Here is a 55,175-nt window from a genome sequence, read left to right as displayed (position 1 = left end):
AGCACCATCTCGGGCTTCACGCCGAAGAACGCGGGGCTCCACAGCACCAGATCGGCCCGCTTGCCCTCCTCGACCGAGCCGATCTGATGCGACAGGCCATGCGCCACCGCCGGGTTGATCGTGTATTTCGCGATGTAGCGGCGGACCCGCAGGTTGTCGTTGTCGCCGGTCTCGTCCGACAGGCGCCCGCGCTGCACCTTCATCTTGTGCGCGGTCTGCCAGGTGCGGATGATCACCTCGCCCACCCGGCCCATCGCCTGGCTGTCCGACGAGATGATGGAAAACGCCCCCATGTCGTGCAGGATATCCTCGGCCGCGATCGTCTCGCGCCGGATCCGGCTTTCGGCAAAGGCCACGTCCTCGGGGATCGCCTTGTCGAGGTGGTGGCAGACCATGAGCATATCCAGATGCTCTTCGATCGTGTTCACCGTGTAGGGCATCGTCGGGTTGGTGGATGACGGGATGACGTTCTGTTCCGCCACCACCTTGATGATGTCCGGCGCATGGCCGCCCCCCGCCCCCTCGGTATGGAAGGCGTGGATCGTCCGGCCCTTGAAGGCCGCCAGCGTATTCTCGACAAAACCGCTCTCGTTCAGCGTGTCGGTGTGGATCATCACCTGTACGTCCATCGCATCGGCTACGCTCAGGCAGCAGTCGATGGCGCCCGGGGTGGTGCCCCAGTCCTCGTGCAGCTTCAGGCAGGCGGCCCCTGCCTTCACCTGCTCCTCCAGCGCCGCAGGAAGCGAGGCATTGCCTTTGCCCGCGAAAGCAAGGTTCATCGGGAAGGCATCGGCCGCCTGCAGCATCCGCGCGATATGCCACGGCCCCGGCGTGCAGGTGGTCGCCAGCGTGCCATGGGCGGGCCCCGTGCCGCCCCCCAGCATGGTCGTCAGGCCGGAATGCAGCGCATCCTCGATCTGCTGCGGGCAGATGAAGTGGATATGCGCATCCATCCCGCCCGCGGTCAGGATGCGCCCCTCGCCCGCGATCGCCTCGGTGCCCGGGCCGATGATGATGTCGACGCCGGGCTGGGTGTCGGGGTTGCCGGCCTTGCCGATCTTGGAGATCCGCCCGTCGCGCAGGCCCACGTCGGCCTTGTAGATGCCGGTGTGGTCGACGATCAGCGCATTGGTGATCACCGTGTCCACCGCGCCCTCGGCACGGGAATATTGCGACTGGCCCATGCCGTCGCGGATCACCTTGCCACCGCCGAACTTCACCTCCTCGCCGTAGAGCTGGGCATTGCCGCCGCTGCCACCGAAGGCCGCCGCCCCCGCGAGGTCGGAGGTCAGGTCGCGCTCGACCTCGATGATCAGGTCCGTGTCGGCCAGCCGCAGCCGGTCGCCGGTGGTCGGGCCGAACATGTCGGCATAGGCGGCGCGGGAAATCCGTGCAGGCATCGTTTGCTCCTTCTCGACCGGCGCGCGGCCGGCATCAGCTTGGCGCCGGCCGCGCGGGACCGGCATGTCTCTTTCAGCCCAGTCGCGGGCCGCGTTTCGTCAGCCGCCTGGCGTTGGCACGGGTCCTCGTCCGGATCGGCTTCATCCCCGCCAGCGCCGCCGCCGCGGGCCCGGCCCCGCCGACCAGCGCGGCATGGGTGGCAAAGGCCGACGAGGTCAGCGCCGTCGTCTTCTCGGTCACCATGCGCCGGTTTTCCCCCGCGCTCACGTTCCACGCCCCCGCCATGCCCCAGAGGCGCAGGGTGATGACCCACTGCGCCTCGACCAGCATCATGCAGGTCTGAACCCCGAGCCGCATCATCTGCACCTGGACGTCATAACGCGCGCTCATGGCCGGCGGCGCCCCGCTGCCGCCCCACCGGGCGCCACGCGTGCTCCCACGGCGCGCATCTCAAGACACCCCGGGCCGGGCATCCCGCGCCCGCGCCCGTTCCCGTGCCTGGGCCGCGGGCGGTGACAGGGCCGCCTGCTTGCGGCGCGGAACGGAAACCGCCGCCGGCGTGAATTCAAGGATCCGGGCCCCGACCACGGTCGCGTCCCCGGTTGCGGCCTCGGGCTCCGGCACCGCCTCCGCCGGGGCGCCATCCCGGGCCGTTCCGTCGCATAGGTCCGCGCCCCACAACAGACACGACATCTGAAACCCGAAGGCCATCTGCGCCTGCGCCGTCCGCGCCCAGACCGCGACTCCCGCACGCATCATCTCGACCGGTGTGATCACCCTCGCCTCCTTCCCTGCCTCAGACGTCCCTGCATCGGGTGTCCCTGCATCGGGTATCGCTGACTAGGGACCGGCACCATCTCGGCGCCCGCCAGACGTCAGAGCCCGCCCATCACCGCCTTGTTGAACCCGTAGACCTTGCGCGCGCCGGAATAGGGCACAAGGCGCACCTCGCGCTCCTGCCCCGGCTCGAACCGCACCGCGGTGCCCGCGGCGATATCCAGCCGCCGTCCCCGCGCCGCCGCACGATCGAACGACAACCCCGAATTCGCCTCTGCGAAATGGTAGTGAGAGCCGACCTGGACCGGCCGGTCGCCGGTATTCGCGACCAGAAGCACGATCGCCTCGGCCCCGGGATTCAGCTCGATCTCGCCCGCCGCCGGAAACAGCTCCCCCGGGATCATTTTCGCCATCACCTCATCCCTTCTCGCAAAGGCCTTCTTTCTTGCCAAAATACTCCCGCCGGAGGCGTCCCGCCCCCGCCGCCCGACTACCGGATCGGATGATGCACCGTGACCAGCTTGGTCCCGTCGGGGAAGGTCGCCTCCACCTGCACCTCGTGGATCATCTCGGGCACGCCCTCCATGCACTGGCCGGCCGCCACAACGCCGGCCGCCGCCGACATCAGGTCGGCGACGGAACGCCCGTCGCGGGCGCCCTCGACCACGTAATCCGTGATCAGCGCGATCGCCTCGGGGTGGTTCAGCTTCACCCCCCGTTCCAGCCGGCCCCGGGCCACCATGGCAGCCACGCTCACCAGCAACTTGTCCTTCTCGCGCGGGCTGAGATTCATGCCCCCTCCATCTTCAATCAGATCCTAGATCTGCCAGACACGCGGCAGCGCCCTGCCCCGCATCACGTCCAAAACCGCGGCCAGCGCGCGCTTCAGCGGCAGCGCCGCCCCCGCCCGCATCCTGACCACGCACTTGCCGTCCCAGGCCGAGGCCGCCGCCTCGACCTCCTGCGGGCCGAGGGCCGCACGGACCGCAGCCAGCGCATCTTCGCCGCCCGGCGCGACCATGGCAACCGTCGCGAAGGCCCGCGCGCCGCCGATCAGCGCCGCGCCACCGGCAAGCGTCTCGGCGCTCAGCCGCAAGGGCTCCACCAGCACCGGGGCGCCCGCGCGCCGCACCTCGCGCCAATCCGACAGCGCGACCCTCTCCAGGACCTCGCCCATCGCGGCGCGGCCCAGCACGATCGTCTCGCACATCACCAGATGGGCATCCGTTGCCAGTTCGGCCTCGGTGCGCCGGGCAAGATCGGACCGGTCAAACAGGATCGTCTCCTGCGGCAACCAGTCAAGGCGCGCCCCCGCCCCGGCCCGCAGCCGCACGTCCAGCGCGGCCGTGCCCGTGGTCGAGGCATAGGCGCGCTCTGCCGTCTGGGTCGTGGCCACAAGACGCACGCCCGCCTCGGCCTCGGCGACGTACTCCAGCCGGTCGCCGCCGGTCAGTCCGCCCGAGGTGTTCAGGAACACCGCCTCGGGCCAGGGTCCGTGGCTGCGCGGCAGGAAGACCTTGGCCGAACCCTGCTGTTCCAGTCTGGAAATCCGTTCTCCCGCGGTCAGGCCGACATGGGCCCGACCGCGGGTGCGCTGCAGGGAGGAGAGAGAGTGCGGCGCATCGAACATGCCTCTTTCTACCGCAACGGCGCCCCCGCACGAGGCACCTCCTGCATCGCCGCCCCCCTCGGGCCCGAATTTGCCGCGCATTGCATCCCTTCCGAAGCCACCCGCCCGTTTTGCAGGCATCGCGCGAATTCGCACCCGATTCCAGCCCCTTCCGTTGGGCCGCCCCCGCCGTCCTTCCCGCCGTACTCCCCAGATCCTCCCCGGCCCGGATCCCCCGCGGATCCCTCGGCAAGGCGCAAAACCGCCGCCCCCCGCCCGAAAGACCCGGCAGAAAGCCCCACAATGGCGGCCTCGCGCCCACCACATCCCTTTCATTGTTCCGCAAATACGCAACCCCGCCGGCCACCCCGCGCCGACCTCACTCCTTCAGCGCAAAGACCACTGTCACGTTGGCGCTCAGCCCCACCTCGCCGCGCGCGATCGGAACCGACGCGGCCTTGGCCATCCGCATCTCCATCATCGGCCGCGGCGCCCCGGACCCGCCGCCGTCCGAGATCGACAGCACGCGGCCCAGCGTCACCCCCGCGGCCTTCGCCATGACCTCGGCCTTGCGCCGCGCATCCCTGACGGCCGCCGCGCGCGCCTTGTCCTGAAGCGCCTGCGGATCGGCGACCGAGAAGGACAGCGCGTCGATGGTGTTCGCCCCGGCCTGCACCAGCTTGTCCAGCACCCCGCCCAGCGACCCCAGGTCCCGCACCCGGACACTGAGCCGGTTCGAGGCGGTGAAGCCCACGATGCTGCGCGGCTGCGACTGTCCCTGGGGATCGTTCCAGCGCGGCCCCAGCGACAGGCCCGAAGTCTGCATGTCGCGGTCCGCAAGTCCCGCGGCCTTCAGCGCGTCGATCACCTTGGTGACCTCGGCGCTGTTGCGCGACATCGCATCGGCCGCTGTCTTGGCCTCGGTGGTGACGCCCAGCGACACCGTCGCCATGTCGGGTTCGGCCCGTTCCTCGCCCTCGCCGGTCACGGTGATCCGGGCCCGCGGCGCCCGCGCGGCGCCTGCACTGGTGTCGGCCCCGGTCATGGCGCGTCCGCCGTCCTTGGTCTCGGCCCGGAGCGGCGCTCCGCTGGCGGCCAGCGCCAGCATCAGGGCCCCGGCTGCCGTCCATGTCGTTGCGCTCTGCGCGGTCGAAAATCGCATCGCTTTCTCCCTTCGATCCTGGCCTGCCAGTGTCCCTGTCCCGGGCGGAGGCGGCAACCCCCTGCGACCCCGGCGACGGGGAGCGCCAGCTTCCCCTCGGCGATTTCCTGCTATAGCTAGAACAGCGTCCCCCGGCCGACTCCCGGGGTCCGACCGACCTGTGCTAGAGCCAGAGAATGAAACCCGCTTTTGCCCTGACCCTGTCTTCCGACGGCATCACGCTGCTGCACCGCGCAATCCGAGGCTGGCTGGTCGTGGGCGAGGTGTCGCTGGAGGATCCCCGGCTGGGCACCCAGCTGGCCTACCTGCGGCGCACCGCGCTCGGGCTCGACCCGCGCGGGCTGGCCACCAAGCTGGTGCTGCCCGAGGACCAGGTGCTCTACACCACCGTCACCGCTCCGGGCCGGTCCGAGGCGCAGCGCCGCGCGCAGGTGGCCGCCGCGCTCGACGGGCGGACGCCCTACCCGGTCGAACAGATCGTCTTCGACATCGCAGGCGACGGCCCCGCACTTCAGGTCGCCGCCGTCGCGCGCGAAACCCTGGCCGAGGCCGAGGCCTTCGCCGCCGAACATGGCTTCAACCCGGTGTCCTTCGTGGCCCAACCCATGGCGGAGACCTTTGCCGGGGAACCGTTCTTCGGCGAGACCCGTAACGCCCGGCGCACCCTGCCCCGGGGCGAAAGCGTGATCCGCGACGACGAGACGATGAAGATCGTCGGCAAGGCGGTTCTTCCCCCGTCCTGGAGCAGCGATCCCGTGGCGGGCGACGCCGCGGCGCCCGCGCCCGCCGCCCCTGCCGAAGCCACCGAAGCCGCGGCCGCATCCGCCGATCCCCAGTCACACCAGGCAGGAACGGAGCCCCCGGAAACCGCGCCCGCCCCGGGCCCCGCCGATCCGCAGCCACCCCAGGCGGGAACGGAAACCCCGGACGCCACGACCGCCACCGACGCATCGTCGCCCGCGCCTGGCCCAGACACGGCCCCGGAAACATCCAGCCGCGCGCCGGCAGCCGGCGCCGCACAGGGCATGGCACGCGCCGCGGGTCCACAGGCGCCTTCTCTTCCCACGGCCGTAACGGCTTCCGACGCAGTCACCGACCCTTCCCTCGACCCTTCCCCCGACCCTGGCGCCACGCCGGCGACCGACACGCCGACGGGCAAGGCCCCCGCCGGTGCGACACCAGCCAGCGCAGACGTCCCACCCGACAACGTAGCGGCCGCCGAACCCGAGACCGCCCCGCCGGCGGAGCAGGCACCGGGGCGGCCCGACGCCTCCGGTGAGGGTGGTCTGACCTTCTCCAGCCGGCGCCGCCCCGCCTCCGCCGCACCGCAGGACGAAACTGGCCCCGAGACCCCGCCCGAGGACGCAGCCGCCCCGGAGGATGGCCGCCCCGGGGCCGCGCGCGGGAAGCCCCCGACCCGCCGTCGCGCCGGCAAGCCGGAGGCGCCGCCCGCACGCCGGACCACGGGGCGCCTGACGCCGCTCCTTCCGGGCCGGGCCGCCGCGGCGAAGGTCGCCATGGGCGAGGCGGCCAAGGAGGCCGCGACGGACGGCGAGCCGATGGCGCTTGCACCGCTCGGGGAACCGCGCGCGACAGTGGCGGATGCCACTGCGCCCCTGACGCTGACACCCGCTCCCTCGCGCCCGGCGCCAATGCAGCCGGTCTCCGCCCCGGCCGCGAAGGCGGCCCCACCGGGCCAGACCAGACCGCCCGCCACGTCGCCGGCCACGCTGCGCCCCTCGCCCTCGGCGCGGCGCGGCGGCAAGCAGGCGTCGCCACAGGGTGGCACCGGCCCGGCATCCCCCCCTCCCTCTTCAGCGGCGGAGCAGGCCCAGGCGCAGGCCGAAGCCTTCGCCGCCTTCGCAGCCCGCCGGGCGCCGGTCCGGTCGGGGGGCGGCCGGCGTATCGCGGCGATCGTCCTGTCGGTCGCGCTCGTCGTGCTTGTCGGGATATCGGCGGTCTGGTCGGTGATCGGGTTCAACCACGAAGACACGCCGGAGGCCCCGACGCAGACCGCCGCGCTGGCGCCCGCCAAGACCGCCGAGGCGCCGGCCCAGTCAGAGGCCCAGTCAGCGGCCCAGTCAGCGGCCCGGTCGGAAGCCCGCTCAGAGCCCCAGCCAGCCACGGGGACGCCGACGAAAGGCAGCTCCGGGTCCCCGCCCGTGCAGGCTGGCGGGTCCGACGTCCAGCCCGCCGCCGCCCCCGACGCCACGCCCACGACCGGCGCTGCCCCTGGTGGCGTCGCTGCACCGGCACCTCTCGCCACGTCCGGCGCCACCGCGGCGCCCGCGCCAACGCCGACCCCGGAGAGCGCCCCAGAAAAAGCCCAGGAAAAAGCCCCGGCCGCCGATGCCAGTGCGACCGGCGCAAGCGCCGCCCCCGCGCAGGAGGACGCCGCCCCGCCCACGGTTGTCGCCAGCGCCCCCGCGGATGCCGCCACGCGGGGCCAGCCCGCCCCGCAGGCAGCCCCCTCGACCGATAGCGGCGGGTTCACTCTGCCAGCCGATCCGCAGACCCGGCTGGTCCCCGCGGGCAGCCGCCAGCGCGTCGCCCCCGCCGCGACCAGGCCCCCTGCGCCGACGGTCCTGGGCAAGATCGACCTGCCCGCGCCTGCCCGGACGGCAAGCACCACGGCGGTGATGCCGCCGATAGCGCCCGCGGGCGGCGACCGGGGCTTCCGCGCGCCGGTCAATCCACCGGCATTCGGCACCCATTTCGACCTCGGGCCGGATGGCCTTGTCGTGCCGACGAGAAAGGGCGCGGTCACGCCGGACGGCGCGGTCGTCTTCGCCGGGCGTCCGCCGGTCGTGCCGCCCCCCCGGCCGGGCAGCGCCGATCAGGCCGCGGCTCCGGCAGGCACCGATGCGCAGGCGGGCGGAAGCCAGACAGCCGACACCACGGGATCGGCGGCGGCGGCACCGCAGGCGGCCACGCCCGCCCAAGGCCCCGGTGCAGAGGGGGGCGCGGCAGCAAGTGCGGAGGGCACATCGACCGCCCAGACCGGAGACACCCAGACCGAAGCCTCCCCGGCCGCCTCCACCCTGCCGCCGGCGAACCCCGCGCTGGCCGGCGCCCGTCCAAAGGACCGCCCCGCCGATGCCGGCCTGCCGTCCTTCCTCGCGCCCGAGCCCTCGGCCACGGATCCGAATGCCAGCAAGTTCGCCGTTGCACGATCACCGGTGCCGCCGGGCCGGCCCGCGGACTTCTCGCGCACGGTGGCCGCCGCCCTTGCAGCCGCAGATGCCGCCAGACAGCCGCCGGCGGCCGATACCGCCTCGGCCCCGACCTCTACCGACGAACAGGACGCCGAGCCAGAACCGACCTCGGTCGCACCGAACCTGCCCACCAACGCCTCCGTCGCAAAGCGGGCGACGGTGCACAACGCGCTGAAGCTCAACCAGCTCAGCCTGATCGGGGTCTTCGGCTCCTCCTCGAACCGGCAGGCCCTGCTGCGCACCGCGGCGGGCAAGATCGTCAAGGTGAAGGTCGGCGACCAGATCGAGGGCGGGCGGGTCTCGGCGATCAGCGAGAACCAGCTCTACTACTCGAAGAACGGGCGCAACGTCGTGTTGTCGATGCCGAAGGGCTGAGACCGGACACAGCCCCTTGCCCGATCGCGCGTCCTGCGCCAGCCTCGGCGCATGACCCAAACCCACGTGACCCTGCGCCCTGCCATCCCGGCCGACCTTCCTGGCCTGCTGGCGCTTTATGCGTACCTTACGCCCGGTGATCCGCCCGCCGACCCGGCCGCAGCCAAGGACGCCTTCGACCGGCTGGGCGCCTATCCCGGCAGCGCGATCTACCTGTGTCTCGACGAGGACCAGCCCGTTGCCGCATGCACCCTGATCGTGGTGCCGAACCTCACCCGCGGCGCCGCGCCTTTCGCCCTTATCGAGAACGTGGTGACCCACGGCGCCTGGCGCCGCCAGGGCCTTGGGCGGCGGGTTCTCGCTGCGGCGACACAAGCCGCGTGGCAAGCGGGCTGCTACAAGGTGATGCTGCTTGCAGGGTCGACCGACCCCGCGGTGATGGCCTTCTACCGCGGCGCGGGTTTTGCCCAATCGAAGACCGGGTTCCAGATCCGCCGCCCCGCCTGACCCGCCGCCTGCGCTACAGCGCGTACCAAGTGGCCGGACCGGGAAACCCGTCTTCCGCCCCTAGATAACGAAAGGGCCGGCAACCCATGGCACCGGCCCCAGTGTCAAAGGCGCAGGTCAGCCCGCATTGAGCACCCCGCGTTCGATCTGGTCCTGTTCGATCGACTCGAACAGTGCGCGGAAGTTGCCCTCGCCAAAGCCGTCATCGCCCTTGCGCTGGATGAACTCGAAGAAGATCGGCCCGATCACGGTGCGCGAGAAGATTTGCAACAGGATCCGCGTCTCGCCGCCGCCCAGCACGCCTTCGCCGTCGATCAGGATGCCGTGCTTTTCCATCGCCTCGATCGGTTCCTGGTGGTCCTTCACCCGCTCGGCGCTCATCTCGTAATAGGCATGCGGGGGCTTGGGCATGAACTTCACGCCCTTCTCGGCGATCTCGTCGACCGAGGCATAGATGTCCTCGGTGCCCACCGCGATGTGCTGGATCCCCTCGCCATTGTAACGCTTGAGGTATTCGACGATCTGCCCGGTCTCGCCCCGATCCTCGTTGATCGGAATGCGGATGCGGCCGTCGGGCGAGGTCAGCGCGCGGGAATAGAGGCCGGTGAACTTGCCCTCGATGTCGAAGAACCGGATCTCGCGGAAATTGAAGATGTCGCCGTAGAACCGGAACCACGTGTCCATGTTGCCCTTGTGGACGTTGTGGGTCAGGTGGTCCAGGTAATAGAAGCCCACACCCTTGGGCTTGGATTGCGCAAGCCACTCGAACTCCTCGTTGTAAGGCGAGGTATCGTAATAGTTTTCGATGAAGTAGATCAGCGACCCACCGATCCCCACGATGGCCGGCACATCCATCACCTTGCCCGCCCCCTCATAGGGTTTCGCCCCCTTGGCGACGGCGTGGTCGAAGGCGTGCCGCGCATCGGCCACGCGCCAGCCCATCGAGGGCGCGCAGGGGCCATGTTCGGCGATGAAGCCCGCGGCATGGGTGCCGGGTTCGGCGTTCAGCATGTAGGTGATGTCGCCCTGCTGCCAAAGCTCGACATCCTTCGACTTGTGCCGCCCGACCAGCGCATAGCCCATCTTCGCGAAGGTCTCGCGCAGCTTCTCTGGCTCGGGATGGGCGAATTCGACGAATTCGAAGCCGTCGGTGCCGGCCGGGTTCTCTTCGGTGATCGTCGCCCGCGGGGCGTCATGGGGGAAAGGACCCATGGCATGTACCTCCTGTTCGCGTTTCTCCGCCTATCATGACCCGGACACCCCGGAAAAAGCGCGCATTCTTTGGGAACATATGCTAGGTTCATGCGTATTCCACGCACCACTTTGCCGATTTGACGCGAGAAACCCGCATTCCATGGATCAGACCGATTCCCGCATCCTGACCGCCCTGCAACAGGACGCCCACCTCACCGCCGAGGCGTTGGGCAAGCTTCTGAACCTGTCGCCCAGCCAGGCCGGGCGGCGGCGCCAGCGGCTGGAGGCCGAGGGCTACATCCTCGGCTATGCCGCGCGACTGGACCCGTCGCGGCTGGGGCTGTCGGTGCAGGCCTTCGTGCAAGTGGAAATGGCAACCCACGCCCCGGATGCCGCAAAAGCGTTCCATGCGCTGATTGCCGCACGCCGCGAGGTGATCAGTGCATGGACGTTGACCGGTGCGGCGGACTATCTTCTGAGGGTCTATTGCGACGACCTCGCCGCGCTCAACCGCCTGATTCACCAGACGCTCCTGCCGCACCCCTCCGTCGCCCGGGTGCAAAGCCAGATCGTCATGGACCAGTTCAAGCCCGACGCGCCGTTGCCGACCTGATACCTGCCCCGGCGCCCCGGGGATCCGCCCTGTACCGCCGGCACCCCGGCGCCCCGCCACCGTTGCCACATCCCGCCCCGCCCGCCCTTCCTCGCCCTTGCATGACCGGACCCCGAATTACCCATGGAATCCGCCCTCTACCTCGCCAGCCTCTACCTGCTCAGCGCCGTGATCCTGGTGCCGCTCGCGGTGCGACTTGGGCTCGGCTCCGTGCTGGGTTTCCTGGCGGCCGGCATCCTCATCGGCCCGGTCATGGGCCTCGCCGGGCAGGAGACCGGCGACCTTCAGCACGTGGCCGAATTCGGCGTGGTGATGATGCTGTTCCTGATCGGCCTCGAACTGGAACCGCGAACGCTCTGGAACATGCGCCACAAGCTGATCGGGCTTGGCGGGTTGCAGATCATCGCCACCACCGGGCTGATCATGGGCATGGCGGTGGTGCTGGGACTGCAATGGAAGATGGCGCTGGCGGCGGGGCTTATCCTGTCGCTTTCCTCTACCGCGATCGTGCTGCAGACGCTGGACGAGAAGAACCTGATGCGCTCCAACGGCGGGCGCTCGGCCTTCTCGGTGCTTCTGACGCAGGATATCGCGGTTGTGCCGATGCTGGCCTTCCTGCCGCTCCTCGCCTACGGCATGTCGCCCGAGGCGGTGCTGAAATCGCTGGGCATCGTGACCGAGAAGGCGACGGACCACGCCGCCAACCCCGTCGTCAGCCTGGTCGAGAACCTGCCCGCCTGGGGGGTGACCGCGCTGACGCTGGCGATCGTCGCAGCGATCGTGCTGGCCGGGCATTACCTGACCCGGCCGGTGTTCCGCTTCGTCCACCAGGCAAGGCTGCCGGAACTTTCCACCGCCTTCGCCCTGCTGATCGTGCTGGGCATCGCCTTCCTGATGACGCTGGTCGGCCTCTCTCCCGCACTTGGCACCTTCCTCGCCGGCGTGGTGCTGGCGAACTCGGAATTCCGTCATCAACTCTCGGCCGACATCCAGCCGTTCAAGGGGCTCCTGATGGGGCTCTTCTTCATCACCGTGGGGGCCGGGATCGACTTTCAGGTGCTGGCGTCGGAACCGTTGCTGATCCTCGGCATCACCCTTGTCGTGATGCTGATCAAGGCGGTGGTCCTCCTCGCCCTGACGCCGATCTTCAAGGTCACCGGGCGCGACCGCTGGCTGTTCGCCCTCTCGCTCGCCCAGGCGGGGGAGTTCGGCTTCCTCCTCGTCGGCTTCTCGGTGCAGCAGACGGTGCTGCCCGGGCCGCTGGCCGACGTGATGCTGCTGGTCATCGGCTTGTCGATGCTGCTCACCCCGGTGCTGTTCTTCGCCCAGGGCCTGATCGCCAGCCGCCTGACCGAGGCCTCGGCGCCGGACCACGAAGAGGACGAGATCGACCAGAAGGGCCGCGTGATCATCGCGGGCATCGGCCGCTTCGGACAGGTCGTGAACCGCCTCGTCCGGATGAGCGGGATCGAAACCGTCGTGCTCGACCCGGACATGCAGACGATCCAGCTGATGCGCCGCTTCGGGGTCAAGGGCTTCTACGGCGACCCGACCCGAACCGAGCTTCTGACCGCCGCCGGCCTGAAGGAGGCCGAGGTGCTGGTGGTCGCCGTCGACGACCGCGATGCGGCGCTCCGGGTCGTGCGCCACGCCCGCCTCGTGAACCCGCTGGTCCACATCGTCGCCCGCGCCCGCGACCGTTCCCACGTGTACGAGCTTTACCAGGCCGGCGCCGACGACATCGTGCGCGAGATGTTCGACAGCTCGGTCCGCGCCGGCCGCTACGCGCTGGAGAACGCGGGGCTGACGGAATACGAGGCCGCCAAGGTCAGTCAGGAATACTACAAGCGTGACCGCGCCGCGATCCGCGACCTTGCCCAGCTCTGGGTCTCGGGCCAACCGATCCACCTGAACGAGGCCTATATCGCCCGCGCCAAGGAACTCGACGCCGAGCTCGAGGCCGCCCTGCTGGACGAACTCGACGACGACCACCCCCACCGCGAACCCGACCGCGCGAAGGTCGGCGTCGATGTCGACGGCGCCTGACCCGGGCGCCCGGCGCGCCAGCGTCATCCAGGCCCCTCACGCCATAGGCCCCAGCTGTTCAGTCCCTTGGTTCTTCTGAGCGAAAATATCCCGGGGGGAGTCGCGCCCTGCGCGACGGGGGGCAGCGCCCCCCTCCCCGCTCTCCCCTCTGCGGCGCCTTAACCTTCGGGCGCAGCCATGATCAGGCAGGTGGTCGACCCGGTAGCGTAAAGCTTGCCGTCCTCGACGCCGCGGATCGTGCCCTCGGCCACACCGGTCGTGCGTCCGGCATGGCTGACCACCCCCAGCGCCTCGATTTCCATCCCCACCGGCAGCGCGCGGGTGATGTTCACCTTGTACTCCAGCGTGGTGTAGATCCGCCCCTTGGGCAGCATGGTCATCACCGCGCAGGCCATGCAGCTGTCCAGCAGTGTGCCGTACCAGCCACCATGCACCCCGCCCATCGGGTTCACGTGACCGAATTCCGGGGCGCCGCGAAACGCCACCCGGCCCGGCTCGACCTCGTGCAGGCGATAGGTCATCAGCGCCCCGATCGGGGGGCCGGACAGCCGCCCCTCGAGGATCGCCCGCATGAATTCGAGACCGGAAAGCCCGGCCAGGTCGGCGCGGGTCGGAAGCTCCTCGAAGGCACGGGCAAAGAACTGATCGGGCATGGTGTCTCCTCCTCTGACCGGGGGAGACTAGGCGGGGCGCCGCGCCCGGCGCAATGCCCCGCCGGCGCTCTTACGCCACGTTCTCGAGAACGACATCCGGGGTGACCCCCAGCGCGTGGCAGACTTCGCGGGTCAGGTGCGGGCGGTTCAGGGTGTAGAAGTGAAGGTCCTCCACCCCCTCGCGGATCAGCCGGTCGCACATCTCGGTGCAGACGGCCGTGGCCAGCAGTTCCTCACGCCCGTCGCGCTCGGCCGCGGCGAAGGCCTCGTCGAGGAAGGCGGGCACGTCGGCGCCGCAGGCCTTGGCGAACCGCTTGGCGCCCGACCATTTCACGATCGGCATGATGCCCGGAATGATCGGCGCCTCGATCCCCTCCTTCACGCAAAGATCGCGGAACCGCAGGAAGGTCTCGGCCTCGAAGAAGAACTGGGTGATCGCCGAGGTGGCGCCCGCCTCGATCTTGCGCTTGAGCCAGCGCACGTCTGCCAGCGTATCGGCCGCCTCCGGGTGCGGCTCGGGATAGGCGCCGACCCGCAGCTTGAAATTGCCGGTGGCAGTCAGGGCCTCGATCAGCTCGACCGAGCTTGCGAAGCCATCCTCGTGGGCGGTGAACTTCTCCTGCCCCTTGGGCGCGTCGCCACGCAGCGCGACGATTTCGGTCACGCCTGCATCGGCATAGGATTGCGCGATCTCCAGCGTCTCCTCGCGGGTCGCCTCGACGCAGGTCAGGTGGGCGGCCACGTTCAGGCCGAACTGCTTCCCGATCGTCGTCACCGCCTCATGCGTCAGCGTCCGCGTGGTCCCGCCCGCGCCATAGGTCACCGACACGAAGGACGGCTTCAACGGTGCCAGCGCCTGCACGGTCTCCCACAGCCGGAAGCTCGCATCGAGCGACTGGGGCGGGAAGAATTCGAACGAGACGCGGGGCGTAGCCATGAGGAGACTCCTTTGATTTCAGCTCTTGTCGCATGAATCCGAACGTGAGACAAATTCATAATCCGCATCATCAACATGAGTTCCACCACAAGATGCACATCGAGCTGCGCCACCTCCGGTCGATCCGCGCAATTCACGAAGCCGGCGGCCTCGCCCGCGCGGCAGAGCTCATGAACATGACCCAATCGGCGCTGTCGCACCAGATCAAGGGGCTCGAGGAACAGGCGGGGGTGGAGCTTTTCGCCCGCCGGTCGAAACCCCTGCGCCTCTCGGCGGCGGGCCAGCGCCTGCTGCGGCTTGCGCAGAAGGTCCTGCCCGAGATCGACGCGCTCGACGCCGAGTTCCGGGCGCTGCGCGAGGGCAAGGCAGGCCGGCTGCACATCGCGATGGAATGCCACGCCTGCTTCGAATGGCTGCTGCCGGTGCTGGAGAACTTCCGCCGCGCCTGGCCCGAGGTGGATGTCGACATCCGCCCGCGGCTTGCCTTCGACGCCCTGCCCGCGCTGGTGCGCGAGGAGATCGACCTCGTGATCTCCTCCGACCCCGAGGACCTGCCCGGCGTCAGCTTCCAGCCGCTGTTCGACTACGCCCCGGTCTTCGTCTGCTCGCCGCGCAACCCGCTGGCCGCGAAACCCTATGTCGAGGCGGAGGATTTCACCGACCAGACCCTGCTGACCTACCCGATGGAACGCGCGAGACTGGACATCTTCACCGAGGTGCTGACCCCGGCACGGCTGGAACCCAAGGCGCAGAGGGAGGTGGAACTGACGGCGGTGATCCTGATGCTGGTCGCCTCGAACCGAGGCGTCGCGGTGCTGCCCGACTGGGTGGTGCGCGCGGGCCGGCAAAGCGGCGATTTCGTGACCCGCCCGGTCACCGAGAAGGGCCTGACACGCCGTCTCTATGCCGCGCTGCGCGACGAGGACGCGGCCCAGCCTTGGATGGCACATTTCCTGCGGCTCGTGCGGACCGAACCCGTGAAGCTGCAGCGCGCCTGAGGTGCCTTCACCCCGAAGCGTGGTCCAGCTGCACCACGTCGGAAGCCGGGGGTTTCACACCCCCGGACCCCCGTGGGATATTTCCCCTCAGAAGAAGACAGCCCCCTCCCCTTCTTCTGAGCGAAAATATCCCGGGGGGTGCAGGGGGCAGCGCCCCCGCCACCGCGCCCGCCACACGCGCAGGTTCCGTTTCAGGGACCTGACAGGAAGGCTCACGCCGGAAAAGGCCCGTACCTTGACTTGCAGGCCTCGCGGGCGCATATCCGAGCTTAACACTCGGAGATTTCGCCATGTTCATCCAGACCGAAGCCACCCCGAATCCCGCGACGCTGAAATTCCTGCCCGGCCGCGACGTGCTGGCCGCCGGAACCGCGGATTTCCCGACGCCCGAGGCCGCTCAGGGCGCCCCGTTGGCCGAGCGCCTGTTCGGCGTCGACGGCGTGCGCGGCGTGTTCCTCGGGTCGGATTTCATCACCGTCACGAAGGACGACACCCTGGCCTGGGATCACATCAAGCCCTCGGTCCTGGGCGCGATCATGGAGCATTACCAGTCCGGCCAGGACGCGGTCGCGGCCGGATCGCAGGGTGGCCACCAGGGCCACGAAGACGGCCCCGACAGCGAGATCGTCACCCAGATCAAGGAGTTGCTCGATACCCGCGTGCGCCCGGCGGTGGCGCAGGACGGTGGCGACATCACCTTCCATGGCTACGAGCGCGGCATCGTCTACCTGCACATGCAGGGCGCCTGCGCCGGCTGCCCCTCCTCCACGCTGACGCTGAAGATGGGGATCGAGAACCTGCTGCGTCACTACATTCCGGAAGTGCTCGAGGTGCGCCCCGTTGCTGCCTGATGCAGGGCCGGGCGGCGGGGGCCCGCTGGTCCTCGGTTTCGACACGTCGGCCGCGCATTGCGCGGCCGCTTTACTCTCGGGCGACCGGCTGGTCGCGGCGCGGGCGGAGACGATGGACAAGGGCCAGGCCGAACGGCTGATGCCGCTGCTTGAGGAGATGCTGGCCGATGCCGGGCTGGGCTGGCGCGACCTCGCGGCGCTCGGCGTGGGTGTCGGGCCGGGCAATTTCACAGGGGTGCGCATCGCGGTCGCCGCCGCGCGCGGGTTGTCGCTGTCGCTCGGGATCCCGGCGATCGGGGTGAATGGCTTCGACGCGCTGGCCGAGGGGCACGGCGACACTGTCGCGACGGTGATCGACGCCCGCAGGGGCTCGGTCTACATCCGCACGCCGCGGGTGCGGGCGCCGCGGCTGCTGCCGCGGTCGGATGCCGAGGCCGAGGCGCTGGCGCATGGGCTGAAGCTGGTGGAGCCGGGGCCGCCGGACCTTCAGGCCACAGCGATTGCCCGGATCGCCCTGCGCCTGCGCGGAACTGCGCAGCCGCGCCCTGCGCCGCTCTACCTGCGCGACGCCGACGCCGCCCCGCCTGCGGACCCTCCCCCCGTTCTGCTGCCCTGAGCCTCCGCGCCATGGCCAGCATGACCCAGGAAGACCTCGCCCGACTGCACGCCGCCTGTTTCATCGCGCCCCCGCCCTGGAGCGCCGAGGAGATCGCGGCGACCCTGGCGCAGCCCGGCGCCTTTCTCGAGACCCGACCTCACGGCTTTCTGATCGGCCGCGCCGTGGCCGGCGAGGCCGAGCTGCTGACCCTTGCGGTCGCGCCCGCGGCGCGGCGGCAGGGCACCGGCCGGGCGCTGGTTGACGCCTTCGACGATGCTGCCCGCGCGCGCGGCGCGACCGAGGCCTTTCTCGAAGTTGCCGCCGACAACCTTGGCGCGCGCGCGCTCTACGCCGCCACGGGCTGGGCCGAGGCGGGGCTGCGGCGGGGCTATTACCATCCGCCCGGGGCCCCCTCGGTAGACGCGCTGGTGCTGCGCAAGCCGCTTTCCTGAGCAGCCACCGGGGTTTGCCAAAATTTTACCAGCCGGTCAGGGAACCTTGCGGCAGCTGCCAGAATCGTCCTTGATCTTCCGGGCGCGTTTCGGCCTTACTTCGGGATGATCCGACCACGCTCGGCTCGTGCCACGATGGGCAGGCTCCCGCAGCGGGGCCGCCCCAACACCAACGGGAGAGATCCATGACCCTGACGAAATCCCTCTTCGGTGCCGCCACGGCGCTGGCGCTCACGGCGGGCGCCGCGCTGGCAGAACCGGCCGTGATCTACGACCTCGGCGGCAAGTACGACAAGTCGTTCAACGAGGCCGCGTTCCACGGCGCCGAGAAATGGGCCAAGGAGACCGGCAAGAAATTCCGCGAACTGGAACTGCAGACCGAGGCCCAGCGTGAGCAGGCCCTGCGCCGCCTGGCCGAGTCCGGCGCCAACCCGATCGTCGTCACCGGCTTTGCGTTCAGCGACATCCTCAACAAGGTCGCCCCGGACTATCCCAAGACCAATTTCGTGATCATCGACTCGGTGGTCAAGCAGCCCAACGTCGAATCGGTGGTGTTCCGCGAGGAGCAGGGTTCGTACCTCGTCGGCATGCTGGCGGCGATGGCGTCGAAGACCGGCACCGTGGGTTTCGTCGGCGGCATGGACATCCCGCTGATCCGCAAGTTCGAATGCGGCTACGCGCAGGGCGTGAAGGCGGTGAAGTCGGATGACAAGGTGGTCGGCGCCATGACCGGCACCACGCCGTCGGCCTGGAACGACCCGGTGAAGGGCAGCGAGATCGCCAAGTCCGAGATCAGCCAGGGCGCCGACGTGATCTTCGCCGCCGCGGGCGGCACCGGCATCGGCGTGCTTCAGGCCGCGGCGGATGCGGGCAAGATGGGCATCGGCGTCGACTCGAACCAGAACTACCTGCACCCGGGGCACATGCTCACCTCGATGGTCAAGCGCGTGGACGTCGCCACCTACGATGCGTTCAAGGCGGGCAAGGACCTCAAGACCGGCGTCAAGGTGATGGGCCTGTCGAACAACGGCGTCGACTACGCTTATGACAAGTACAACGAGAAGCTGATCACGCCCGAGATGAAGGCCAAGGTCGACGCGGCCAAGAAGGACATCATCGCCGGCAAGATCGAGGTGCACGACTACATGTCCGACAACAAGTGCCCGGTCACGATCGACTGAGGCGCCGGAACGACATCTGAAAACGACCGGGGCGGCAGGCGACTGCCGCCCCCGACGCATCCAAGGGGCACTTGCAAGAGGGCGGCATGGGCACAGACAGCGCGGCAGGGGCGACTGGCACGGCACCGCCGGCGATCGAGCTGAAGGGCATTTCCAAGGCCTTCGGGCCGGTACAGGCCAACAAGGACATCTCGATCCAGGTCCGGCGCGGCACGATCCACGGCATCATCGGCGAGAACGGGGCCGGCAAGTCGACGCTGATGTCGATCCTCTACGGCTTCTACAAGGCCGACGCCGGAGAGATCCATGTGGGCGGCCGGAAGACCGAGATCCCCGACAGCCAGGCCGCGATCAAGGCCGGGATCGGCATGGTCTTCCAGCACTTCAAGCTGGTGCAGAACTTCTCGGTGCTGGAGAACGTGATCCTGGGCGTCGAGGATGGCGCGCTTCTGCGTCCCTCCCTGTCCAAGGCCCGCAAGGAGCTGGTGCACCTCGCCAAGGAATATGAGCTGAACGTCGATCCCGACGAGACGATCGAGAACCTGTCGATCGGCCACCAGCAGCGGGTAGAGATCCTCAAGGCGCTCTACCGTCAGGCCGATATCCTGATCCTCGACGAGCCGACGGGCGTGCTGACACCGGCCGAGGCCGATCACCTGTTTCGCATCCTCGCCAACCTCAAGCGCGAGGGGAAGACGATCATCCTGATCACCCACAAGCTGCGCGAGATCATGGAGATCACCGACACCGTCAGCGTCATGCGCCGCGGCGAGATGACCGCGACGGTGAAGACGGCCAACACCAACCCGACCGAGCTGGCCGAGCTGATGGTGGGACGCAAGGTGCTGCTGCGGGTCGACAAGACGCCAGCCAGGCCGGGGCGGACCATCGTCGAGATCGAGAACCTGAAGGTCACCGACCGCTTCGGGGTGGAGCGCCTGAAGGGCGTCTCGCTTCAGATCCGGGCGGGCGAGATCCTGGGCATCGCCGGGGTCGCGGGCAACGGCCAGTCGGAGCTGCTTGAGGTTCTGGGCGGCATCCGCGACGCCAGCGGGCGGGTCGAGGTGAACGGCAAGGCGCTGGCGCTGACGGGGCGCGACGCGGATGCGCAGTCGCGCCGCGAGGCCGGCATCGCCCATGTTTCCGAGGACCGCCAGCACACCGGCCTGATCATGGATTTCGCGGCGTGGGAGAACGTGGCCTTCGGCTATCACAACGACCCCGCCTACCAGAAGAACGCGCTGATCATGGACAACGCGGCGATCCTTGCCGATGCCGAGGGCAAGATCGAACGGTTCGACGTGCGCCCGCCGGATGCAAAGCTGGCGGCCAAGAACTTCTCGGGCGGGAACCAGCAGAAGATCGTGCTGGCCCGCGAGATCGAGCGGAACCCCGACCTGTTGCTGGTCGGGCAGCCCACCCGGGGCGTCGACATCGGCGCGATCGAGTTCATCCACCAGCAGATCGTGGCCCTGCGCGACGCGGGCAAGGCGATCCTGCTGGTCTCGGTCGAGCTTGACGAGATCTTCGCCCTGTCGGACCGGATCGCCGTGATGTTCGACGGCAAGATCATGGGCGAGCGCCTGCCGAACGAGACCGACGAGCGCGAGCTCGGGATGCTGATGGCCGGGATGACCGGCAAACCGGACGGGGAGGCCGCCTGATGGACCGCATGCCGCATTGGGCCGACGTCGTCCTGGTTCCCGTCCTCAACGTGCTGATCGCCTTCGTGCTGTCGGGCCTCGTGATCTGGGCCATCGGCGAGAACCCGTTCGACGCCATGCAGATCATGGTGTCAGGCTCGCTCGGGTCGACCTACGGCTGGGGCTACACGCTCTACTACGCGACCAATTTCATGTTCACGGGGCTTGGCTTTGCCGTGGCCTCGCATGCCGGGCTCTTCAACATCGGCGGCGAGGGTCAGGCGACACTGGGGGGGCTTGGCGTGGCACTCATGTGCCTGTTCATCCCCTGGCCCAACTGGTGGCTGGCGGTGATCGGCGCGTCGCTGGGCGCCGCCGTGCTGGGCGCGGCCTGGGCGGCGATCCCCGCCTGGCTGCAGGCGAAACGCGGCAGCCATATCGTGATCACCACGATCATGTTCAATTTCATCGCCGCGGCGCTCTTGAACTACCTGCTGGTCAACGTGCTGCGTCCCGTCGGCTCGATGGACCCGGCAACCGCGAACTTCCCCAAGCCCACCACCCTGCCCGAGCTGAACCAGATCCTTGGCGCGATCGGCATCCCATTCGCCAAGCACACCCCAGCCAACGTGTCGCTTTTCATCGCGATCGCGGCCTGTGTGCTGGTCTGGGCGCTGATCTGGCACACGCGCCTGGGCTATCAGATCCGGGCGCTCGGCAAGTCCGAGCCCGCCGCCCTCTACGCCGGGATCCGGCCGGTGCGGATCACCATGTACGCCATGCTGATCTCGGGGGCGTTGGGGGGCATGATGGCGGTGAACTCTACCATGGGCGAAAGCGGCCGGCTGATCATGAACGCCTCCGAAGGGGCGGGCTTCATCGGCATCGCGGTGGCGCTCATGGGGCGCGACCACCCGTTCGGGATCTTCCTGGCCGCGCTTCTCTTCGGCTTCCTCTACCAGGGGGGCGGCGAGCTGGCGCTCTGGGCCAACATTCCGCGGGAACTGGTGACGGTGATCCAGGCGCTGGTGATCCTGTTCACCGGCGCGCTCGACAACGTCGTCCGGCTGCCGCTGGAGGCCGCCTTCATGCGTGCGCGGAAACGGAGGGGCTGATGGATTACGCAAGCATCATCGAGATCCTCGACAGCACCGTGCGGCTGGGCACGCCGCTTCTGCTGGCCTGCTTGGCCGGGCTGTTCTCGGAACGCTCGGGGATCTTCGACATCGGGCTCGAGGGCAAGATGCTGGTCTCGGCCATGATGTCGGGCGCGGTGGCGGCGGTCACGGGCGACGTGTGGCTTGGGCTGCTGGCCGGCATCGGCGCCTCGATCATCCTCGCCCTGATCCATGGCCTTGCCTCGATCACCTTCCGCGGCAACCAGCTGATCTCCGGCGTGGCGATCAACTTCCTCGCCTCCGGGATCACCGTGCTGATCGCGCAAAGCTGGTTCCAACAAGGCGGGCGCACCCCGTCCCTCTCGGGCGGCGGCCGCTTCCACGACATCGTCTGGCCCTTCGCCGACCAGATCGGGCGGATCCCCGGGATCGGGCCGATCTACCAGAACCTGATCTCGGGGCACACGATCCTGGTCTACGTGGCCTTCCTCTGCGTGCCGCTGACCTGGTGGACGCTGTACAAGACACGGTTCGGCCTGCGCCTGCGCGCGGTGGGCGAGAACCCGGCGGCGGTGGACACGGCCGGCATCTCGGTCATCCGGATGCGCTATACCGCCGTGCTGATCTGCGGCGTCCTGTCGGGCATCGCTGGGGCTTACCTTGCCACCTCGCTCTCGGCGGGCTTCGTCAAGGAGATGACGGCAGGCCGCGGCTACATCGCGCTGGCGGCGCTGATCTTCGCCAAGTGGCGGCCCTGGTACGCGCTGGGGTCGACCATGCTGTTCGGTCTGCTGGAGGCGATCTCCAACCGCTACCAGAACATCGACCTCGGCGTGATCGTGCTGCCGGTGCAGTTCATGCAGGCCCTGCCCTACATCCTGACCGTGATCATCCTCGCGGGGTTCGTCGGCAAGGCGATACCGCCGCGTGCAGGGGGGGTACCCTATGTCAAGGAACGCTGACGACCTCGCCGCCCTGATCCGGGGCCGCGCCGGGGATGCGCCGGTCGCGCTGGGGCTGATCCTGGGCTCGGGGCTGGGCCATCTCTCCCGGGCGATCGACGGGGTTGCGATCCCCTATGCCGACCTGCCGGGCTTTCCACATGCCGGCGTCTCGGGCCATACGCCCGAGCTGGTGGTGGGCGATCTGGAAGGCACCCGCGTCGCCGTCTTCGGCGGCCGCGCGCATTACTACGAATCGGGCCGCCCCGACGCCATGCGCCTTCCGCTGGAGGTGCTGAAAGCGCTTGGCGCAGAGCGGCTTATCGCCACGAATGCGGCAGGATCGCTGACCCGAGACATCCCGCCCGGCGGCCTGATGCTGCTGAACGACCACATCAACTTTTCGGGAACCAACCCGCTGATCGGAGAGCCGTCGGACGCGCGCTTCGTCCCGCTCACCGAGGCCCATGACTCCGGGATGCGCGAGGGCCTGAAGGCCGCCGCCGAGGCCGAGGGGATCCCCCTGCCCGAGGGTGTCTATGCCTGGTTCTCGGGGCCGACCTTCGAAACCCCTGCGGAAATCCGTGCAATCCGCATACTCGGCGCCGACGCGGTGGGGATGTCGACCGTGCCCGAAGTGATCCTGGCGCGGTTCCTCGGGATGCGGGTGGCGGCGATCTCGACCATCACCAACATGGGTGCGGGCATGGCCGCCGAAGAGATCAGCCACGCCCAGACCAAGGCGATGGCACCGCTGGGCGCTGCAAAACTTGAAACAATTCTCCGACGATACTTGCGGAACACGGCCTAGGGCCGAAATATTCACGGGTGCATATGTTTGACAGCATCTGATTAAAGAGTCATCAGAACACCAGCCTTTCGCCCCCTGCTTCCTTCCGCAAGGACCCAGCATGCAGATCTACCTCCCGATCGCAGAGGTTGTCGTCAACGCCTTCCTCCTTTTCGGAATCGGTGGCGTCGTCGGCCTGTTGTCGGGGATGTTCGGGGTGGGCGGCGGCTTTTTGATCACGCCAGCGCTGTTCTTCATCGGCATCCCGCCCTCGGTCGCAGTCTCCACCGGGGCGGTTCAGGTGGTGGCCTCGTCGGTGTCGGCGGTGATGGTGCATCTCAAGCGGCGCACGGTCGATTTCCGCATGGGCACGGTGATGCTGCTGTCGGGCTTCGTCGGCTCGACCATCGGGATCTACGTCTTCAAGGAGCTGGAGCGGCTGGGGCATATCAACCTCTTCGTCGAGGTCTGCTACACCGTTCTGATGGGGCTGATCGGGACGATGATGTTCCAGGAAAGCCTGCGCGCGATTCTGCGCAACAGACGCGCGGGCAAGTCGGGCGCCCCGCCCCGGGTCATCAAGCGCAGCCATACCAAGGCGCAGAAATGGCCGCTGAAGGTAAAGTTCCGCACCTCGGGCCTCTACATCAGCATCCTGCCGCCGATCATGATCGGCATCGTCATCGGCTTCCTGACCACGACGCTGGGGGTCGGCGGCGGCTTCATCCTGGTGCCGGCGATGATCTACCTGCTGGGGATGAACACCAAGGTGGTGGTGGGGACCTCGCTCTACCAGGTGATCTTCATCTCCTGCTACGCGGTGATGGCACATGTGCTGACCAGCCAGTCGGTCGATCTGGTGCTGGCGGTGCTGCTGACACTTGGGGGGGTGATCGGGGCGCAGTTCGGCGCGATGATCGGGCTGAAGCTCAAGGCCGAACAGCTGCGGATCCTGCTGGCGATCCTCGTGCTGCTGGTGGGGATCAAGATCTTCTTCGGCCTCGTGCTGGAGCCCGCCGATCTGTTCAACCTCGACATTCCGGGGCATGCGCAATGACCGGCACGATCGCCCCCCACCCCGCCCGCCGCCCCGCCCTTGCGCGCCGCCTGATCCTTGCGGCAGCGCTGGGGCTGATGATTGTGGCGCCCGCGGCAAGCGCCGAGAAGCTGGTGTCGGGCGTCAGCCAGGACCAGGTGGCGATCAACGCGACCTTCAACGGATCCGACATCCTGGTCTATGGCGCGGTGGCGCGCGACGCGCCGCTGGCCAAGGGCGTGACGCAGGATGTGATCATCACCCTCGAGGGGCCGGCGCAGCCGCTGATCGTGCGCAAGAAGGCGCGGCAGTTCGGGATCTGGGCGAACAAGGAATCGGTGCCGATCGATTCTGCCCCGAGCTTCTATTCCGTCTCGACCTCGGTCCCGCTGCGCCAGGCGCTGACCCATACCGAGGACCTGCGCTACAAGGTGTCGATCCCGCTGGCGATCCGCGAGATCGGGGGGACCGCGACGGCGAAGCATCCCCAGACCTTCGTCAATGCGCTGATCGACATCCGCACGAAGGCCGGGCAATACGAGATGAACGAGGATGCGGTGAAGTTCCGCGACGACACGCTGTTCTCGACCCGAGTGAAGCTGCCCGCGAACCTGACCGAAGGCACCTACAAGCTGCGCATCTTCCTGACCCAGGGCGGCCAGGTGGTGGACATGAGCCATTCCGAGATCACGGTGCAGAAGACCGGGGTGGAGCGGTGGCTGTTCAACCTTTCGGCCAAGCAGCCCGCGCTTTACGGCATCCTGTCACTGTTCATCGCGGTGGCGGCGGGCTGGCTGGCCTCGGCGGCGTTCCAGCTGCTGCGGCGCTGACCGGCCGCCTCGTCCTGCGCTTCACTTGTCCTCGTCGCCGGGGCGGGAAAGCACGGAGCGGGGCGTTCAGAACGCCTTGAAGGTGATCGTGGTCAGGGTGCGGCTGATGCCGGGAATGTCGAAGAGTTTTTCCGAAAGATAGTGGCCGATGTCTTCGCCGTCGGGGATGTAGACCTTGGCCATGAGGTCGTAATCGCCCGAGGTGGAGAATAGCTCGGACACGACCTCGCGGTCGTAGACCGCATCGGCGACCTCATAGGTCTTGCCGGGGTGACAGCGGAACTGGACGAAGACGCAGCGCATCGGGATCTCCTCTGGACTTTGGCGCCAGACTAGGAGGTTCGGGCGCGGCCTGCCAGAGGGCGCGCAGGCAGATGCGGCGACCTGGGCAGCGGGACGAGGGAGAAGAGGGGTGCGCCGTTCGGGCCGCGGCGCGGCTGGTGGGGGCCGGTCGCCTCCGGCGGGAGTATTTGGGCCAGATGAAAGGCCGGGGGCACTTCCCGCGCTGGTCTTCCTCAGTCTTCCTCGGCGGCGAGCTCGAGCGGGGCGGCGGGCGCGGCGAGGTCGTCCGTCGTCAGCGGGCCGTCGGGGCGGGCGAGGCGGTTGCGCACGACCCATAAGAGACGGTGCTCGGCCCGGGTGATCGCGACGTAGGCGAGGCGTTTCCAGAGGGCAAGGCCGGCCTCGGTGCGGCCCGCCCGGGCGGCGGCCCAGAGGTCGGGGGCGAAGACCTGCACGTTTTCCCATTGCGAGCCCTGCGCCTTGTGGATCGTCACAGCCGCGCCGTGCAGGAAGGCGGCGCCCATGCGGGCGGCGAAGGGAATGAAGGGTTCCTCCTCCTCCGGCATCTCGATCTTGACGATCGAGGCGGCGGAGACGCGGGGATCTTCCGAGCCGATCACGTGGAGGCGGGAGAAGCCGGGTTTGCGCCCGGGGCCGAGGTAGATCACCTGGGCGCCCTTGATCAGGCCGCGCGCCTCGAGGTCGATGCGTTTCTTGCGGTGTTTCAGGGGCAGCTCGATGCCGTCGCAGATCAGCGGCTCGCCGGGGAGAAGCTCGTCCGCCGGGGCGCCGTAGGCCGCGCGGAAGGCGTGGATCAGGCGGATGCGGGTGGCGTTACGCCACACCAGCACCGGCGAGCGGGCCATGAGCGCGCTTTCCACCCGTTCGGCCATCACCACCCGGTCGTCACGCCGGGCCGCGTCGCGCACCATGCCCTCGAACTCCTCGAACCCGAGCTGGGGGTCGCCCAGGGCGTGGGCGAGGTCGAGGATCGGGTTGTCGTCGGCCTGGCGGTGGATGCGGTGGAGGGTGAGCTTGCGCGCCTCGGGGAAGCTGTCGAAGACCATCTCGCCGGACTGACCCACCGGGGCCAGCTGTGCCGGGTCGCCGAAGAGGACGAGGGTCGGGAAGATCTCTTTCAGATCGTCGAGCTGCTTCTCGTCGAGCATGGAGGATTCGTCGACGAAGCCGATGTCGAGCGGATCCTCGCGCCGTTTCCAGCCACGGATGAAATCCGATCCTCGCAGACCTGCCGCGGCCAGCGCGCCGGGGACGGATTTCACAGTGTCATAGAAGGCCTTGGCGCGATCGAGCGCGGTGTCGGTCAGGCCCTCGATCTCGGGGCGGTCGCCGTTGCCGGCGAGCCATTCGGCGATCTTCTCGTACTCCGGGTCGTAGACCGGGGTGTAGAGAATGCGGTGGATCGTCGTCGCCGGAACGCCGCGGTTGCGCAGCACGCTGGCCGCCTTGTTGGTGGGCGCCAGCACCGCCAGGGTCCGACGTTCGCGCTTGCGGCGGCTTTCGAAATCGCCGGAGACGATCTCCACCCCCGCGTCGGTCAGTGCCTTGACGAGGCGGGCCAGCAGCATGGTCTTGCCCGATCCCGCCTTGCCCACCACCGCCATCGCCGGGGTGGTGTCGCCCTGTTCGCCGACGATGTCGCCCGCGTCGATGTCGATGCCCGCCCCGTGCAGGAGGGCGGCGACCTGGTCCCAGGCCTCGGCCTGGTCCTCGGAGAAAGTGATGGCGGGCAATGTCATGGGCGCGACATTAGGCGAGGCCGCGCGGGGGGGCCAGCGGGGGATTGCGTATTTGGGGAACAATGAAAGAGAGGGCGCGGGGGAGGCCCGCGGGACAGGCCGCAGAGAGAAAGGCCGGAGGTTTCCCCCCGGCCCGGAACGTCGTGCCTGTCGTTCGGATCCGCCGGATCAGTTCCGGTTGCCCATGAACTGCAGCAGGAACATGAACAGGTTGATGAAGTCGAGGTAGAGGCGCAGCGCGCCCATGATCGCCGACTTGCCCATCCATTCCTGGTCGCCCGACTGGGCCATCTGCAGGTACTGCTGCTTGATCGACTGGGTGTCGTAGGCGGTGAGGCCCGCGAAGATCAGCACGCCGAGGATCGAGACCGCGAAGGCCAGCGCCGGCGAGTGCAGGAAGATGTTGATCAGCGACGCGACGATGATGCCGATCAGGCCCATCATCAGGAACGTGCCCATGCCCGACAGATCGCGCTTCGTGGTGTAGCCAGAGAGGCTGAGACCGGCGAAGGCCGCGGCGGTCGCAAGGAAGGTCTGCGCGATCGAGATGCCGGTGAAGGCCACGAAGATCCACGCGATCGACAGGCCCATGGCGGCCGCGAAGACGTAGAAGAACAGCTGCGCGCCGGCATAGCTGAGGCGGTTGATCATCGCGCCGAAGGCAAAGACCATCACCAGCGGCAGGAACATCGCGACCCAGCCGAGAATGTTCATCTGCATCGCGCCGGACGGACCCACGGTCATGAAGATCTGGAGCAGCGCCGGGGTGGTCCCGACGGCCCACGCGACCAGCGCGGTCAGCAGCAGGCCCACGGACATCAGCCCGTAGACCTTGTTCATATGGGCCCTGAGCCCTTCGTCGATCCGCTGGCCGGCGCGAGCGCCGGTCCCGACCGTGCGGATCGTGTTGTAGTCAGCCATCGAAATGCCTCCGTTCATGTCCCCGTTGCGCCCGCGCGGCGCGCGGGTTCGTTCATCGGTTCCAATATCGGGAGGACAGCGCGCCATTTCAAGCGTTTGGGGCGGACAATCGATCTCTCGACCGCGTGCCCGCCCCGTGTACGTTCTGTCAGGTTCGGCCGATTGGCCGAAAGGGCCGGAAAGGCCCTGTTTTCTCAGGCTTTCCAGTGGGCCGGCACGTCCCAGAGGGGGCGGCGGGCCTCGATCATCGCCTCGTGGCGCGTGATCCCGATATCGTTGAGCAGCGCGTCGTCGAGCTCGGCCAGCCGGGCCCGGTCGCGCCGGGTCACGAAAGCGCCGAACACGATGTGCACGAGGCGGCTGAAGGGGTCGGTGGTGCGGACCCCGCGGACGGCGAGGTCCGAAGTGTGAAGCGAGGTCATCATCTGCGTCATCCTTCGGTTACATTGATTCTTGAGCTAGGTCTCATCAGTCATGTTGAACATTTAGGCGAAGTGTGAACATATGTAAAATGAATGGTTTTGAGGGCAATCATCACAAGGTTTGATATGTCGCGCAATCTCGATCTGACCGCCCTGCGCTCCTTCGCGGCCGTCGCCGATGCCGGCGGGGTGACGCGTGCCGCGGGCTTTCTCAACCTGACGCAATCCGCCGTCTCGATGCAGATCAAGCGGCTGGAGGAGTCGCTTGACCTTCAGCTGCTGGACCGCTCTGGGCGGTCGGTCGCGCTGACTGCCGCGGGCGAGCAGGTGCTGGGCTATGCCCGCCGCCTGCTGGCGCTGAACGACGAGGCGATCGCGCGGCTCACGCACCAGTCCTTCGAGGGCGAGATCGTGCTGGGGGTGCCGTCGGACATCGTCTATCCGGCGATCCCGCGGGTCCTGAAGCGGGTGCATGCGGAATATCCGCGGATGCGGGTGACGCTGGTCTCCTCTTATACGCGGCGGCTGAAGGCCCTGTTCGCGCGGGGCGATTGCGACCTGATCCTGACCACCGAGGACAGCACCGGCCCCGAGGGCGAGCAACTGATCGAGCTGCCGCTGGCCTGGATCGGCGCGCCCGGCGGATCGGCCTGGAAAAGCCGCCCCCTGCCCCTGGCGTTCGAACACAATTGCATCTTCCGCGTCGGCGTGCAGGAGGCGCTCGACCGTGCCGGGATCCCCTGGGTGATGGCGGTGGAATCGGATTCGACCCGCTCGATCGAGGCCTCGGTCAGCGCCGATCTTGCGGTGCATGCCCTCGTCGAAGGGGCCGAGCCGAAGTACCTGGAGCGCATCCCCCATGGCGGCGCCTTGCCGGAGCTGGCCTCGACCCGGATCAACCTCTATGTCGCGGACCCGGTGCATTCACCCGTGATCACGGCGACCGCCGAGATGATCCGCCAGACCTTCCGCGGGATCCGGGGCTGAGACGCGTCAGGGTGTGATCACAACCTTGCCGGTGGATTTGCGGCTACGCAGCAGCTCCATCCCCTCGGCCGCGCGCTCCAGCGGCAGGACATGGCTGACATGGGGATGCAGCCGCCCCTCGTCGTGCCAGCGGAACAGCTGAGTCAGGCTGTCGGTTACGACCTGCGGCCGGAACGCGCGGTAGCCGCCCCAGTAGAACCCGATCACGGTAAGGTTCTTGACCAGCAGCAGGTTCGCCGGGATCTGCGGCACCGTGCCGCTGGCAAAGCCGATCGACAGAAGCCGCCCCTCGGGGCGCGTCGCCCTGAGCGCCGCCATGAACAGATCGCCGCCCACCGGGTCGTAGACCACGTCGCATCCGCCCAGGCCCTTGACCACGGCGCGCAGATCGTCGGTGTCGCTGTCGATCAGGTGATCGGCCCCGGCGGCGCGCGCCACCGCAAGCTTGTCGGCGCCCCGGGCGCAAGCGATCACCTCCGCCCCCATCAGCTTGCCGATCTCGACCGCGGTCAGCCCCACGCCCCCTGCCGCCCCCAGCACCAGGAGACGCTCACCCTTGAGCAGATGCGCCCGGTGATCGAGCGCGACGTGGCTGGTGCCGTAGGCCACAGGAAAGGCCGCCGCGGTCTCGAATCCCATCCCGTCGGTGAGGGGTACGCAGCGGTCGGCCTCGATCACCGCGTGTTCCGCAAGCCCCCCGCGCCCCCCGAAGGCCGCGACGCGGGTGCCGACCGCCGGCGCGGTGACCCCCTCGCCCAGTGCCTCGACGGTACCGGCCATCTCCATCCCCAGCACGAAGGGCACGGGCGGGGTATCCTGGTACTTGCCCGTCACCATCAGCATGTCGGCGAAATTGAGCCCGCAGGCCGCCACCTTCAGCCGCAGCTCTCCCGGGCCGGGCTCGGGGATCGCGACATCGGCCAGTTCCGGGGCCTTGCCAAGCTCGGTCACCTGAAATGCGCGCATCGCCACCTCCCTCGTCGCTGCTGCCCCCGAAGCTGTAACCCGCCCCACACCGGAGGACCAGAGCGCGACACGCCCCCCCCCGCACAGTCACAGGCGGGGCACGTGCCCGCATCGGTTGCAAAACGCGCGCATCACTCGCAACTATTGCGAAATGCGTTGCAAAATGCGAATATCGCATAGGCTGAAATCGGCACGGGTCCGTCGCCCCTTATAGTTGTTGCACTAACTGAAGCAAGTTCTGTGCGCAGCGGGGGCCCGGGGGCGTTCACGGGGATCTTTTTCGCCTGTTTATGAGTTCCATGCGTTCTAACGGCACCCCGCAGCCAGAGTTGGAACGGATATTGCTTTTACTATCTGAGAGGCAACCATATACTCGTGCGAAATTCGGAGTAAGATCATGAAACATCCCGTCGACGCCCATGTTGGCAAGCGCATCAGACATCGGCGCTGGATGGTGGGCATGACCCAACAGCAACTCGCCGACAAGGTCGGCATCAAGTTCCAGCAGATCCAGAAGTACGAAACCGGGATGAACCGCGTCTCGGCCTCGCGTCTTTGGGACATCGCGGAATCCCTCGGCGTGCCGATCAGCTTCTTCTTCGAAGGCATCGACGAGAAGCGCGAGGCGCAAGGCAAGGTGACCGGCGACATCCTTGCCGACAAGGAGGCGCTGGAACTGGTGCGCTCCTACTACGCGATCCCGGAACAGCAGCGCCGCCGCCTGTTCGACCTGGCCCGCGTGCTGTCGGACGACGTCGCTTAGCCGACCGAACCGCTTGACCACACGCACAAGCCCCGGTAGCGCCGGGGACGGGTCAAGCGGGGAGACCGGGCATGACAAGACTGACGGAGGCCGCGCGCGACGAATTGCTGGCGCTGGCCCATGACTTGGCCGATGCGGCACGCGAAGAGACGCTGGCTCATTTCCGTCGCCCCGGTCTCGATGCAGACAACAAGGACGCGGCCGGGTTCGACCCCGTCACCGTTGCCGACCGCGCCGCGGAATCGCGGATGCGCGGGATCATCTCCGCGCGTCGGCCCGATGACGGTATCCTTGGCGAAGAGATGGGCCATGCCCGCGGGACGTCGGGCCTGACCTGGGTTCTCGACCCGATCGACGGCACCCGCGGCTACCTGTCCGGCACACCGACCTGGGGCGTGCTGATCGCGGTGTCGGATGCGGAGGGGCCGCTCCTCGGTCTGATCGACCAGCCCTATATCGGCGAACGTTTCGTCGGCGCGCCCGGCATCGCCACGATGACCGGGCCGCGGGGGACCTCCGCGCTCGCAACCCGCGCGGCGCGGCCGCTGGAGGCCGCGACCGTCTTCACCACCTTCCCCGAGGTCGGCACGCCCGACGAGGGCGCGGCCTTCCGCCGCGTCGCCGCACGCGCGCGGCTTACGCGCTACGGCATGGATTGCTATGGCTACGCGCTGGTCGCCCTGGGCCAGGTCGACCTGGTGATCGAGGCCGGGCTGAACCCCTACGACATCCAGGCCCCGATCGCGGTCATCGAGGCAGCGGGCGGCATCGTGACCGACTGGCAGGGCGGCCCCGCCCATGCTGGCGGCCGCGCCATCGCCGCCGCCAACCCCCGGATCCACGCCGAGGCGCTGGCGCTGCTTTCCGGCGGCTGAGCCCCCAGCCCTGCGCCCTCACGCCCTGCGCCCCGCCCGGGTTGCCCCTCGCGGCAACCTCGGCTACCAACAGGCCTGCACCCGCGTTCTTGACCCCATTCCGGCGGCGTGCCCACACAGGACGAAGGGGGTAAGATCCTGTGTGAGGGCGACATGAACGACATCCTTTTGCGCGGCGCGCAGACCATCGTCACCATGAACGACGCGGGGGACGAGCTGGCGGGCGCCGACCTTCTGATCCGCGGCGGCACCATCGCGGCGATCGGTCCGCGGATCGAGGCCCCGGGTGCCGAGATCATCGACGTCCGTGGCGCGGTCGTAACACCGGGCCTCGTGAATACGCACCACCACCTCTACCAGTCCATGACCCGCGCGGTGCCCGGTGCGCAGGATGCGCTACTGTTCGGCTGGCTGCGCAGGCTCTACCCGATCTGGGGCCGCATGGGGCCGGAACATTTCCACACCGCCGCGCTGACCGGGCTGGCCGAGCTGGCGCTTTCCGGCTGCAGCCTGACCTCGGACCACCAGTACATCTTTCCGAACGGTGCGCGGCTCGACGACACGATCGACGCGGCGCTGCGGGTAGGCCTGCGCTTTCACGCCACGCGCGGCGCCATGTCGATCGGCGAAGCGAAGGGCGGCCTGCCCCCCGACGCGCTGGTCGAGGACGAGGCGGCGATCCTGGCGGATTCGATCCGCGTCGTGGATGCCTTCCACGATCCGGCGCCCGGCGCGATGGTGCGGGTCGCGCTGGCCCCCTGCTCGCCCTTCTCGGTCAGCCGCGAACTGATGCGCGATGCGGCGCTCCTTGCGCGCGACAAGGGCGTCATGCTGCACACCCATCTTGCCGAGAACGACGAGGACGTCGCCTATTCGCTGGCGCGTTTCGGCTGCCGCCCGGGGCAATATGCCGAGGATCTCGGCTGGACCGGCCCGGATGTTTGGCATGCCCATTGCGTAAAGCTGGAAAGTTCGGAAATTGAACTTTTTTCCCAGAGCCTGACGGGGATTTCCCATTGCCCATGTTCGAATTGTCGCCTCGGCTCGGGCATCGCGCCGGTCCGCGAGATGCGTGATGCGGGCGTCCGGGTGGGCCTCGGGGTCGATGGATCGGCCTCGAACGACGGTGCGAACCTGATCGAGGAGGCCCGCATGGCGATGCTGTTGCAACGCGTCAGCCGCGGCGCCGACGCAATGTCCGCCCGCGAGGCGCTGCGCCTTGCCACCCGCGGCGGGGCCGAGGTTCTGGGCCGCGACGACGTGGGCCAGCTGGCCGTCGGCATGCGGGCCGATATCGCGCTGTGGGACGTGACCGGGGTGGAGAGCGCGGGGTCATGGGATCCGGCCGCGCTTCTCCTCGCCGGCCCCCGGCGCGTGCAGCACCTCTTCGTCGAGGGGCGGCAGGTGGTCCGCGATGGCCGGATCGCCACCCTCGACCTGCCCCGGGTGATCGAGGACCAGACCCGACTAGCCCGGGCCCTGGCGGACTAGGGCGCGATCACGCCGGTGTCGGTGACGATCAGGTCCAGCGGCTCGTCCGTCGCCTCGATCGGCACCTCGGCCACCTCCTGTGCGGCGAAAGCATAGCCGATGGCCAATGTCGGGCGGCGCGCCCGCAGCGCCTGCAGCGTACGATCGTAGAACCCGCCGCCATAGCCCAGCCGATAGCCGCGCCGGTCGAAGGCCAGAAGCGGCACGATCAGTACCTCGGGTTCGATCCACGCGCCGGCCTCGGGGATCAGAGCACCGAACTCGCCCGTCACCATCGCGGCGCAGGGCGTCCATTCCCGGAACCCGAGGGGCTGTCCGCGCCCCAGGATCACCGGAACGCACACCGGCCCGGGATGCGCCGCCATGGCGGGAAGGGGATCGATCTCCGTCCGCATCGGCATGTAGCCGGAGACCGACTTTTCCGCATGCCCTCCAAGCACTTGCAGAAGGTTCCTCACAGCGTAGCCCTGCCCCTCGGCAAAGGCCGCCTTGCGCGCGGCGAAGGCCGCCTTGCGCGCCGCGGCCTTTGTCTCGGCAAGCCCTGCGCCGCTCATAGCAGGATCATCGAGGCAAGCCAGAGGAAGGAAAAGAAGCCCACGACATCGGTCACCGTCGTGACGAAGGCACCGGAGGACAGCGCCGGGTCAAAGCCCACCTTCTCCAGCCCCAGCGGGATCAGGATGCCCGCCAGCGCGGCGGCGAAGAGGTTGATGATCATCGCAAGGCCGATCACCAGCCCCAGCACCGGCTGGCCGAACCAGAAATAGCTGATGATCCCCATGATCACGCCGAAGAACACGCCGTTCGCCACCCCTTGCGCGATTTCGCGCAGGATCACCCGGCCGACGTTGGAATGGGTCAGCGACCGCGTCGCAAGCGCCCGGACCGCGACGGTCAGCCCCTGCGTGCCGGCGTTGCCCCCCTGCGAGGCGACGATCGGCATCAGCACCGCCAGCGCCACCAGTTTGGAAATCGTGCCCTCGAAGACCGAGATCACCAGCGATGCCAGGATCGCCGTCATCAGGTTGACGAACAGCCACGGGAACCGCTGCTTGACCGTCTCCATCCAGCTGTCCGAGAGCGACCCCTCGCCGACACCGGCGAGGCGCAGGATGTCCTCCTCGTGCTCCTCGTCCAGCACGTTCATGGCGTCGTCGATGGTGATGACGCCGACCAGCCGGTCGTCATCGTCCACCACCGGGGCGGAAATCAGGTGGTACTGGTTGAAGAGATAGGCGACGTCGGCCTCTTCCTCGGTCGCGCGGATGGTGCGGAACATCTCTTCCATGATGTCGCGCAGCTTGACGTCGCGCTTCGACGACAGCAGGCGGCCGAGGGTGACGTTGCCCACCGGCTTCATCCGCGGATCGACGAGGATGACGTGGTAGAACTGGTCCGGCAGCCATTCCTCGGCGCGCAGGAAATCGATCGTCTCGCCCACGGTCCAATGCTCAGGCGCGACCACCGTCTCGCGCTGCATCAGACGGCCCGCGGAATATTCCGGGTAGGACATCGCCTGCTGCACAGCCACGCGGTCGGCATCGTCAAGCGCGTCGAGGATGATGCCCTGCTGCGGTTCCTCGAGATCCTCGAGAATGTCGACGATGTCATCCGAGTCGAGTTCGCTGACCGCCTCGCCCAGAAGCTCCGGCGGCAGCGCCGCGATCACCTCTTCGCGGATCCCCTCGTCGAGTTCCGACAGGATGTCGCCGTCGATCTCTCCGGACCAGAGCTTGAGCAGTTCGGCACGCTCGCTGGCACCGATCTGTTCCAGAAGGTCGGCGATGTCGGCCGGGTGGAGCGGGTCGAGAAGTTCGTTCAGGCGGGTGGCGTCGCGGTCCTCGATCGCCTCGAGGATGGCGTCGCGCCGCTCGCGGCTGAGGCCGTGCACCTCTTCCTCGCGGCTTTCCTCCCGGTTCTCGGGGCGGGGGTCTTCGATCGTCGCTTCGTCGGTCATCACGCCCCCGCTGGCCGGTTCCGGGAATTTCGCGGACCCTAGCCGAAAGTGTTTCTGGGAAACAGGGGAAATGGCAAAATTTACCCTGCCGTGAAAGCCGCATAGCATGGGGAAAGGTGGCGCAAGGAGACCCCATGGCAGAGCTGATTCTGGGCCAGGTGCTGGCCTTTGCAGGCGATCCCTTCGCCGAGGGGCCGGGCGCGGCACGGCACGAGAGACGGGGCGCCGTGCTGGTCGAAGGTGGCAAGATCGCCGCGGTCGGTTCGGCGGATGCGTTGCGCGCGGCGCACCCGGGCGCGACTGTCACCGACATGGGGGATGCCCTGCTGTCAGCGGGCTTTGTCGACGCCCATGCGCATTACCCGCAGACGGCGATCATCGCGTCCTGGGGCAAGCGGCTGATCGACTGGCTTAACAGCTATACCTTCCCCGAGGAAATGCGGTTTTCGGACAGCTCCTACGCCGAGACTGCCGCCGAAACCTATTTCGACCTGACCATTTCCAACGGCACGACGACCACGGTCAGCTATTGCACCATTCACCCCGAAAGCGTCGACGCCTACTTCGGCGCGGCGCGCAAGCGCGGCCTGCGCGCACTTGGCGGCAAGACCTGCATGGACCGCGACACCGCGCCGGAGGGGCTGCGCGACACCGCGCAGTCGGCCTATGACCAGTCCAGGGCCCTGCTGGAACGATGGCACGGGGTCGACCGGCTGTCCTATGTCATCACGCCGCGCTTCTCGCCCACCTCGACGCCGGAACAGCTCTCTGCGCTCGGCGCGCTCTGGGCCGAGCACCCCGAGTGCCTGATGCAGACCCATCTGAGCGAGCAGATCGACGAGATCGCCTGGGTCAAGTCGCTCTACCCGCAAGCGCGCGACTACCTCGACACCTACGAGGCGCATGGCCTTCTGGGGGCTGGCGGCCTGTATGGCCACGCGATCCACCTTGAGCCGCGCGAGATCGACCGGCTGGCCGAGGTAGGCGCCAGCCTTATCCATTGCCCGACGTCGAACACCTTCATCGGCTCGGGGCTATTCGACATGGGCGGGCTGACGCGGCGGGGGCTGAAGGTGGGCCTCGCCACCGACACCGGGGGCGGGTCGTCCTTTTCCATGCTGCGCACCATGGCGGCGGCCTACGAGGTGGGGCAGCTTCGCGGTCGGCCCCTGCATCCGTCGGAATTGTGGTGGCTGGCCACCCAGGGCTCCGCCCGCGCGCTGGGGCTGGAGGGGAAGATCGGCAATCTCGCCAAGGGGATGGAGGCCGATCTTGTGGCGACCGACCTGGCCTCGACCCCGGCGATCGCGCAGCGCGCGGCACGGGCTGGCGACCTGTGGGAGGCGCTCTTCCCCACCATCATGATGGGCGACGACCGGGCCGTAAGCGCGGTCTGGGCGGGCGGACGGCGGGCGAAGTAGCCCGCCCTCCCCATCAGCGCGGCGTTGACGTCAGCGCAGCTTCAGCGTGGCGAGGCCGATCAGCGCGAGGATCAGCGAGATGATCCAGAAGCGGATGACGATCTGCGGCTCGGCCCAGCCCTTCTTCTCGAAATGGTGGTGGATCGGCGCCATCAGGAACACCCGCTTGCCGGTGCGCTTGAAGTAGAGCACCTGGATGATCACGCTCAGCGCCTCGACCACGAAGAGGCCGCCGACCACGGCCAGCACGATCTCGTGCTTGGTGGCCACGGCGATCGCCCCCAAGGCACCACCAAGGGCCAGCGACCCGGTATCGCCCATGAACACCGCCGCGGGCGGCGCGTTGTACCACAGGAACCCCAGCCCGCCGCCGATCAGGCCCGCGACGAAGACCAGAAGCTCCCCCGTGCCGGGCACGTAATGCAGGTCGAGGTAGTCGGCGAAATTGGCGTTCCCCACGACATAGGCGATCACCCCCAGCGTGCCGGCGGCAATCATCACCGGCATGATGGCAAGACCGTCAAGGCCATCGGTCAGGTTCACCGCATTCGCGGATCCCACGATCACGATCATGCCGAAGGGGATGTAGAAATAGCTCAGGTGCAGGAGCACCCGCTTGAAGATCGGCACGGCGAGGTCGCCGCGCAGGTCCGGCGGCTGCACCCACATCACCACCGCTGTCGCCAGCGCCGCGATCACCAGCCCAAGCAGGAACCGGGTGCGGCTGGACACGCCCTTGGTGTTGTTCTTGGTGACCTTCTTCCAGTCGTCGGCAAAGCCGATCGCGCCGAAGCACAGCGTCACGACCAACACCAGCCAGACATAGACGGTGTCGAGCCGGGCCCAGAGCAGCGTCGACAGCGTCAGCGCGGCAAGGATCAGCACGCCCCCCATCGTCGGCGTTCCGGCCTTGACGAAATGCGTCTCGGGCCCGTCATCGCGGATCGGTTGGCCGCGCTTCTGGCGTACCCGAAGAAAGGCGATCAGCGGCCGGCCGAACAGGAATCCGAACACCAGTGCGGTGAAGAATGCGCCCCCGGCCCGGAAAGTGATGTAACGAAACAGGTTGTAGAAGTCGCCGCCCTGCGCGAGGGCGCTCAGCCAGTAGAGCATTCAGAGGGGTCCTTGGCTTAGGGATGCGCCCGCTTGCGCCAATTTGCGCAGCGCGTCAACCACGAGGCTGACCTTGACGCCCTTCGATCCCTTGACGAGCACGACATCGCCCGCATCGACAAGCTGATGGGCGTGGGCGGCAAGGTCGGTGGCCTTCTCGACCCATTCGCCGCGCTGGCGGCGCGGCAACGCCTGCCACAGGCCGCGCATCCGCGGCCCGACGCAATGGATCGTGGCTATCTTGTCCAGGCCGGGGTGCCTGGCGATATCGACATGCATCGCGGCCTCATCCGGCCCAAGCTCCAGCATGTCGCCGAGGATGGCGATGCGCCGCCCCTCGGCCAGCCGCCCCACGTCATGCACCGGCTCCGCCGCGATCAGCACGTCGAGCGCGGCCGCCATCGAGGCGGGGTTGGCGTTGAAGGCATCGTCGATCAGGTCGAAGGCCATGCGGTCCTGCACCACGTCCATCACGACGGTCTCGCGCATGCCCCGGCCCACCACCGGGGTCCAATGGCCGAGGTCTGTCGCGGCGATGGCCAGATCGAGGCCAAGGGCCTCTGCCACCGCCAGGGCCCCCAGAGCATTGGCCGCGAAATGCCGTCCGGCCGATTGCACCTTGAACAGCACCGGGGCGCCGCGGGCCTCGGCCTGAACGACCGTGGTGTCACGGCTGAGCGTGACGCTCGACAAACGGAAATCCGCCGTCTTATCAGATCCGAAGAGGATGACCTTCGCGTCAACCTTCTGCGCCTTCGCGGTCAGGATCGGCGTCACCTCCAGGTCGGCGGGCAACACCGCCGTCCCGCCCGGCTCCAGCCCGTCGAGGATCGCGGCCTTCTCACGTGCGATGCCCTCGACATTCTCGAACGCCTCGAGGTGGACGGCGGCGACGGTGGTGATCATCGCCACGTGCGGCCGCGCCATGACGGCCAGCGGGGCGATCTCACCGGGGTGGTTCATGCCGATCTCGATCACCGCGAAATCGCTGTCCGCAGGCATCCGCGCCAGCGTCAGCGGCACGCCCCAATGGTTGTTGTAGCTGGCCTCGGCGGCATGCACCCGCCCCTGCCCGCCAAGAACGGCGCGCAGCATCTCCTTGGTGGAGGTCTTGCCGACGGATCCCGTCACCCCCACCACGCGCGCGCCGCAACGCGCCCGTCCCGCGACCCCGAGTCGCCCCAGCGCCGGCAGCACCTCATCGACGATGAGCAGCGGCGCATCGGCCGCCACGCCCTCGGGCACCCGGCTGACCATCGCCGCACAGGCACCCTTTTCCAGCGCCTGGGTCACGAATTCATGACCGTCGCGCAGGTCGGTCAGCGCGACGAACAGGTCTCCCGGCTGCAGCGTGCGGGTGTCGATCGACACGCCGGTCGCCGCGAAATCGCGGGTCGCGCGCCCCCCGGTCGCGGCGGCCGCGTCGGCGGCAGTCCAGAGGATCGTCATGCCAGTTTCCCTTCCAGCGCGGCGACGGCGAGGCTGGCCTGTTCGGCATCGTCGAAGGGATAGATCGTATCGCCGACGGTCTGGCCGCTCTCGTGCCCCTTGCCGGCGACCAGAAGGGCATCGCCCGGCCCCAGCGCGTCGACCCCGCGCAGGATCGCTTCGGCCCGGTCGCCGACCTCGGTCGCCTGTGCGCAGCCTTCGCGCACTTCGGCGCGGATCGCCGCCGGATCCTCGGAGCGTGGGTTGTCATCGGTGACGATGACAAGGTCGGCATGCTGGGCCGCGGCACGTCCCATCAACGGACGCTTGGTGCGGTCGCGATCGCCGCCCGCGCCGAGGATCACCACGATCCGTCCCATCACATGCGGGCGCAAAGCCTTCAGCGCGGTCGCCACCGCGTCAGGCGTGTGCGCGAAATCGACAAAGACCGGCGCGCCGTTCGCCCGCGTGGCAACGTGCTGCATCCGGCCGCGGACCGTGGTCAGCCGCTCAAGCACCGCAAAGACCGCCTCCGGCGGTTCGCCCGCCGCGATCACGAGGCCGGCAGCCAGCATCACGTTGTCGGCCTGGAACCCGCCGATCAGGTTGAGGCGGATCTGGTGCGGCTGGCCCTGCCATTCGAAGCGGAGGTCCTGCCCCGTCGCGTCGAAGCGCTGGCCGGTGATGCGCAGGTCGCAGCCCTCGCCCCGGCCCACGGTGATCACCTCCTGGCCACGCCGCTCGGCCACCTTCCGCATCTCGGCGCCCTTCGGGTCGTCGGTGTTGATCACAGCGTGCCCGTCTACCGGCAGCACCCTGTCGAAAAGCCCCGCCTTGGCCGCGAAATAGGCCTCGAACGTGGCGTGGTAGTCGAGGTGATCCTGCGTGAAGTTGGTGAAACCCGCGGCGGCCAGGTCCACCCCGTCCAGGCGGCGCTGATCCAGCCCGTGCGAGGAGGCCTCCATCGCCGCATGGGTCACGCCCGCGCGCGCAGCCTCGGCCAGCGCGCGGTGCAGGGTGATGGGCTCGGGCGTCGTGTGGTGCAGCGGCGCGGTCCAGCTGCCTTCGATTCCCGTGGTGCCGAGGTTGATCGCCGCAAGGCCGAGCTCGACCCAGATCTGCCGCGTGAAGGTGGCAACGGAGGTCTTTCCGTTGGTGCCTGTCACCGCGACCATGGTGGCGGGCTGGACCCCGAACCAGAGCGCCGCGGCCATCGCCAGCGCCTGGCGCGGATCCTCGGCCACGACGACGGGCACGCCCGCCTCGGCCAGCCGCTCGCGCGCCTCGGCCGCACCCTGCGGGTCGGTCAGAACCGCCCCCGCCCCGCCGGCAAGCGCCGCGTCGAGAAAGGCCGCGCCGTGCACCTTCGACCCGGGGAGCGCCGCGAACAGGCAGCCCGGCGTCACCGCCCGGCTGTCGACGCAAAGCCCGGTGACCTGCGCCTCGCGTCCGCCGCGGGCTGCCAGGCCAAGCTCGGCAAGGGTTTTCGTCTGTTCGGTTCCGACCATTGCCGCCCCTCCAGATCGCTGCGTTCAGGTATGCTGCACTCGGAATCGCCGCCGTCAGTTCTGAGCGAGCTTTACGCCATTGAGCGAGGCGGTTTCAACTTGCGGCCGCATGCCCAGAAGCGGCGCGACACGGCGCACGATCTCGGCCGCGACCGGCACCGCCGTCCAGCCGGCCGTGCGCTTGGCATCCTTGCCGGTACCGTCCGAGGGTTCGTCCAGCGTCACCACGAGGACGTATTTCGGATCGCGGGCCGGGAACACGCTGGCGAAGGACGAGACGACCTTGTTCTTGTAATAGCCGCCCTGCGGATCGGGCTTGTCGGCGGTACCCGTCTTGCCCGCTATGTCGTAGCCCTTGACGTTCCCCATGGACGCGGTGCCCTGGGTCACCACCTGCCGCAGGATCGCCCGCGCGGTGGCCGAGACCTTCTCGGACACGACGCGCGGCCCGACCTTCGGGTGGTCGGTCTTGATCAGCGTCGGATAGATCCGCATCCCGCCGTTCAGGATCGAGGCATAGGCCGTCGCAAGATGCAGCGGGCTGACGGCCAGGCCATGGCCATAGGCGATGGTGGAGGAGGCGACATCGGTCCATTTCGGCGGCAGGATCGGCTTGGCGCCCTCGGCCTCGACCAGCTGCACGCCGGTCGTGTTGAGCAGCCCGAGCGTGCGCAGGAAGGCCTCCTGCTTCTCGGGGCCGATCATCTGGGCCATTCGCGCGGCCCCGATGTTGGAGCTTTCGACGAGGATCTTGGTCACCGTCATCTGGCTGCCGTAATTGTGGAAATCGTGGATCAGGAAGCCGCCCAGGCGGAACGGCTTGGTGTCGATCACGGTATCGGGGGTGACGAGGCCCATCTGCAGCGCCTGCGCCAGCACGAAGAGCTTGAAGGTCGAGCCGAGCTCGTACACCCCCTGCACCGCGCGGTTGAACAGCGGCGAATCGCCGGGGTCCTTGGTCGGCTTCGGGGTCGGTCGCTCGTTCGGGTCGAAGTCGGGCAGCGACACCATCGACACGATCTCGCCCGTGTGGACGTTCATCAGGACCGCCGCCGCCCCCTTGGCATGCAGCATGTCCATCCCGGCCTTGAGGACCTCGCGCACCGTTGCCTCGGCCGTCAGGTCGAGCGACAGCACCAGCGGCTTGCCGCCATTCGCCGGGTCGCGCAGCCAGTTGTCATAGACCTTCTCGATCCCGCCGACGCCGACGAGTTCCGCCGAATCGACGCCCTCGCGGCCGAAACGCACGCCGCCGAGGATGTGCGAGGCGAGGTGGCCGTTGGGATAGAGCCGCATCTCGCGCGGGCCGAACAGGAGGCCCGGATCGCCGATGTCGTGCACCTCCTGCATCTGCTCGGGCGAGAGGGTCTTGCGAATCCACACGAAGGTGCGCTTGCCGGTGAACTGGCGTTCCATCCGGGCAAGATCCAGATCCGGGAAGATCTTCTTGAGGTCCTTGGCCACCGCCACCGGGTTGATCATCTGCTGCGGCTGGGCATAGAGCGAATAGGTCGCCATGTTGGTGGCGAGGATGTTGCCGTCGCGGTCGACGATGTCGGCGCGCTGATTGAGGATCTGGCTGTCCGCCGACCCGCTGGCGCGCGGCTCGGTCGGGTCCGAGGCCGAAATCATCCCCATCCGCAACCCCACGGCAATGAAGGCCACGAAAAAGAAGGCCCCCAGCACCAGAAGGCGCCCCTCGGCGAGGTGGCGCTGGCGGTCGCGCATCTGCTCGTGCCGCTGGCGGATGTTCTCGCGCTCGATGACGTCGGGATTCTCCCCCTTGGCGCGGGCCTGGAGGATGCGGGCGAGCGGGCGGAGGGGGGTGCGGGTCATGGGTTCTGCCCGTCCTTGTCGTTCAGATCGGTGGTCTTGCTATCGGCGGATGCGGTCTTCACGCCGTCGGCGCCCTTGTCGTCGTATTCGCCGGGTGTCGGATAGGGGATCTGGCTGACGTCGCCGAACTGTTCGGGCGCCATCGGCACCAGCTTTAGCCGTTCGAAGTTCAGAAGCGCCAGTTCGCGCAGCCGCGCCGGGCGGTTGAGATAGGCCCATTCGGCACGCTGCATGCCGAGGTTCTCCTTCAGCCCGGCAATCTCGTGCTGGAGCGCCGTCACCTTCTTCAGCGCGTGCTGGGTGCCGTAGTTCTCGCGGTAGGCCCAGAACACCAGCGCCATCACGGCGAGGGAGGTGAGAATGTAAAGAAGGTTCTTCATCGTCCCCGTTTCCTTGCCCCGCCGGCGCGTTTCCCGCCGTCCCTATCCCCTGCCCCGAGGACGCCGTAGCCCGGCAGCCCCAGCCGCGTGCGATCAACCGGCGACGCCGGCTTATCAGTCCGTTCCGCGACGCGCAGCTTGGCCGAGCGCGCACGGGGGTTTTCCGCCAGTTCCTCGTCGTCCGGCCCCACCGCCTTGCGCAGGGTCAGCGTGAAACGCGGCGCGTCCTCCTCGGCCTGCGGCGCGTAACGGTTGGCGTTTCCGGTCTGGCTGGCCCGCATCTGCAGGAAGCGCTTGACCACCCGATCCTCGAGCGAATGGAAGGTGACCACCGCCAGCTTTCCGCCCGGCTTCAGTGCACGCTCGGCGGCCTCCAGCCCGTCGACCAGCTGATCGAATTCCGCGTTCACCGCGATCCGGATCGCCTGGAAGGAGCGGGTCGCCGGGTGGCTTTGCCCCGGCTTCGGACGAGGCAGGCATTTTTCAACGATACCAACCAGTTGCAGCGTGGTGGTGATCGGCTCCACCTCGCGCGCCTTGACGATCGCGCGGGCGATCCGGCGCGAGGCGCGCTCCTCCCCGTAATGGAACAGGATGTCGGCCAGCTCCGCTTCCGGGGCATCGGCCACCAGGTCGGCTGCGCTCGGCCCCTCCTGGCTCATCCGCATGTCGAGGGGGCCGTCGCGCAGGAAGGAAAACCCGCGCTCGGCCTGGTCGAGCTGCATCGACGAGACGCCGAGGTCCAGCACAACGCCGTCCACCGGCTCGCCCGCCAGGTCATCCATGTCGGAGAAGGTGCCATGGCGCAGGATCAGCCTTTCGCCATAGGGCGCGCCCCACTCCGCCGCCATCTGCAAGGCCAGCGGATCGCGGTCGATCCCGGTCACGCGATGCGCCCCCGCCTCCAGCAGCCCGCGGGTATAGCCGCCCGCCCCCAGCGTGCCGTCGATCCAGTGGCCCGATACGGGGGCGACGGCAGCAAGCAACGGACGCAGAAGAACCGGAACGTGCGGGGCAGAGGGCGCGGCCCCCGACATCACCCCTGCCCCTTCGCAGCGGCAAGCAGGGCGTGAGGATTGAAGCCCTCGCCCTGGCTGGCCAGGAAGTCGCGAGTGCGGTTGGCGCGCATTTCCTTGTGGGCGGCGGGCGACCAGATCTCGAACCGGTTGCCCTTGGCCAGGAACAGCGCCTCGCCGTCGATGCCGATCATGTCGCGCAGGTCCTTCGACAGGACGATACGGCCGTCGTCGTCGACCGAGAATTCCTGAACGCAGGAATAGTAGAGATCTTCCATCACCTCGCGCTCGACCGACCCGGGGGTCAGATCGTCGATCTGGTCATGCATCTCGGAAAGACCCTCGACCGAATACCCTTCGAGGTAGGGGCGCCCCTCTTCACCATAGGCGATGTTCAGCGTGGGGCGGGCGCCGGCGGTCCAGGCGGGATCGGAGGTCTCGATGACGCGGCGAAACGAGGCGGGGATGGAAACACGGCCCTTGCCGTCCACCTTCTGCTCGAATCTGCCTACGAATTTGCGCGCCACCTTGATCGCGCCCTTTCATCAAAGTCCCTTGCCCGGACCCAGCGGGCTTTCGGCCCCCGGAACGGAAAACGGCGGTCGGGCTGCTGCCACTGCCCGATCCGCCGCCCTCGTCCCATCTCTGGGTTTGTCCAGCTACGCATGCCACCTGGGGGGATGTCTGCTCGCTCGCGCGCCGGATCTCTTCAGTTCGATGAAAGCGGCTGCCTGTATGAACCTGCTTTTTGCCTTGTTCGGGGTCTTTGGTCGCCCCATCTCTTGGCCGTCTCATCGTGGATACAGGGATGCCACGGGAATTCATGGAACTCAATGGAGAAACGCGGACCGAACCGCGAAAATTGCAGAGAATCGTCGAACGAGAAGCAAGTGTCGACCCAAGTCAACCCAACCAAATCGAAGTGATAGACAAGGATGTCGCCACAGACACAACATATTGCGCTGAAGAGGCTTACCCCACCGGGTGGGGCAAATTCCCACGCTTTGGGGCGCTATGACCAAAACGACACAGTTTGCAATCCAGTTCCAAAGAGTGTCGATTCTGTCTTCCCATAGGAATTGCCATAAAACACAGGCATTCACGCCGCAGTGATTCGGGTCACACGGGAAAATCCCCGCCACGCACCATGCACAGACCATCCTGTCCCATGCCGTCCCGGGGGCGAGTACCATGCAATCCCAGGTGCAGGACACAGAAGCGCCCGGCCGTCGGGACAGCCGGGCGCGGATCTCACGGGACGGGATGGGATGGAACGGGCGCGAGGCCCCGCCTCAAGCCTTGTGCTAAGCCTTGCCCTCGTCGACCAGGCGCTTCGCGATCTTCATGTAGGCCTCTGCCGCCGCTCCCTCGCCCGCAGCCACAGGCGTCCCCGAATCACCCGCCAGCCGCACCGACAGGTCCAGCGGCAGCTCGCCCAGCAGCGGCACGCCCAGCTTTTCCGCCTCGGCCGCCACGCCGCCATGACCGAAGAGATGCTCCTCATGCCCGCAGTTCGGGCAGACGTAGGTGGACATGTTCTCGATCATCCCGAGAATCGGCGTCTTCAGCTTGTCGAACATGTCGATCGCCTTGCGCGCATCCAGAAGCGCCACGTCCTGCGGCGTCGACACCACCAGGGCGCCGGTCATGACCGTGCGCTGGCCCAGAGTCAGCTGCACGTCGCCCGTGCCGGGCGGCAGATCGACGATCAGCACGTCAAGCTCGCCCCACTGCACCTTGTTGAGCAACTGCTGCAATGCCCCCATCAGCATCGGCCCGCGCCACACCAGCGCGGTTTCCGGCGGCACCATCAGGCCGATGGACATCATCGTCACGCCATGCGCCTTCAGCGGCACGATGGTTTCCCCGTCCGGAGATTCCGGGCGGGCATCCACGCCCATCATCCGCGGCTGCGAGGGGCCGTATATATCGGCGTCCAGAAGGCCGACGCGCCGCCCTTGCCGCGCCAGCGCGACGGCCAGGTTGGCCGAGACGGTCGACTTGCCCACACCGCCCTTGCCCGAGGCGACCACCAGTATCCGGTCGACGCCCGCCACCTTCTGCGGCCCACCCTGCTGCGGTGTCGGGTGCCCGCCGATCTTCAGCCGCGGCGGCTGCTGGCCCTGGTCGCCCGACGGAGCAGCGCCCTGCCCCGCCTGTCGGGTCGGCGCGGTCAGCGCCGCCGTCACCCGGGACACGCCGGGCAGCTGCGCCACCGTCTCCTCGGCGATCGCGCGCAACTTCTCCATGGCCTTGGCGGCCTCGGGGCTGGGTGCCTCGATGACGAATCGGACGTGATCTCCCTCGACGGTCAACGCGCGCACCAGATCGCGCGAGATGACATTGCTTCCATCCGGGAATGACAGCGCCTTGAGCGCCTCGAGCACGGCTTCGCGGGTCGCGGCCATGGGGGCCTCCTCTCCTGTGCTACGCATGCAGTCAGGCGCATACCTCTTCTCGAATCGCGCCGAGGACAAGGGCGGGGACACAGGTTCCGTACAAAAACTGTCGCCTTTTTGTGCCAGACCCCCGATTTGAGGTCCAGAAAAGGTCAGTACGAGTTATGCAATTGCCGCATGGCAGCATTTCCGACTTGGGGCATTGTGCAGCCGCAGCATTTCGCTAAATTGAGTTCAACGAAGACGAGCAATGACGCTGCAAGCAAGACGAAAGAAGAAACCATGGCTACCCTGAGCGCGACCCATGCTTCCGCCGGTGCCCATAACGGGCGTTTGGCCCACCTGAAATCCCAGTTCGGTGCCGCGATGGAGCGTCGCCGGATCTACAAGACCACGATGAACGAACTGCGCGCCCTGAGCGACCGCGATCTGGCGGACCTCGGCCTGCACCGTTCGATGATCAAGCGGATCGCCCTCGAAGCGGCGAACAAGGTCTAAGAGGTTCCTAGGAAGGCTCTCTCCTCCTCCCTGAGCCTTCCAAATCTCGCGGCGACACCTCTCCTCCTCCCTGGTGTCGCCGCCTTTTCTTCCCGGAGCCCGCGCCGCAAGGCGCCCGCTCCACCCAGTTACGAAAGGCCCTTCCTCCTCCCTGGGCCGATCGTATCAGCGGCGGCGCCTCTCCTCCTCCCTGGCGCCGCCGCACCCAGATACCGGGTTCCGCCCCACGACGCGGGATCCACCAGGTTACGGAAGGCCCTTCCTCCTCCCTGGGCCGATCGTATCAGCGGCGGCGCCTCTCCTCCTCCCTGGCGCGGCCGCACCCCATATCGGGTTTCGCGCGAAGACGCGGGATCCACCAAGTTACGGAAGGCCCTCTCCTCCTCCCTGGGCCATTCGTATCAGCGGCGGCGCCTCTCCTCCTCCCTGGCGCGGCCGCACCCCATACCGGACCTGCGGGTCCGAGCCATTGCGAAAGGCCCTCTCCTCCTCCCTGGGCCGATCGTATTCGGCGGCGGTGCCTCTCCTCCTCCCTGGCACCGCCGCCATTTTTGTTTCCCACAGACAGAAACGCCCGCCGGGAAACCCCGCGAGCCGCGTTCGATGACAGCCGTTCGATGCCGGCCAGGCATGAGAATGTCATGTTTGGAGCCGCCCCCAGCGCGCGGGCCGCCGCATCGGCGCCCTGCCGCAGGGTCCGGGCCGATCGGTCGCTGGCCCGACACCCCGAACCTAGCCCGCGACACTGCGATGTCAGAAAGAGAAGCGGCCCACGGGGCCGTCCCCGGTCAGCCCGCCTTCATCCGGTCGCGGAGCGTGTTCACCTCGTCGCGCAAGCGCACGAGTTCGCCGATTTCCATCCCGGCCTTCTCGGCGATGCAGGCCGGGATATGCGCGGCGCGGGCCCGCATCTCCCGCCCCGCGGCGGTAAGGTGAATGCGGACCTGCCGCTCATCCCGGGCGTCCCGGCGGCGCGTGACCAGCCCCGCCGCCTCAAGCCGCTTCACCAGCGGCGTAAGCGTGCTCGATTCAAGCTGCACCTCGCGCGCGATGTCCCCCAGGGACGGCGCATGCTCGGGGTCTTGCTCCGCCCCCCGGTCCCACCCCTCCGCCGCGCCCGACCAGAGCGCGCTCATCACAAGGTACTGCGGATAGGTCAGCCCCAACTCATCCAGATAGGGACGATAGGCCTGCTGCATCGCATGCGCGGCCGAATAGAGGGCGAAACAGATCATGTCGTGCGGTGCGAGGGTCATGGCACGATAATAAATCGCACGCGATAGACTGGCAAGCGATTGACACACTGCCCGCCTCGACCTAATTAAATCGCACACGATACAATCGCATGCGAAGGGAAACGGAGATGTCCATCGACCCCAAGTACTGGACCGAGGCCCAAGCCAGCGGCGGCGGCCGTGACGGCCTGTCGCGACTGACCTCGGGAATGCTGACCGTCACGATGAACCCGCCGCAGGAACTTGGCGGTGCCGGCAAGGGGCACAATCCCGAGGAGCTGTTCGCGCTCGGCTATGCCGCATGCTATCTCGGCGCGATGCGCTTCGCCGCGCAGAGCGAGAAGCTGGGCACCGTGCCGGCCGACACCACCGTCAACGCCCATGTCGGCATCGGGCCGCGTAGCGACGGCGGCTTCGGCCTGAAGGTGAAGCTTGAGGTGAAGATGCCGGGCACCGACCGCGCCACGGCCGAGAAGATCGCCGAGCGCGGCGACTTCATCTGCCCCTATTCGAACGCGACCAAGGGCAATATCGACGTCGAGATCGTCGTGCTCTGACCCGCGGCGCCTCCCCGGCCCCCAGCTGCCCCGTCGTAGCCACGACGAGGCGCCGAGGGGCGCCCGAGGAGGCGCGCGCCCCGTCAGTCCAGCTCGCCTGCCTCGCGCATCCGCTCGAGACCGGCCTCGAGATACTCGCTGACCATCGGCTGACCGAGCAGGTAGGACGAGACCGAGGCATCCTCGCGCTCCGCCGCCTGCTCCATCAGCTCGTCCCACTCCTCGGGATCGCCATCCTCGCGCCCGATCCAGAACAGGGCCACCAGCGCGTGCTGCTGCTCCTCGTTCATGCCTTCGATCTCGGCGATCAGTTCGTCCTCGGTCATCTCGCCCGCGCTGTCCTGAAGCACGTCCGGACCCTCGTCGTCGGTCGGGTTCCCGCCCGGGTCGTCGATGTCGGCGTCTTCCTTGGCCATCACCGCGTTGAACCGCAGGACCAGCTCCTCGATTTCCTCGTCGTCGAACGGCAACTCGGCCATGGCATCCTCCTTCGCGGTCGACAGCAATCCGGGGGCGAACGCGGGATCCGCCCCGGGGTTCCTCGGATCGCCTCGGAATGGAAGGGAATTTCACGCAGGCCCCGGTTCATGCCGGCATCTGGGGCACGGGCATCATGGAACGGGTACCAAGGAACGGGCGCCAAGGAACGGGAACGGGCGCGCCGGTTGTCAGGCGTCTCGGCGGCTGGCGAAGAATTCACGCAGAAGGGCCGCAGCCTCTGCGGCGGCGATCCCGTCGTAAACCTCGGGAACATGGTGGCTTTGCGGGTGGGCAAAGACCCGCGGGCCCTGCGCCACTCCGCCGGATTTCGGGTCGGCGGCGCCATAGTAGAGGCGCGCGATCCTGGCCTGGCCGATCGCCGCGGCACACATCGGGCAGGGTTCCAGCGTGACGTAGAGCGCGTGCCCCGGCAGGCGTTCCGACCCCATGGCGGCACAGGCCGCGCGCAGGGCCAGTATCTCGGCATGCGCCGTTGGATCGGCAAGCTCGCGCGTGCGGTTGCCGGCCTGCGCCACGACCCGGCCGTCGGGTGCCACGATTACCGCGCCCACCGGCACCTCGCCCCGGCGGGCGGCGGCGCGGGCCTCGGCGAGGGCCCTGTCCATATGGCTGGTGAAACGCGTCATCGGCTCTCTCTGCCCGCGCGCCGCCACGCTGGCAAGGCGCTTTCGCCCGGGCGCGAACGGCGGTAGAAGGCTTTGCATGAGCACAGACACCCCTCCCTCCGACAAGACACCGCCCCAGGGCCGGGCCGGCGACCGCATCGCCAAGGTCATCGCCCGCGCGGGCCTCGCCTCGCGCCGTGGCGCCGAGGAGATGGTGGCCCAAGGCCGTGTCTCGGTGAACGGCAAGGTGATCGACAGCCCGGCGCTGAACGTGACCGACCGCGACCGCATCACCGTCGACGGCACCCCCCTTGCGGCGGCCGAACCGCCGCGGCTGTGGCTCTACCACAAGCCCGAGGGGCTGGTGACCTCGGCCAAGGACGAGAAAGGGCGGCGGACCGTGTTCGACGCCCTGCCCGAGGATATGCCCCGGGTGATGTCGATCGGGCGGCTCGACCTCAATTCCGAAGGCCTCCTGCTGCTGACCAACGACGGCGAGATCAAGCGCCGGCTTGAACTGCCCTCGACCGGCTGGCTGCGCAAGTACCGTGTCCGGGTCAAGGGCGCACCGGACGATGCCATGCTCGCCCCGCTGCGCAAGGGCATGGAGATCGAGGGCGAGCGGTTCCAGGGCATGGACGTGACGCTGGATCGTCAGCAGGGGTCGAACGCCTGGCTGACGGTCGGTCTGCGCGAGGGCAAGAACCGCGAGATCCGCCGCGCGATGGAGGCTGTGGGCCTGACCGTGAACCGGCTGATCCGGATCTCCTACGGCCCGTTCCGGCTGGGGGAACTGGCCCCTGGCGCGGTCGAGGAGGTGCGTGCCAAGGTGCTGCGCGACCAGTTGGGCCTCGACCATGACAAGCCCGAACCGACCGGCACCGCCAAGGCCCGGCCGCGCGGCAAGGGCCCGGGCAGGCCGGTTCCGAAATCGGACCCCAAAGCAGGGCCGAAGGAAGGTCTCAAGGCTGGTTTCAAGGCCAGCTTCAAGACGGGCGGCAAAGCTGCGACCATGTCCGGGGTGACGCCGATGGCGGCATCGTCCGGTCGTGGCGGGCATGGCGATGGCAAGGATGCCGGCCCGAAGGACGGGCCGAAAGGCGGACCGAAGGGCGGCAATTCGAAGGGCGGGCCGAAGCCCGGCGCGCGCCGGGTGATCCGCACGCGCCGCGACAGCTGACCCGCCTTCCTGCCCGCGGCTGGCGAATCTGTCAGGCGCGGCGGGCGCTTGCGTCTGGCGAAAGCCGCCCCCATCTCCTATACTCGTAACGGGCGCGGCACGCGCCCTGGGTGACGCTCGCTGGGGGCAGGATGTCCGGAACAGGCCTACAGAAACTGTCGTATTTCCTGTTGCTGGCGCTCATCGTCTACGCCGCCTTCGCGGGGGGTGTCTGATGGCCCAGCGGTATGGTGGCAAGTACAGCCCCGGCGGCCCGCCCCCCGGGATGGACCAGAGCAGCGCCACCCCGAAGCCCAACGCCTTTCACGGCAAGCGCCCGACGCGGGCCGGAGCGCGGGTGAATTTCCTGTTCCTCGTCCCGCTGCTGATCGGGATCAAGGCCTTCGGGCAGGGCCCTGTCGGCCTTGCCCTCGACCTCTGCGCACTGGGGCTGATGCTTCTCTCCGCCTGGCTCACGCGTGAGGGGCTCCTGGCCGAGGAAGCCTACGAAGCGCGCAAGGTCGCCCGCCGCCCGGCGATTCCGCGCAAGATCTTCGGCTCGGTCCTGATGGGCGCAGGGCTGGGCCTCGCGGGGTTCGTGGCCCCCGGCGGCATCGTGGCGCCTGTGGTCTTCGCGGTGCTGGGCGCCGTCCTGCACTTCGGCGCCTTCGGCCCGGACCCCATGCGCGACAAGGGGATGGAGGGGATCGACAGCTTCCAGACCGACCGCGTCGCCCGCGCCGTCGAGGAGGCCGAGAAATACCTTGCCGCCATCCACGACGCGATCCTGCGCACGCAGGACCGCCAGCTGGTGACCAGGGTCGATACCTTCCTTGCGACCGCCCGCAAGATGTTCCGAACGATCGAGGACGACCCGCGCGACCTGACCGCATCGCGCAAGTACCTGGGCGTCTACCTCATGGGGATGCGCGACGCGACGGTGCGCTTTGCCGATCTCTACGCGCGGGGCCATGATGCTGGCCCCCGCAAGGATTACGTGGCACTCCTCGACGATCTCGAGGCCAATTTCACCGCCCAGACGCAAAAGCTCCTGGCCGACGACCGCAGCGATCTGGACGTTCAGATCGACGTGCTGCGCGAACGGCTTCAGCGCGAGGGCGTCTCATCCGTCTGACCCATTCCAACCGGCGATAGACCCAGCGAGGGAAAGGAATTCACGATGACCGAGGATGTTCGCGCCAAGGCCCAGGCCACGCTTGCCGAGGTCGAGGCGGTCAGCAAACAGGTCCTGCCAGCCCCCACCGAGGCGGCCGAGGTGACGAAGCTGTCCGACGCCCCCACCCCGGTGGCCGAGGAAATCCGCAAGCGGATGTCCGAGATCGACATGGCCAATACCCAGTCGATCATCTCCTTCGGCTCGAACGCGCAGGGCGAGTTGCAGGTGATCAGCCAGTCCATGCTGTCGGGCGTGCGCAACAAGGACGTGGGCCCGGCGGGCGACAGCCTGCGCCAGATCGTCACCACGATCCGCGGCTTCTCGGTCAATGAACTCGACGTCCGGCGCAAGCGGTCATGGTGGGAAAAACTCACCGGCCGCGCCGCCCCCTTCGCCCAGTTCGTGGCCCGCTACGAAGAGGTGCAGGGCCAGATCGACCGCGTGACCGAGGATCTCGACCAGCATCAGCACAAGCTCCTGATCGACATCAAGTCGCTCGACCAGCTCTATGCCAAGACGCTGACCTTCTACGAGGAACTCGCGCTCTACATCTCGGCGGGCGAGGAAAAGCTCAAGGAATTGGACGAGACCACGATTCCCGCCAAGGAGGCCGAGGTGAAGGCCGCCCCCGAGGACGACCAGGTGATCCGCGCGCAGGAGTTGCGCGACCTTCGCGCCGCGCGCGACGATCTGGAACGTCGGGTGCACGACCTGAAGCTCACGCGGCAGGTGACGATGCAGTCGCTGCCCTCGATCCGGCTGGTGCAGGAAAACGACAAGTCGCTGGTGACCAAGATCAACTCCACCCTCGTGAACACCGTACCGCTGTGGGAAACCCAGCTGGCGCAGGCGGTGACGATCCAGCGCTCGCGCGAGGCGGCGGAATCGGTGCGCGCGGCGAACGATCTGACGAACGAGTTGCTGACTGCCAACGCCAAGAACCTGCAGGAGGCCAACAAGGTCGTCCGCACCGAGATGGAGCGCGGCGTCTTCGACATCGAGAAGGTGAAGGAAGCCAACGACACGCTGATCGCCACGATCAACGAAAGCCTCCAGATCGCCGACGACGGGAAGAAGAAACGCGCCGCCGCCGAAGAGGAGCTGGTGAAGATGGAGCACGACCTGCGCGACACGCTGGCCTCGGCCAAGGCGCGCGCGGACGGTGTCGGCGACAACGCCGGCACCGCAGTGCCGCGGTAAGGCGCAGGTGCGGGCGGCGCCTCCCCTGCGCCCGCTTGGCGGGGTCCTGGCACTCGGCCTTCTGGCCGGGTGCAACGCCTTCGTCAGGCCCGTCCCCGTGCCGCCCGAACGCCCGGCCAAGTTCAACCACCCCGCCCCCTCGGCCGAAAGCCGCGCGGCGCACCGCTACTTCGCCTATGTGCAGGACAAGCTGAAGTCCGAGGGGCTGATGCGGACCGACGGCGCGCCGACCACGCCGGCCGACGCGCCCTATACCGCCGCCGACCTCGCGACCAACTTCATCCACATCGCGCTCTACGACGAATACGCGACCGAGAAGAACGGCCAGATGGTGGCGCGCCAGACGCCCTCGCGCCTGCGCCGCTGGGTCGCGCCGGTGCGGATGAAGCTCCACTTCGGCCCGACCATCCCCGAGACGGAGCGGATCAAGGACCGCCGCGACGTGGGCGCCTATGCCGCCCGCCTCGGCCGGGTCTCGGGCCATCCGGTCGCGCTCACCACCGGGGCGTCGAACTTCGACATCTACGTCCTGAACGAGGATGAGCGTCGCGGCTTCGGCCCCTTCCTCGAACGCCACGTCCCCGGCATCACCCCCGAGGCGGTGCGCACGATCACCGACATGCCGCGCACCACCTATTGCCTCGTCTTCGCCTTCTCCAAGGGCGATTCCGCCGTCTATGAAAGGGCGGTCGCGGTGATCCGGGGCGAACATCCCGACGCGCTGCGCCTGCTGTGCTACCACGAGGAGCTGGCTCAGGGCCTCGGCCTCGCCAACGACTGGCCCAAGGCGCGCCCCTCGATCTTCAACGATGACGAGGAATTCGCATTGCTCACCACCCAGGACGAGCTGATGCTGAAGATGCTCTACGACCCGCGCCTCTCGATCGGGATGACGCCCACCGAGGCAACCCCGATCGTCCGACGCCTTGCCGCCCAGCTGATGCCGGGCGATACCTGATACGGTGGCCCTCGGCGCCGCCACCCTCAACGCCCCAGCCTTCAAAGGGAGAGACACATGGCCATCTTCGACTTCCTCAAGGGCGAGTTCATCGACGTCATCGCCTGGACCGACGACACCCGCGACACCATGGTCTGGCGGTTCGAACGCGAGGGCCACGCGATCAAGTACGGCGCCAAGCTGACGGTGCGCGAGGGGCAATCGGCGGTCTTCATCAACGAGGGCCAGCTGGCCGACGTCTTCACCCCCGGTCTCTACATGCTCGAGACCAACAACATGCCGGTGATGACCACGCTCCAGCACTGGGACCACGGCTTCCAGTCGCCGTTCAAGGCCGAGGTCTATTTCCTCTCGACCACCCGCTTCAACGACCAGAAATGGGGCACCAAGAACCCGATCATCTGCCGCGACCCGGAATTCGGCCCGGTGCGCCTGCGCGCCTACGGCACCTACACGATGCGGATCAAGGACCCGGCCAGGTTCATGACCGAGATCGTGGGAACCGACGGCGAATTCACCTCGGACGAGATCGCCTACCAGATCCGAAACATCATCGTGCAGGAGTTCTCGCGCGTGATCGCCGCGTCGAACGTGGCGGTCCTCGACATGGCGGCGAACACTCTCGACCTGGGCAAGCTGATCGCCAATGCGATCGCGCCCACGGTAGCGAATTACGGCCTCGAACTGCCCGAATTCTACATCGAGAACATCTCGCTCCCGCCCGAGGTGGAAAAGGCCCTCGACAAGCGCACCTCCATCGGGATCGTGGGCGACCTGAACAAGTACACCCAGTATTCCGCAGCCGAGGCTATGACGACCGCGGCCTCCACCCC

The 55,175-nt window shown here is 68.1% G+C and carries 55 protein-coding genes (2 of these 55 only partly in view); 27 read left to right on the top strand and 28 right to left on the bottom strand.

Annotated features, from left to right (window positions below; translation table 11 throughout):
- From ureC to CVV76_RS18725, 7 genes are all read right to left on the bottom strand, one after another.
- On the bottom strand, positions 1–1,400 hold the 5' portion of the coding sequence (ureC, locus tag CVV76_RS18755; RefSeq protein WP_102226238.1) for an urease subunit alpha. It extends 361 nt beyond the left edge of the window; 1,400 of the gene's 1,761 nt are visible here — the first part of the coding sequence; the start codon lies at positions 1,398–1,400; the stop codon falls past the left edge of the window.
- A 73-nt stretch (positions 1,401–1,473) separates the two neighbouring features.
- Positions 1,474–1,791 (bottom strand): antifreeze protein, encoded by a 318-nt coding sequence (locus CVV76_RS18750; RefSeq protein ID WP_102226216.1) that lies wholly within the window; start codon positions 1,789–1,791, stop codon positions 1,474–1,476.
- 60 nt (positions 1,792–1,851) lie between these two features.
- Positions 1,852–2,178 carry a hypothetical protein gene (locus CVV76_RS18745; protein ID WP_102226215.1) on the bottom strand — a complete coding sequence of 109 codons (327 nt, stop codon included), beginning with the start codon at positions 2,176–2,178 and terminating at the stop codon, positions 1,852–1,854.
- 98 nt (positions 2,179–2,276) lie between these two features.
- Positions 2,277–2,582 carry an urease subunit beta gene (locus CVV76_RS18740; protein WP_102226237.1) on the bottom strand — a complete coding sequence of 102 codons (306 nt, stop codon included), beginning with the start codon at positions 2,580–2,582 and terminating at the stop codon, positions 2,277–2,279.
- Between the two features lie 86 nt (positions 2,583–2,668).
- The gene (locus CVV76_RS18735; protein WP_102226214.1) at positions 2,669–2,971 is read right to left on the bottom strand and encodes an urease subunit gamma; all 303 of its coding nucleotides are present in this window, start codon (positions 2,969–2,971) and stop codon (positions 2,669–2,671) included.
- A gap of 24 nt (positions 2,972–2,995) precedes the next feature.
- Entirely contained in the window at positions 2,996–3,808 is an 813-nt protein-coding gene (locus tag CVV76_RS18730; protein ID WP_102226213.1) for an urease accessory protein UreD, read from the bottom strand.
- A 358-nt stretch (positions 3,809–4,166) separates the two neighbouring features.
- Positions 4,167–4,949 carry an SIMPL domain-containing protein gene (locus tag CVV76_RS18725; RefSeq protein ID WP_233193021.1) on the bottom strand — a complete coding sequence of 261 codons (783 nt, stop codon included), beginning with the start codon at positions 4,947–4,949 and terminating at the stop codon, positions 4,167–4,169.
- Between the two features lie 176 nt (positions 4,950–5,125).
- On the opposite strand from CVV76_RS18725, the gene CVV76_RS18720 reads away from it, so the two are divergent.
- Both CVV76_RS18720 and CVV76_RS18715 read left to right on the top strand, forming a co-directional pair.
- Entirely contained in the window at positions 5,126–8,539 is a 3,414-nt protein-coding gene (locus CVV76_RS18720; protein WP_102226212.1) for a hypothetical protein, read from the top strand.
- A 51-nt stretch (positions 8,540–8,590) separates the two neighbouring features.
- Positions 8,591–9,046, top strand: coding sequence for a GNAT family N-acetyltransferase (locus tag CVV76_RS18715; RefSeq protein WP_102226211.1), 456 nt, complete (start codon positions 8,591–8,593; stop codon positions 9,044–9,046).
- A 117-nt stretch (positions 9,047–9,163) separates the two neighbouring features.
- Here CVV76_RS18715 and hppD read toward each other — a convergent pair whose 3' ends face one another.
- Positions 9,164–10,258: a 4-hydroxyphenylpyruvate dioxygenase gene (hppD, locus tag CVV76_RS18710; RefSeq protein WP_102226210.1), complete on the bottom strand. Its 1,095-nt coding sequence runs from the start codon at positions 10,256–10,258 to the stop codon at positions 9,164–9,166.
- Between the two features lie 142 nt (positions 10,259–10,400).
- Here hppD and CVV76_RS18705 point away from each other — a divergent pair, with 142 nt between their 5' ends.
- Both CVV76_RS18705 and CVV76_RS18700 read left to right on the top strand, forming a co-directional pair.
- A complete protein-coding gene (locus CVV76_RS18705) occupies positions 10,401–10,853 on the top strand; it encodes an Lrp/AsnC family transcriptional regulator (RefSeq protein WP_102226209.1) in 453 nt (150 codons plus the stop codon).
- A 123-nt stretch (positions 10,854–10,976) separates the two neighbouring features.
- Complete coding sequence (locus CVV76_RS18700) at positions 10,977–12,899, top strand: monovalent cation:proton antiporter-2 (CPA2) family protein (protein ID WP_102226208.1); 1,923 nt, start codon at positions 10,977–10,979, stop codon at positions 12,897–12,899.
- Between the two features lie 158 nt (positions 12,900–13,057).
- On the opposite strand, the gene CVV76_RS18695 is transcribed toward CVV76_RS18700, so the two are convergent.
- Both CVV76_RS18695 and metF read right to left on the bottom strand, forming a co-directional pair.
- Positions 13,058–13,552, bottom strand: coding sequence for a PaaI family thioesterase (locus CVV76_RS18695; protein WP_102226207.1), 495 nt, complete (start codon positions 13,550–13,552; stop codon positions 13,058–13,060).
- Between the two features lie 70 nt (positions 13,553–13,622).
- Positions 13,623–14,489 carry a methylenetetrahydrofolate reductase [NAD(P)H] gene (metF, locus tag CVV76_RS18690; protein ID WP_102226206.1) on the bottom strand — a complete coding sequence of 289 codons (867 nt, stop codon included), beginning with the start codon at positions 14,487–14,489 and terminating at the stop codon, positions 13,623–13,625.
- A gap of 92 nt (positions 14,490–14,581) precedes the next feature.
- Between metF and CVV76_RS18685 the strand changes: the two genes are divergently transcribed.
- From CVV76_RS18685 to CVV76_RS18635, 11 genes are all read left to right on the top strand, one after another.
- Entirely contained in the window at positions 14,582–15,487 is a 906-nt protein-coding gene (locus CVV76_RS18685; protein ID WP_102226205.1) for a LysR family transcriptional regulator, read from the top strand.
- A gap of 290 nt (positions 15,488–15,777) precedes the next feature.
- A complete protein-coding gene (locus CVV76_RS18680; RefSeq protein WP_102226204.1) occupies positions 15,778–16,338 on the top strand; it encodes a NifU family protein in 561 nt (186 codons plus the stop codon).
- Positions 16,328–16,954: a tRNA (adenosine(37)-N6)-threonylcarbamoyltransferase complex dimerization subunit type 1 TsaB gene (gene tsaB, locus CVV76_RS18675; RefSeq protein WP_233193020.1), complete on the top strand. Its 627-nt coding sequence runs from the start codon at positions 16,328–16,330 to the stop codon at positions 16,952–16,954. The genes CVV76_RS18680 and tsaB overlap by 11 nt, the downstream gene beginning before the upstream one ends.
- Positions 16,955–16,974: 20 nt before the next feature.
- Positions 16,975–17,388 (top strand): GNAT family N-acetyltransferase, encoded by a 414-nt coding sequence (locus CVV76_RS18670; protein ID WP_102226234.1) that lies wholly within the window; start codon positions 16,975–16,977, stop codon positions 17,386–17,388.
- A gap of 185 nt (positions 17,389–17,573) precedes the next feature.
- Positions 17,574–18,569, top strand: coding sequence for a BMP family lipoprotein (locus CVV76_RS18665; RefSeq protein ID WP_102226203.1), 996 nt, complete (start codon positions 17,574–17,576; stop codon positions 18,567–18,569).
- Positions 18,570–18,655: 86 nt separating this feature from the next.
- A complete protein-coding gene (locus CVV76_RS18660) occupies positions 18,656–20,233 on the top strand; it encodes an ABC transporter ATP-binding protein (RefSeq protein ID WP_102226202.1) in 1,578 nt (525 codons plus the stop codon).
- Entirely contained in the window at positions 20,233–21,327 is a 1,095-nt protein-coding gene (locus CVV76_RS18655; protein WP_102226201.1) for an ABC transporter permease, read from the top strand. Before CVV76_RS18660 ends, CVV76_RS18655 begins: the two co-directional genes overlap by 1 nt.
- On the top strand, positions 21,327–22,292 hold the full coding sequence (locus CVV76_RS18650; RefSeq protein WP_199178649.1) for an ABC transporter permease: 966 nt from the start codon (positions 21,327–21,329) through the stop codon (positions 22,290–22,292). The genes CVV76_RS18655 and CVV76_RS18650 overlap by 1 nt, the downstream gene beginning before the upstream one ends.
- A complete protein-coding gene (locus tag CVV76_RS18645; protein ID WP_102226200.1) occupies positions 22,276–23,082 on the top strand; it encodes a purine-nucleoside phosphorylase in 807 nt (268 codons plus the stop codon). The genes CVV76_RS18650 and CVV76_RS18645 overlap by 17 nt, the downstream gene beginning before the upstream one ends.
- 100 nt (positions 23,083–23,182) lie before the next feature.
- Complete coding sequence (locus CVV76_RS18640; protein WP_102226199.1) at positions 23,183–24,118, top strand: sulfite exporter TauE/SafE family protein; 936 nt, start codon at positions 23,183–23,185, stop codon at positions 24,116–24,118.
- Entirely contained in the window at positions 24,115–24,927 is an 813-nt protein-coding gene (locus tag CVV76_RS18635; RefSeq protein ID WP_102226198.1) for a TIGR02186 family protein, read from the top strand. The genes CVV76_RS18640 and CVV76_RS18635 overlap by 4 nt, the downstream gene beginning before the upstream one ends.
- A 66-nt stretch (positions 24,928–24,993) precedes the next feature.
- Here CVV76_RS18635 and CVV76_RS18630 read toward each other — a convergent pair whose 3' ends face one another.
- The 4 genes from CVV76_RS18630 to CVV76_RS18615 form a co-directional block, all read right to left on the bottom strand.
- The gene (locus tag CVV76_RS18630; RefSeq protein WP_102226197.1) at positions 24,994–25,230 is read right to left on the bottom strand and encodes an Lrp/AsnC ligand binding domain-containing protein; all 237 of its coding nucleotides are present in this window, start codon (positions 25,228–25,230) and stop codon (positions 24,994–24,996) included.
- Between the two features lie 212 nt (positions 25,231–25,442).
- Positions 25,443–26,969 (bottom strand): ATP-dependent DNA helicase, encoded by a 1,527-nt coding sequence (locus CVV76_RS18625; RefSeq protein WP_102226196.1) that lies wholly within the window; start codon positions 26,967–26,969, stop codon positions 25,443–25,445.
- A 168-nt stretch (positions 26,970–27,137) separates the two neighbouring features.
- Positions 27,138–27,890 (bottom strand): Bax inhibitor-1/YccA family protein, encoded by a 753-nt coding sequence (locus CVV76_RS18620; protein WP_102226195.1) that lies wholly within the window; start codon positions 27,888–27,890, stop codon positions 27,138–27,140.
- Positions 27,891–28,084: 194 nt separating this feature from the next.
- Complete coding sequence (locus CVV76_RS18615) at positions 28,085–28,315, bottom strand: DUF1127 domain-containing protein (protein WP_102226194.1); 231 nt, start codon at positions 28,313–28,315, stop codon at positions 28,085–28,087.
- Between the two features lie 123 nt (positions 28,316–28,438).
- Here CVV76_RS18615 and CVV76_RS18610 point away from each other — a divergent pair, with 123 nt between their 5' ends.
- Positions 28,439–29,299 (top strand): LysR family transcriptional regulator, encoded by an 861-nt coding sequence (locus CVV76_RS18610; RefSeq protein WP_102226193.1) that lies wholly within the window; start codon positions 28,439–28,441, stop codon positions 29,297–29,299.
- A 6-nt stretch (positions 29,300–29,305) separates the two neighbouring features.
- Here CVV76_RS18610 and CVV76_RS18605 read toward each other — a convergent pair whose 3' ends face one another.
- Positions 29,306–30,265, bottom strand: a complete 960-nt coding sequence (locus tag CVV76_RS18605; RefSeq protein WP_102226192.1) for an NADPH:quinone oxidoreductase family protein — start codon at positions 30,263–30,265, stop codon at positions 29,306–29,308.
- Positions 30,266–30,662: 397 nt separating this feature from the next.
- Between CVV76_RS18605 and CVV76_RS18600 the strand changes: the two genes are divergently transcribed.
- The 3 genes from CVV76_RS18600 to CVV76_RS18590 all read left to right on the top strand — a co-directional run bounded on the left by CVV76_RS18600 (position 30,663) and on the right by CVV76_RS18590 (position 33,394).
- Positions 30,663–31,028: a helix-turn-helix domain-containing protein gene (locus tag CVV76_RS18600; protein WP_102226191.1), complete on the top strand. Its 366-nt coding sequence runs from the start codon at positions 30,663–30,665 to the stop codon at positions 31,026–31,028.
- 71 nt (positions 31,029–31,099) lie between these two features.
- Positions 31,100–31,903, top strand: a complete 804-nt coding sequence (gene hisN, locus CVV76_RS18595; RefSeq protein WP_102226190.1) for a histidinol-phosphatase — start codon at positions 31,100–31,102, stop codon at positions 31,901–31,903.
- 153 nt (positions 31,904–32,056) lie between these two features.
- Complete coding sequence (locus CVV76_RS18590; protein WP_102226189.1) at positions 32,057–33,394, top strand: 8-oxoguanine deaminase; 1,338 nt, start codon at positions 32,057–32,059, stop codon at positions 33,392–33,394.
- On the opposite strand, the gene CVV76_RS18585 is transcribed toward CVV76_RS18590, so the two are convergent.
- Both CVV76_RS18585 and mgtE read right to left on the bottom strand, forming a co-directional pair.
- Positions 33,391–33,948: a 5-formyltetrahydrofolate cyclo-ligase gene (locus tag CVV76_RS18585; protein WP_102226188.1), complete on the bottom strand. Its 558-nt coding sequence runs from the start codon at positions 33,946–33,948 to the stop codon at positions 33,391–33,393. The two genes, CVV76_RS18590 and CVV76_RS18585, sit on opposite strands and share 4 nt — an antisense overlap.
- Entirely contained in the window at positions 33,945–35,351 is a 1,407-nt protein-coding gene (gene mgtE / locus CVV76_RS18580) for a magnesium transporter (RefSeq protein ID WP_102226187.1), read from the bottom strand. The genes CVV76_RS18585 and mgtE overlap by 4 nt, the downstream gene beginning before the upstream one ends.
- A gap of 134 nt (positions 35,352–35,485) precedes the next feature.
- Between mgtE and guaD the strand changes: the two genes are divergently transcribed.
- Positions 35,486–36,772: a guanine deaminase gene (guaD, locus tag CVV76_RS18575; protein WP_102226186.1), complete on the top strand. Its 1,287-nt coding sequence runs from the start codon at positions 35,486–35,488 to the stop codon at positions 36,770–36,772.
- A 30-nt stretch (positions 36,773–36,802) separates the two neighbouring features.
- Here guaD and mraY read toward each other — a convergent pair whose 3' ends face one another.
- The 8 genes from mraY to CVV76_RS18535 form a co-directional block, all read right to left on the bottom strand.
- A complete protein-coding gene (gene mraY, locus CVV76_RS18570) occupies positions 36,803–37,885 on the bottom strand; it encodes a phospho-N-acetylmuramoyl-pentapeptide-transferase (RefSeq protein WP_102226185.1) in 1,083 nt (360 codons plus the stop codon).
- Positions 37,886–39,334 (bottom strand): UDP-N-acetylmuramoyl-tripeptide--D-alanyl-D-alanine ligase, encoded by a 1,449-nt coding sequence (locus tag CVV76_RS18565; protein ID WP_102226184.1) that lies wholly within the window; start codon positions 39,332–39,334, stop codon positions 37,886–37,888.
- Positions 39,331–40,821 carry a UDP-N-acetylmuramoyl-L-alanyl-D-glutamate--2,6-diaminopimelate ligase gene (locus CVV76_RS18560; protein ID WP_102226183.1) on the bottom strand — a complete coding sequence of 497 codons (1,491 nt, stop codon included), beginning with the start codon at positions 40,819–40,821 and terminating at the stop codon, positions 39,331–39,333. The genes CVV76_RS18565 and CVV76_RS18560 overlap by 4 nt, the downstream gene beginning before the upstream one ends.
- Positions 40,822–40,875: 54 nt before the next feature.
- Entirely contained in the window at positions 40,876–42,657 is a 1,782-nt protein-coding gene (locus CVV76_RS18555; RefSeq protein ID WP_102226182.1) for a peptidoglycan D,D-transpeptidase FtsI family protein, read from the bottom strand.
- A complete protein-coding gene (gene ftsL / locus CVV76_RS18550; RefSeq protein WP_199178648.1) occupies positions 42,654–43,037 on the bottom strand; it encodes a cell division protein FtsL in 384 nt (127 codons plus the stop codon). The genes CVV76_RS18555 and ftsL overlap by 4 nt, the downstream gene beginning before the upstream one ends.
- Positions 43,034–44,074, bottom strand: a complete 1,041-nt coding sequence (gene rsmH / locus CVV76_RS18545; protein WP_102226181.1) for a 16S rRNA (cytosine(1402)-N(4))-methyltransferase RsmH — start codon at positions 44,072–44,074, stop codon at positions 43,034–43,036. The genes ftsL and rsmH overlap by 4 nt, the downstream gene beginning before the upstream one ends.
- Positions 44,074–44,580, bottom strand: a complete 507-nt coding sequence (locus tag CVV76_RS18540; protein WP_102226180.1) for a division/cell wall cluster transcriptional repressor MraZ — start codon at positions 44,578–44,580, stop codon at positions 44,074–44,076. The genes rsmH and CVV76_RS18540 overlap by 1 nt, the downstream gene beginning before the upstream one ends.
- Positions 44,581–45,357: 777 nt before the next feature.
- Entirely contained in the window at positions 45,358–46,461 is a 1,104-nt protein-coding gene (locus CVV76_RS18535) for an Mrp/NBP35 family ATP-binding protein (protein WP_102226179.1), read from the bottom strand.
- 273 nt (positions 46,462–46,734) lie between these two features.
- Between CVV76_RS18535 and CVV76_RS18530 the strand changes: the two genes are divergently transcribed.
- Positions 46,735–46,950: a DUF1127 domain-containing protein gene (locus CVV76_RS18530; protein WP_102226178.1), complete on the top strand. Its 216-nt coding sequence runs from the start codon at positions 46,735–46,737 to the stop codon at positions 46,948–46,950.
- Between the two features lie 788 nt (positions 46,951–47,738).
- On the opposite strand, the gene CVV76_RS18525 is transcribed toward CVV76_RS18530, so the two are convergent.
- On the bottom strand, positions 47,739–48,206 hold the full coding sequence (locus CVV76_RS18525) for a MarR family winged helix-turn-helix transcriptional regulator (RefSeq protein WP_199178647.1): 468 nt from the start codon (positions 48,204–48,206) through the stop codon (positions 47,739–47,741).
- A gap of 107 nt (positions 48,207–48,313) precedes the next feature.
- On the opposite strand from CVV76_RS18525, the gene CVV76_RS18520 reads away from it, so the two are divergent.
- Positions 48,314–48,742 carry an organic hydroperoxide resistance protein gene (locus CVV76_RS18520; RefSeq protein ID WP_102226176.1) on the top strand — a complete coding sequence of 143 codons (429 nt, stop codon included), beginning with the start codon at positions 48,314–48,316 and terminating at the stop codon, positions 48,740–48,742.
- An 83-nt stretch (positions 48,743–48,825) separates the two neighbouring features.
- On the opposite strand, the gene CVV76_RS18515 is transcribed toward CVV76_RS18520, so the two are convergent.
- Positions 48,826–49,221 (bottom strand): DUF3775 domain-containing protein, encoded by a 396-nt coding sequence (locus tag CVV76_RS18515; RefSeq protein ID WP_102226175.1) that lies wholly within the window; start codon positions 49,219–49,221, stop codon positions 48,826–48,828.
- Between the two features lie 189 nt (positions 49,222–49,410).
- Positions 49,411–49,869 (bottom strand): nucleoside deaminase, encoded by a 459-nt coding sequence (locus CVV76_RS18510; RefSeq protein ID WP_102226174.1) that lies wholly within the window; start codon positions 49,867–49,869, stop codon positions 49,411–49,413.
- A gap of 76 nt (positions 49,870–49,945) precedes the next feature.
- On the opposite strand from CVV76_RS18510, the gene CVV76_RS18505 reads away from it, so the two are divergent.
- From CVV76_RS18505 to CVV76_RS18485, 5 genes are all read left to right on the top strand, one after another.
- Entirely contained in the window at positions 49,946–51,028 is a 1,083-nt protein-coding gene (locus tag CVV76_RS18505; RefSeq protein WP_102226173.1) for a pseudouridine synthase, read from the top strand.
- A gap of 214 nt (positions 51,029–51,242) precedes the next feature.
- Entirely contained in the window at positions 51,243–52,142 is a 900-nt protein-coding gene (locus tag CVV76_RS18500) for a 5-bromo-4-chloroindolyl phosphate hydrolysis family protein (RefSeq protein WP_102226172.1), read from the top strand.
- Between the two features lie 45 nt (positions 52,143–52,187).
- A complete protein-coding gene (locus CVV76_RS18495) occupies positions 52,188–53,384 on the top strand; it encodes a toxic anion resistance protein (protein ID WP_102226171.1) in 1,197 nt (398 codons plus the stop codon).
- A 97-nt stretch (positions 53,385–53,481) separates the two neighbouring features.
- Positions 53,482–54,342 (top strand): DUF2927 domain-containing protein, encoded by an 861-nt coding sequence (locus CVV76_RS18490; protein ID WP_146010330.1) that lies wholly within the window; start codon positions 53,482–53,484, stop codon positions 54,340–54,342.
- Between the two features lie 57 nt (positions 54,343–54,399).
- Positions 54,400–55,175: the 5' portion of an SPFH domain-containing protein gene (locus CVV76_RS18485; RefSeq protein ID WP_102226169.1), read on the top strand. Its footprint extends 370 nt past the window's final position; the window shows 776 of its 1,146 coding nt (coding positions 1–776); its start codon is at positions 54,400–54,402; the stop codon falls past the right edge of the window.

The sequence above is a fragment of the Acidimangrovimonas sediminis genome, assembly GCF_002871005.1.
Taxonomy (GTDB): Bacteria; Pseudomonadota; Alphaproteobacteria; order Rhodobacterales; family Rhodobacteraceae; genus Acidimangrovimonas; species Acidimangrovimonas sediminis.
The sequence above is the reverse complement of the archived record's forward strand: the minus strand, read 5'-3'. Positions and strand labels throughout refer to the sequence as shown.

What these genes read in the sequence shown, in the direction of transcription:
- CVV76_RS18750 (WP_102226216.1), bottom strand. Translation starts at nt 1,791, where the DNA reads ATGAGCGCGCGTTATGACGTCCAGGTGCAGATGATGCGGCTCGGGGTT.
- CVV76_RS18740 (WP_102226237.1), bottom strand. Translation starts at nt 2,582, where the DNA reads ATGATCCCGGGGGAGCTGTTTCCGGCGGCGGGCGAGATCGAGCTGAAT.
- CVV76_RS18735 (WP_102226214.1), bottom strand. Translation starts at nt 2,971, where the DNA reads ATGAATCTCAGCCCGCGCGAGAAGGACAAGTTGCTGGTGAGCGTGGCT.
- CVV76_RS18730 (WP_102226213.1), bottom strand. Translation starts at nt 3,808, where the DNA reads ATGTTCGATGCGCCGCACTCTCTCTCCTCCCTGCAGCGCACCCGCGGT.
- CVV76_RS18725 (WP_233193021.1), bottom strand. Translation starts at nt 4,949, where the DNA reads ATGCGATTTTCGACCGCGCAGAGCGCAACGACATGGACGGCAGCCGGG.
- CVV76_RS18720 (WP_102226212.1), top strand. Translation starts at nt 5,126, where the DNA reads ATGAAACCCGCTTTTGCCCTGACCCTGTCTTCCGACGGCATCACGCTG.
- CVV76_RS18715 (WP_102226211.1), top strand. Translation starts at nt 8,591, where the DNA reads ATGACCCAAACCCACGTGACCCTGCGCCCTGCCATCCCGGCCGACCTT.
- hppD (WP_102226210.1), bottom strand. Translation starts at nt 10,258, where the DNA reads ATGGGTCCTTTCCCCCATGACGCCCCGCGGGCGACGATCACCGAAGAG.
- CVV76_RS18705 (WP_102226209.1), top strand. Translation starts at nt 10,401, where the DNA reads ATGGATCAGACCGATTCCCGCATCCTGACCGCCCTGCAACAGGACGCC.
- CVV76_RS18700 (WP_102226208.1), top strand. Translation starts at nt 10,977, where the DNA reads ATGGAATCCGCCCTCTACCTCGCCAGCCTCTACCTGCTCAGCGCCGTG.
- CVV76_RS18695 (WP_102226207.1), bottom strand. Translation starts at nt 13,552, where the DNA reads ATGCCCGATCAGTTCTTTGCCCGTGCCTTCGAGGAGCTTCCGACCCGC.
- metF (WP_102226206.1), bottom strand. Translation starts at nt 14,489, where the DNA reads ATGGCTACGCCCCGCGTCTCGTTCGAATTCTTCCCGCCCCAGTCGCTC.
- CVV76_RS18685 (WP_102226205.1), top strand. Translation starts at nt 14,582, where the DNA reads ATGCACATCGAGCTGCGCCACCTCCGGTCGATCCGCGCAATTCACGAA.
- CVV76_RS18680 (WP_102226204.1), top strand. Translation starts at nt 15,778, where the DNA reads ATGTTCATCCAGACCGAAGCCACCCCGAATCCCGCGACGCTGAAATTC.
- CVV76_RS18670 (WP_102226234.1), top strand. Translation starts at nt 16,975, where the DNA reads ATGACCCAGGAAGACCTCGCCCGACTGCACGCCGCCTGTTTCATCGCG.
- CVV76_RS18665 (WP_102226203.1), top strand. Translation starts at nt 17,574, where the DNA reads ATGACCCTGACGAAATCCCTCTTCGGTGCCGCCACGGCGCTGGCGCTC.
- CVV76_RS18660 (WP_102226202.1), top strand. Translation starts at nt 18,656, where the DNA reads ATGGGCACAGACAGCGCGGCAGGGGCGACTGGCACGGCACCGCCGGCG.
- CVV76_RS18655 (WP_102226201.1), top strand. Translation starts at nt 20,233, where the DNA reads ATGGACCGCATGCCGCATTGGGCCGACGTCGTCCTGGTTCCCGTCCTC.
- CVV76_RS18650 (WP_199178649.1), top strand. Translation starts at nt 21,327, where the DNA reads ATGGATTACGCAAGCATCATCGAGATCCTCGACAGCACCGTGCGGCTG.
- CVV76_RS18645 (WP_102226200.1), top strand. Translation starts at nt 22,276, where the DNA reads ATGTCAAGGAACGCTGACGACCTCGCCGCCCTGATCCGGGGCCGCGCC.
- CVV76_RS18640 (WP_102226199.1), top strand. Translation starts at nt 23,183, where the DNA reads ATGCAGATCTACCTCCCGATCGCAGAGGTTGTCGTCAACGCCTTCCTC.
- CVV76_RS18635 (WP_102226198.1), top strand. Translation starts at nt 24,115, where the DNA reads ATGACCGGCACGATCGCCCCCCACCCCGCCCGCCGCCCCGCCCTTGCG.
- CVV76_RS18630 (WP_102226197.1), bottom strand. Translation starts at nt 25,230, where the DNA reads ATGCGCTGCGTCTTCGTCCAGTTCCGCTGTCACCCCGGCAAGACCTAT.
- CVV76_RS18625 (WP_102226196.1), bottom strand. Translation starts at nt 26,969, where the DNA reads ATGACATTGCCCGCCATCACTTTCTCCGAGGACCAGGCCGAGGCCTGG.
- CVV76_RS18620 (WP_102226195.1), bottom strand. Translation starts at nt 27,890, where the DNA reads ATGGCTGACTACAACACGATCCGCACGGTCGGGACCGGCGCTCGCGCC.
- CVV76_RS18615 (WP_102226194.1), bottom strand. Translation starts at nt 28,315, where the DNA reads ATGATGACCTCGCTTCACACTTCGGACCTCGCCGTCCGCGGGGTCCGC.
- CVV76_RS18610 (WP_102226193.1), top strand. Translation starts at nt 28,439, where the DNA reads ATGTCGCGCAATCTCGATCTGACCGCCCTGCGCTCCTTCGCGGCCGTC.
- CVV76_RS18605 (WP_102226192.1), bottom strand. Translation starts at nt 30,265, where the DNA reads ATGCGCGCATTTCAGGTGACCGAGCTTGGCAAGGCCCCGGAACTGGCC.
- CVV76_RS18600 (WP_102226191.1), top strand. Translation starts at nt 30,663, where the DNA reads ATGAAACATCCCGTCGACGCCCATGTTGGCAAGCGCATCAGACATCGG.
- hisN (WP_102226190.1), top strand. Translation starts at nt 31,100, where the DNA reads ATGACAAGACTGACGGAGGCCGCGCGCGACGAATTGCTGGCGCTGGCC.
- CVV76_RS18590 (WP_102226189.1), top strand. Translation starts at nt 32,057, where the DNA reads ATGAACGACATCCTTTTGCGCGGCGCGCAGACCATCGTCACCATGAAC.
- CVV76_RS18585 (WP_102226188.1), bottom strand. Translation starts at nt 33,948, where the DNA reads ATGAGCGGCGCAGGGCTTGCCGAGACAAAGGCCGCGGCGCGCAAGGCG.
- mgtE (WP_102226187.1), bottom strand. Translation starts at nt 35,351, where the DNA reads ATGACCGACGAAGCGACGATCGAAGACCCCCGCCCCGAGAACCGGGAG.
- guaD (WP_102226186.1), top strand. Translation starts at nt 35,486, where the DNA reads ATGGCAGAGCTGATTCTGGGCCAGGTGCTGGCCTTTGCAGGCGATCCC.
- mraY (WP_102226185.1), bottom strand. Translation starts at nt 37,885, where the DNA reads ATGCTCTACTGGCTGAGCGCCCTCGCGCAGGGCGGCGACTTCTACAAC.
- CVV76_RS18565 (WP_102226184.1), bottom strand. Translation starts at nt 39,334, where the DNA reads ATGACGATCCTCTGGACTGCCGCCGACGCGGCCGCCGCGACCGGGGGG.
- CVV76_RS18560 (WP_102226183.1), bottom strand. Translation starts at nt 40,821, where the DNA reads ATGGTCGGAACCGAACAGACGAAAACCCTTGCCGAGCTTGGCCTGGCA.
- CVV76_RS18555 (WP_102226182.1), bottom strand. Translation starts at nt 42,657, where the DNA reads ATGACCCGCACCCCCCTCCGCCCGCTCGCCCGCATCCTCCAGGCCCGC.
- ftsL (WP_199178648.1), bottom strand. Translation starts at nt 43,037, where the DNA reads ATGAAGAACCTTCTTTACATTCTCACCTCCCTCGCCGTGATGGCGCTG.
- rsmH (WP_102226181.1), bottom strand. Translation starts at nt 44,074, where the DNA reads ATGTCGGGGGCCGCGCCCTCTGCCCCGCACGTTCCGGTTCTTCTGCGT.
- CVV76_RS18535 (WP_102226179.1), bottom strand. Translation starts at nt 46,461, where the DNA reads ATGGCCGCGACCCGCGAAGCCGTGCTCGAGGCGCTCAAGGCGCTGTCA.
- CVV76_RS18530 (WP_102226178.1), top strand. Translation starts at nt 46,735, where the DNA reads ATGGCTACCCTGAGCGCGACCCATGCTTCCGCCGGTGCCCATAACGGG.
- CVV76_RS18525 (WP_199178647.1), bottom strand. Translation starts at nt 48,206, where the DNA reads ATGACCCTCGCACCGCACGACATGATCTGTTTCGCCCTCTATTCGGCC.
- CVV76_RS18520 (WP_102226176.1), top strand. Translation starts at nt 48,314, where the DNA reads ATGTCCATCGACCCCAAGTACTGGACCGAGGCCCAAGCCAGCGGCGGC.
- CVV76_RS18515 (WP_102226175.1), bottom strand. Translation starts at nt 49,221, where the DNA reads ATGGCCGAGTTGCCGTTCGACGACGAGGAAATCGAGGAGCTGGTCCTG.
- CVV76_RS18510 (WP_102226174.1), bottom strand. Translation starts at nt 49,869, where the DNA reads ATGACGCGTTTCACCAGCCATATGGACAGGGCCCTCGCCGAGGCCCGC.
- CVV76_RS18505 (WP_102226173.1), top strand. Translation starts at nt 49,946, where the DNA reads ATGAGCACAGACACCCCTCCCTCCGACAAGACACCGCCCCAGGGCCGG.
- CVV76_RS18500 (WP_102226172.1), top strand. Translation starts at nt 51,243, where the DNA reads ATGGCCCAGCGGTATGGTGGCAAGTACAGCCCCGGCGGCCCGCCCCCC.
- CVV76_RS18495 (WP_102226171.1), top strand. Translation starts at nt 52,188, where the DNA reads ATGACCGAGGATGTTCGCGCCAAGGCCCAGGCCACGCTTGCCGAGGTC.